Raw genomic sequence first — 57,671 nt, forward strand, 5'->3', positions numbered from 1 at the left:
GGTGAACTATAAACACCAACTTTTGCCTGTTTCAATAGAAAATTCACAAACCCAAAATAGAAAAGTGAAATAAGAGAAAAATTTACAATGAAAAACAAAGAAATTAAAATACTGAAAAACCATATAATAAGAAATAAAATATCGAAAAAATGATTTTTTCATGAATAATCAGGATTTAATTTTACTAAAATCATCTTGATAAACTTTTTATATTTTTTTTTACAATCATAAAGTGGATTTCAACTTAAAAAAAATGTATCTTGTGTTGTTGTTTTTAATTTTTTAAAAAACAGCAAGCAAGTAATTAATCTTTTTATAACTAGGGAATTATGAATACTTTTGAATCCGAGTTTTTAGGCTATCCCATGTTCAAAGGACAGCTAATTGACATCCTTCACAAAGGAAAAACCATCATCAATACCCTCAATCAGTATTCTTTTTGTTTGGCTGAGGAAGACAAAGTTTTTAAAAAGGCATTGATGAGTTCGGATGTATTGCTTCCAGATGGGATTTCAATAGTCCTTTCAGCCAAGTTTTTGAGTGGTAATAGCCTTTCCAAGATTGCAGGGGCTGACTTGCATGAATTTGTCTTGAAATATTTAAATAATGTTTATGGAAGCTGCTTTTACCTAGGTTCAAAAGATGAAACCATTGATGCCATAAAGGGTAAAATTGTAGAGGAATTCCCCAATGTGAGGGTAAGTGGCTACTCCCCACCTTTTAAGGATCAATTTACAGATGAAGACAACCAAATCATGCTTCAAAGAATTAATGAATTCGGTCCGGATGTCCTCTTTGTGGGTATGACCGCGCCAAAGCAAGAGAAGTGGGTGTTCCAAAACAAATATAAAATCCAAGCAACCTATATCTGTTCCATTGGGGCAGTATTTGACTTTTATTCTGGAAAAGTAGACCGCCCTAATCAGTTTTGGGTAAAATATGGCCTAGAATGGTTTATTCGATTTATTAAGGAGCCCAAGCGGTTATGGCGAAGATACTTTCTTTATGGTGCAGTATATCTGAAGCATATAGCTGTCAACAAATTTCATAAACTGAACCCAACTATTTGACCTAATTTTTAAAATACAATACTATGTCACTAACTATTGAAAAGTACATTGCAATAATGAACTTTAAACAGGAGAAGGATTTTTTTATTAATTCTTATTCTCTTAATTACCTGGATTCTATTCAGGTCTATTCCAAAAGATTTATTGATTTGTTACTCTGTAGTCTTTTTTTTGTATTCGTTGGATGGTGGTTTTTCCTAATTGTTTCAATTTGTATTGTTATTGAGTCCCGGGGGCCAGTGATATTTAAACAGTTGAGACATGGTCGGAACAATCGTCCATTTTATTGTTACAAGTTCAGGACAATGAAATATGATCCCTCGAGGAAATTTCACCAAGCACAAAAAAATGATCCAAGAATTACTAAAGTTGGCTATTTCCTCCGAGCGACCAGTCTAGATGAACTGCCTCAGATTTTCAATATTTTTGTAGGAGAAATGTCCATAGTTGGCCCTAGGCCACATGCACTGCCTATGAATAGGGAGTATTCCGAAAAGATCGGGCGGTTTATGTGCCGACATATGGTAAAGCCTGGAATTACCGGTTTAGCTCAGGCAAAGGGATATCGAGGCGAAATAAAAGATGAAAAAGACATTCATTTTCGGCTTACTTACGATCTTTTTTATATAAAAAAGTGGAGTTTATTATTTGACTTTATGATTATCATTTTGACTATAAAGTGTTTATTGTTCAACAATGAAAAAGCCTATTAAATAAATAATGTTCAGAAAATAGTAATGTAAGTATTTTTTTAAATAACATTTTTTTATTTATTTTCTTATCTTATTAAGGTTAAATACCCGAATAAAACCTAAAAAAGTGCTACTTATAACTCTAGAAGATTGTACACTTTTGATTAATTGTAAAACTATTTGATTATTAAAAATTCGATATAATGGTCAAATAAAGCTTACTTCCCGATACAAAATTTCGAAAAAATATTGGCCAAAAGGTCGTCTGTCGTCACTTCTCCGGTTATATCGCCGAGGTAGTGCAAGGCTCTTCGGATATCCATTGCCAAAAAATCATTGGTCACTTCCTGGTCAAGGCCGCTCAAGACATCGAGTAGGGACTCCCTGGTTTTGGTCAGGCTATCATAGTGACGCACATTGGTGACTATGGTGTTTCCAGTCCGGAATTTATCCAGATTGACGAGTTCCAGGACTCGGGATTTCAGTCCTTCCAGGTTTTCTTTTTTGCCTGCGGAAATGAAAATAGTGTCCGGATGCTTGACTTTTAATTCACTGATTATGTTCTCTTTGGCCTTATCAGTCTTATTTGCAACTTTCAGAAAAGGAACACCAAGATTTTCCAGTTTATTGATGTCCCGATTGATCTCTATCAGATCTGTATCACTGAGGTCAAAAAGGTATAGGATCAAGGAAGCGGTTTTCATTTTCTCCTGAGTTCGGCTCACTCCAATGGCTTCAATGGTATCGGTCGTTTCACGCAATCCCGCCGTATCGATAAACCGGAAGATGACCCCACCAATGCTGATTTCATCTTCGATAAAATCTCTTGTGGTGCCGGCAATTTCAGATACAATCGCTTTTTCTTCATTGAGCAGGGCATTGAGAAGCGTGGATTTACCGGCATTGGGCTTGCCTGCAATCACGGTCGGGACCCCGTTTTTGATCACATTGCCCAAGTCAAAGCTGAGAATGAGTTCTTCAACAATCCTTAAAATCCGCTCAACCAAAACCCGAAGGTCATCCCGACTGGCGAATTCCACATCTTCCTCTGTAAAATCGAGTTCCAATTCAATCATGGAAGCAAAATGGATCAGTTGGTTTCTAAGTACCTGAATTTCCGAACTGAAGCCTCCACGCATTTGACTCAGCGCGGCCTGATGGCTGGTTTCGGAATCTGCGTGGATCAAATCGGCAACGGCCTCAGCTTGCGCTAAATCAAACTGACCGTGGAGAAATGCACGCTGAGTGAATTCTCCGGGCTTTGCCGGACGGATTCCTTTACGTATGAAAAGTTTCAGGACCTGATTGATGATGTAAGATGATCCGTGGGTGGAGATTTCCACCACATTTTCCTTGGTAAATGATTTTGGAGCCTTAAAAATGGAAACCAAAACTTCATCGATTATTTTTTCTCCGTCCCGGATGGTACCGAAATGGATGGTATGCGATGGCTGATTTTCAAGATTTTTTCCAAAGAAAACTTCATTGGTGACTTTAATGGCGTCTTTTCCGGAGAGACGAATGACTGCAATCGCTCCGACACCCTGTGGAGTGGCCAAGGCGATGATGGTGTCTTCGCGTTCGGCGAGGCTAAAACTCATGGTTTGGGCTTGAAAGCTTTTTCGATCAATTCGTTGAGACCGGCCAAAAACTCAGCGGGTTGTCTATAGCCCGGGAGTTGGGCAATATTTTGGAGTTTGGGTTCGATCACCACAAAATTCGGATAGGAGCGAACCCGCATTGCAGCTGCCATTTCGGCTTCGTTGTAGGTTTTGCCCATAAATTCGAAGGTGCGATTGGTATCCTCGGCATTTAACTTGACCGCATAAAAATTGGTATTGATGTAGGCAATGACCTTCGGGTCGGTGAATGTTTCTTTATCCATCTTTTTGCACCAGCCACACCAATCGGTATATACGTCCACCAGTAGCATTTTGGGACTTTTTGCATTGGCATCAATTGCCTCCTCAAATTTCATCCATTGGATCTGATCCTGGGCTAATAGTGGAAAGCTCAACAAAACAGCAAATACAAACAGGCAGAAATATTTCATTTTTTGGAACTTTCAAATTTCAAACGGCTGAGGGGACTTAGAAGTTCCTATCAGCCAAATCGGTTTTTTGCTGTGAATCAGGACAGAAATTCCAAAGAAAATCCCAGCAACTGTTACCATCATCCCTGCAATCGAGCTGTCAAACCAATAGGCAAGATAATAACCCAGAAGTGCAATTAAAATTCCTAAACCTCCGGTTAGTTTCAGAAGAGGCATCAGACTTTTAGTCCAAAGAAAAGCTGTAACAGGCGGAACCACCAAAAGCGCAACCACCAAAATTGCTCCGACAGACTCGAAGCTACTCACGGTGGTATAGGAAACAATGCTCATCAAGGCCAGGTTGATTCCTTTGGAAGGAATACCCATCACAGAGCTGAAGTTTTCATCGAAGCTTGTCAGGATCAATTCTTTAAATAACAGATAGATAAATCCGACCACAAAAAAGAAATTCAATCCCGCCAGCCAGGTAATTCTTGGCCCGAGATTCATACCGTTTTTTGTGATCCAACTGTCAATAGGGAGGTAGGCGATTTCACCGTAAAGCACGCATTCCTGATCCAAATCCACCTTGTAAGCTAATAGATTAATCAGAATAATTCCCACCGCGAAAAGTAAAGTGAAAGTAATTCCAATCGAGGCATCGAGTTGGACTCTGGCTTTTTTGCGAAGCCAGTCAATCATCAGCGTCGCAAGAATTCCCAACAATCCTGCCCCGATAATTACTTCAAGGCTTCTCTGGCTTCCGGATACAAAGTAGCCGATGACAATACCGGGAAGGACTGCGTGGGATATCGCGTCTCCGGTCATGGACATTTTGCGGAGCATCATAAAGACGCCCAAAAATCCACAGGAAACCGCAATCAGGGATCCTGTGAAAATGATCAAAAAAGCGTTGCTATCGAAGGTCATGGTTTTCTCGGGGGATAGTTTCCTGGTGTGGGTCAAGGGCAGGATAATTGAGTCTTTTCTCCAGAAGTGCTTCAAGCTCCGGTGTGATCAAATGCTCCAGTTTTTCGGCTGAATCATGGACGTGATCAGGAGCGATATTCATGGACTCATTGAGGTACAATTCCCAAAGTCTATGAAGCCGGACAATTCGCATTCCTTCGGAAATCCCACTTTCTGTAAGACTTATAAGTGATTGATTTGTAGCAATGAAATTATTTTTTGATAAACCGGAGATTGAGTGGTTTGTTGCAGCTTTTTGGTAGGGGTAGAGCTGATAGATTTCGGCAATGGTCAGGCCGGATTTGCCATTTTCTTTGGCCTTATACAAAGCCTTCATCAGGTGATCACGATGGGTTTTTCGAAGGTATTTTCTTCGAGCAAAATACCGGAAAATGATCCCGCTTTTCGGAGAAATCAAAAATGAAATCAAAGCAAAAAGCGAAAGAAAAACCACGACCCAAGGACCTGTTGGCATCTGGGGAAGAACAAAAGAAACATAGGTACCGAGAATTCCTGAAAGCACTGAAAAAAGTGCTGCAAGGATCAAAAGCGGATTCAACCGGTCTGTCCAGAATCTGGCAGCTGCTCCCGGAGTAATCAATAAAGCCGCCATCAGGACCACACCTATCGCCTGGATTCCGATTACAACTGCTAATATCATCAGGACATTAAACAGAAAGGAAATCGACTTCATCGGAAATCCGATCGCCTTTCCATATTCAGGATCAAATACCATCAGCCTGAATTCCTTCAATAAAATTGTCAAAACCAAAATTATCACCAAGGATAATCCTCCGTACAGCATCAAGTCGGCCTCCGAAATCCCGATGGCATTGCCGAAAATGAAGGAATTCAATCCGGCAATTTCCGGATTTCCGCTTTTTTGGAGAGCGGTCAGCAGTACGATCCCAAAACCGAAAAACACCGAAAGAATCGTGGCGATGATCGTGTCTTCGCTGAGTTTGGTATTTCTTTTCAACCAGGAACTCATAAATGTGGCCACTGCTCCAGACAAAAATGCGCCGGATACGATATAGACGGGATTTTTTTCCCCGGCCACCATAAAGCCCAGACAGATCCCAGGCAGTACCGCATGGGAGATGGCATCACCCAACAGGGCTTTTTTGTCCAGAAATGAAAAAGTACCCACATAGGCTGATCCTACACCCAATAGGGTGATACCCAACACCACCCAGGCGATAGATGGATCCTGAAATGTGAAGAAGTAGACAAAATCTTCCATATCAGCTCTTAAGTGGGTTGAAGTCTTTTTGACGGATCAAATCAGTAACCCTGGTGAGCAAATTGAGCTTTCCTCCGTAAGTTTTCCGGAGCATATCTTCGTTCATTACCAACTCTTTGGGCCCGGAAGCCACCAAATGAAGGTTGAGCATGATCAGCCAATCGAAGAAATTCATAGCAGAATGGATGTCATGGTGAACCACGATGACTGTTTTGCCGGCGGCAGTCATTTCTTGTAACAAATGAAAAATGGCCGTTTCAGTTGACATATCCACTCCGGCAAAAGGTTCGTCCATCAGGTAAAGGTCAGCTTCCTGCGCCAAGGCACGGGCGATGAAAACCCGCTGTTGTTGGCCTCCGGAAAGCTCGGAAATCTGCCTGCCTACAAATCCGCTCATGCCAACCTGCTCCAGGCTTTTCATAGCCAGATCTTTTTCTTTTTTCCCCGGACGGCGGAAAAGCCCAAGTTTTCCATAGGTCCCCATCATCACCACATCGAGGACAGAGGCAGGAAAATTCCAATCCACAGATTCACGTTGCGGGACATAACTGATCCGCGACCTGACCTCATTCAAAGGCTTGTCAAAAACCTTCACGAAGCCTGAAGTGGGAGCGATCAGGCCCATGATTGCTTTGATCAAAGTGGATTTTCCCGCACCGTTTGGTCCTAAGATCCCCACGAGATTTCCGGCAGGAAGACTTAAATCCACATTCCATAAAACCGGATTTTGATCGTAACTGACAGTGAGATCGTGAATTTCAAGAATTGGGTTTTCTACTTGTGTGATCATTTCAAGAGGTTTTTGTAAATGATTTCGAGATTGGTTTTTACCATTCCGATATAGGTTCCTGCGGGAGTTCCAACTGCATCGAGACTGTCTGTATAGAGTGGGCCGGCGAGTTTGACCTGATGGTTTTTTTCTGCTGCGCCTGCAGCCACTGCCCGGATGGCTTTGGGTGAAATGGTCTGTTCGGCAAAAATGGCCTTGACATGATTCACCTGCACGAGCTCAATCAATTCGGTCAAGTCCCGAAGTCCGGGTTCACTTAGCGTGGAAAGTCCCTGAAGGGATTTGACTTCAAGCTGATAGGCTTTTCCAAAATAGGCAAAAGCATCGTGAGCTGTCACCAACACCTGACTTGTTGACCGGAGTTCATTGACTTTGAGTCGGACCTCTGTGTCGAGGGCGGTAAGTTGATTTAGATATAATGCTGAATTGGATTCAATCACTGACTTCCATTCAGGTTTCCAGCGGATTATCTCTGTTGAAGTGTAGTTCATTGCTGTTGACCAAAGGTTAACATCGAACCAAATGTGCGGATCTACGCTATGTGCTTCCGGTCCCGAGCGGATAAGTTGTTCTTTTGGAAGGCCTTGGGAGATGTCAATCAAGGTTTGACTGAAAGCCAATTTTTCAAAAATCTCCGTCATTTTTCCTTCCAGGTACAAGCCGTGATAAACGACCAAATCTGCATTGGTCAACAGATCCAAATCCCTAACTGATGCTTTGTATAAATGCGGGTCGACTCCGGCTGGCATGAGAGCAATAACATCTGCCCTGTCACCCACCAGGTTTTTGATGCCGTCAGCCAAAATACTGGTGGTGGCCACAATCATCGGTTTTTCCCTGTTCTCTTTGGAATCTGACTTGCAGGAAGCCAAAAACAAGAGTAGAAAGAGGCTAATCAGGCATTTCATGACTGCAAAACCAATATGTTTCCTGCCACATCTTTAGACATGAAGAGGGTCTTTTTCTGGTCAACCAGAATTTCCAAGGATCCGTCAAACTCTACTTTGTCCAGAACCTTGATCCTTGCACCGATATAGGCCCCGACCTTGTCCAGATATCTGAGAAAAGCAGCTGAGCTGTCTTTGACGGCCACGATTTGTCCTGTTTGGTCAATATCCATTTCATTGAGTTGAACCCTCGGTCTGGATCTGACATCACCAAACTCATCCGGAATCGGATCTCCGTGCGGATCAAACTTGGGGTAATTCAGGTAGGAATCAAGGCGCTGGATCAAAAGGGTGGAGTGGATATGCTCCAATTGCTCCGCGACTTCATGCACCTCGTCCCAGGCAAAATTTAACTTTTCGACCAAAAACACTTCCCAAAGGCGGTGCTTTCTGATGGTCTGTAGAGCATGTCTTTTCCCGGTTTCGGTGATCTGCAAACCGTAATATTTCCGGTATTCGATGACTTCCTTTTCTCCCAACTTTCTCAGCATGTCACTTACTGAGGCGGCCTTGGTATTCATTTCAGCCGCGATGTCATTGGTGGACACACTCTTTTTTCCACCATCGGAGAGGTGGTAGATCGCTTTGAGGTAATTCTCTTCTGCGGTTGTTAAATCCATTGCTCTTCATTTTCAATAATGAGTCAAATATAAAAAATAATTTAGATATAGCTAAAAATAAATTTCATAAGAGCTAAATCACCTGTGGAAAACCCAATTTCAAATGTGTTTTCGAAATTAGGCATGTCTAAATAAATGATTCGAGCGGCATAAATAATGCTTTAATTGGCTTAAAAACAGTTATTTATGTCCAGAAGAATTGATCGATGTGATGTAGAAAAACAAAAAAAAACCAGTTTCCATTATTGGAAAATGAGTGTAAAAAAGGGGAGGGGAGTGGAAAACTTTCCACACTTATCCACCTTGAAGTGGGAAGAAATCGGTTTTAGGAAAGGAGATTTTGGATAGCCTGCTGGAAATGAAGCTTTTCAGTTTTCCACAGGATACTTTCAGAAGGTGTTGACTTGAAATAGGTTTGCTCCAAAGCATTTTCAAACTGTGAAACAGCCAGGCCTTGGTCATTAAAATCTATCGAGTACCCACAATTAAATTCATCCAAAAATGCCTTCCATTTTGGATTGGAACTGATCAAAACCGGTATCCCCAAGGCAGCGAATTCAAAAAGTTTGGTTGGCATTTTATCCGCAATCGCAGGATGGTTTTGATAGGGAAGGAGGGCAAAGTCCGACCTTTTTAAAGCAGTAATCAAGTCCTGGTGGGGAACTGGATTGTTGTCAATCCGCAGTGTCAGTTGGGGGATTTCTTGGGCAATATGTGTAAGCTTTTCCCTTAAATTAATAACCGGGCAATGACCAATGATTTCCAATTCAGATTCGGGATAGGATTTTAGGATTTCTTTAAACCAAATCAGCGCTTCCCAAATGCCAAAAGCTGGAGTGATCGTACCCGAAATACAAAAACGAAACTTCTTTTTTCCACCTAAACTGAAAGGATTTTTTCGGACAATCTCCCCGTGAAATTTATTTTCCAGGATCAGAAATGGCCGTTTTTCAGGCATTTCATCTGCATAGCACTTTTCTGCCAAAAGGTATAGATCGATTCCTTTTACCGATTCTGCCTTTTGGATCAGCCTAATGGCTTTCCCCTTTTTCTTAAATGAAAGAGCGGGGTTTAGGTCCAGATTTGCCAGGTAATTTTCCTGAACATCATAGACCAGTTTGTATCCAACTAGGCTTTTGAAAAATGATGCGATCGGCAAGAATTCATAAGTACAGCAGATCAGGACTTTTGGCCTGACTTTCAACAGGCAGATTAAAAATCTTGGCTGTGCTAAAATCCGATCCCAAATGGAATCGAAATGTCTCATAGAAGAAAAAAATCGGATTGCTGAGGCTGATTTCGGCTTTTTAGGAGAAAAGCCTATGATGTTAAGCCTGTATTTATTTGTTTCGCCCAGCGAAAGGGCCAGCTTTCCATAGGCTCGGATATCCCAGATCGGCTTCAGGGTAGAAGCGATCAAGACGGGAACCTTTTGGGCCGGAATCTGACTCATAAACGAAACTATAAAAAATAATGGAACTGAAGACAATCATCGAATCAGCATGGGAAAACCGTGAAATGCTGAAGGAAAAAGAAACCGTTGATGCCATAAAAACCATCATTGAGCAATTGGACAAGGGTCAACTCAGAGTGGCGGAACCAACTGAAGATGGCAATTGGAAAGTAAATGACTGGGTGAAAAAGGCAGTAATTCTTTATTTCCCAATCCAGACGATGCAAACGATAGAGGTTGGGCCATTTGAGTTTCATGATAAAATGGCGCTCAAAACCAACTATGCAAAGCAAGGTGTAAGAGTTGTGCCTCATGCAGTAGCTCGCTATGGAGCCTTTCTTGCTTCCGGTGTGATCTTAATGCCTAGTTATGTTAACATCGGGGCATATGTGGACAGTGGCACGATGGTTGACACTTGGGCAACTGTCGGTTCCTGTGCGCAGATCGGCAAAAATGTTCATTTGAGTGGTGGTGTGGGTATCGGAGGAGTATTGGAGCCTGTTCAGGCTGCACCAGTGATTGTGGAAGACGGGGCATTTATTGGTTCCAGGGCCATCATTGTTGAAGGAGTAAGAATCGGAAAAGAAGCTGTAATCGGCGCGGGGGTGACCTTGACTGCAAGTTCTAAAATCATTGACGTGACCGGAGCAGAGCCTGTTGAATACAAAGGATTTGTTCCACCTCGTTCGGTTGTCATTCCGGGTTCTTTGTCCAAAAACTTCCCAGCCGGAACATTTCAGGTTCCATGCGCTTTAATCATAGGTCAGCGCAAGCCTTCTACCGATCTCAAAACATCTCTCAATGATGCGCTTAGAGAAAACAATGTAGCAGTCTAAAAACCAACATGAAATTACTTATCAAGGCCCTTTTCGTCCCGGTATTGGCCGGGACGCTTTGGAGCTGTTCAGAATCAAAGCAAAGTTCCGGAGACCAGTATTTCGAGCAGGAAAAGTATGAGCTTGCTGCAGAGAATTACACTGAAGACTTAAAGTTCAAGCCAACGGATTCAAAACTTCTGTACAGCAGAGGAAGGGCTTTTCAAGAATTGGGAAATTTTGATGACGCCAAATCCGATTTTGAATCGGCACTAACTCAAGATCCCAACAATTTTCAGGTTCTCTTGAGTTTGGCTACCATCCAACTGGAAGAAAAAAATTATGCCAGTGCCTTACTTTATGCCACTAAAGCCGAGGAAATCCCAGGTGCACCGGCCATGGCTTCATTTCTCAAAGGTAGGGCATTGCATCAATTGGGACTGGCTGAGGAAGCCTTAAAAGCTTATGGCAATGCGATTCAGATCGACAAAGAATTTGGACAGGCATATTTCAACAGAGGAGTATTGAAAGTGGCCTTGGAAAGAAATAAACAGGCTTGTGAGGATTTTAAGCTAGCCACTGTTTTGGAATATCCAGAAGCCAAGGAATTGTTTAATAAATATTGTAAGTAAACTGAATCCCCTAATGGCGGGATTTTTATTTGACCGGTTCGGACTCGTGCACATGGGGTATGTGATCACAGAGGGCATCAGAAGTGATTTTTCCAGATCCGGAGCAAGTTTTGCAGTCACTTATCTCCTTGCCGGAACCGGTGCATTCTGGGCAAGTCAGGCGACCTTTGCCGGAGCAGCGTTCACATTCAAAAAATTCCACAATGTTGAAAACATTGACTTTTTTGATCATTCCGGAGGCGGTGCATCTGCTGCAGCCTACAATTCCCTTGGATTTACAATAATCACAAACTTGCTCGATTTGCTTATTTCCGTCACAGGTAAAGCAGGTTTGGAATCGATATCCCCTTCGGTCGCAGAGGTTGCAGGCAAGGATGGCTGCAATTGGCTGCTTTAATCTTGCTTGGAGTTCCTTGGCTCCTTCATAATTTTCGCCTTTAAACCCTGTCAACTCGAGGTATTTATTCAGAAAATTGGAGCTGTTGTCATATTGCCCCAACTCAAAAAGCGTTTCAGAGAAAAAATAGGGCATTTCATCCGGTAGAGGAACTCCCGAATCGATCAGATTTCTGAAAATGGAATTGGCCGTCTGATAATCTCTTTGCTCCATGGCAGCCAAAGCGCCTTTCATCCATCGGTCTGTCTGACCAAGGTTTGGACTTACCTGAGCTTCAGCAAAAGAAACCGAGAATAGCAGTATTCCCAGGAAGAGGATTTTTATTTTTGGAAATGAGGGATTCAAACGGGAGTATATTTTTGGCAAGTAACTAATAAGAATCTGTGCTCCAAAGTTAAGGTTTACTAAATGGCGGATTTGCCTTTTGAAATGAAGATATCTCCATTCGAGTTCGGTTTTTTTGTAGTTTGGAATCCTAAACTTTTTCCCCATGAGCAAAATCGATCAATTTAAAACCCATCTGTCGGAGGGTCAGGTATTTAAAAAAGACTTCATCATTTTGGGAACCGGGGTTTTAGACGGAGATCCTGTGGCGGATTCACCTGTGAAAGTTCCCCTGAAAACCATAAACAGGCATGGACTGATTGCCGGAGCCACAGGAACGGGCAAGACCAAAACGCTTCAGGTCATCGCAGAGCAACTTTCCCTCAAAGGGATACCTTCGGTTTTGATGGATCTAAAAGGTGACCTTTCAGGACTAGCAAAACCGGGAGAGACTTCTGACTTCATCCTGAAAAGATCAGCGACTATCGGTGTAGAATATACACCCCAGGGACTTCCGGTAGAATTGATGTCCATTTCCGATGAAAAAGGGGTTAGGCTGAAGGCTACCGTTTCTGAATTTGGTCCGGTACTGCTTTCTCAGATAATGGAACTGAATGACACCCAGCAGGGGGTAGTGGCTTTGGTTTTCCGCTATTGCGATACACATCACCTTCCTTTGCTTGACTTGAAGGATTTCAAGCGAGTACTCCAGTTTATCACAAACGAAGGAAAATCGGCGATTGAAAAAGAATTTGGCCAGGTTTCCTCCGCCTCAGTCAATACGATCATGCGTAAAATCATCGAATTGGAACAGCAGGGTGCGGAACGGTTCTTTGGGGAGCTTTCCTTTGATGTGGATGACTTTGTGAGGACAAAAGATGGCAAAGGTGTGATTTCAGTGATCCGGTTGACGGATATCCAAAGCAGGCCAAAGCTGTTTTCAACATTTATGTTGAGTTTGCTTTCGGAGATTTATGAGACTTTTCCAGAGCAAGGAGATGCTGATCAGCCCAAACTTTGCCTTTTCATTGATGAGGCACATTTGGTTTTTGGAAACGCTTCCAAGGATCTTTTGGAAAAAATCGAAGCGATCATCAAACTGATCAGATCCAAAGGTGTCGGGGTGTTTTTCTGCACCCAGACTCCAACTGACGTACCTGAAAGTGTTCTGGGTCAACTAGGTTTGAAAGTCCAGCATGCCTTAAGAGCTTTCACGGCTAAAGACCGGAAAGCTATTACCAAAACTGCTGAAAACTATCCCGATTCGCCATTTTACGATACCGCGGAAGTGTTGACCGCAATGGGCATCGGAGAGGCTTTGGTCACATCCCTCAACGAAAAAGGAATCCCAACTCCACTTGCCCATACCCTTGTCAGAGCTCCGATTACACGGATGGATATCCTGAGCGAATCAGAAATTGACCACCTGGTGGCATCCTCCGATTTGGTTTATAAATACAATAAGGAAATCGATCATGACAGCGCCTTTGAAATCCTGGAGCGAAAAATGATGCAAGTCCAGGATGCTCAGGAAAAAGCCCAAATCCCCAGACCTTCCACTTCGGGAAAGCCTGCTACGCGTACTCAAGAAGACGAATCGCTGATCGAAGAATTGAGCAAAAATACAATGGTCAGACAAATAGGTCGAACCCTATTTCGTGAATTGGCCAGAGGCATCTTGGGTTCATTCTCAGGTAAAAAGAGATGATTGTAAATACTTGTTTATTAAACAACTATAAAATTGAAAGTAGCAGTAATTGGGGGAGGAGCAGCTGGATATTTTGCGGCCATACATGCAAGTGGTCCCGGCATAGAGGTTACTATTTTTGAAAAAACACCCAAGCTACTTTCGAAGGTAAAAGTATCGGGTGGGGGCAGGTGCAATGTCACCCATCGCCCGATGGAGATTTCCAAATTGGTGAAAAACTATCCCCGCGGCGAGAAATTTTTAAAGCGGGTTTTCCGGCATTTCACCATTGAGGACATTTTTGCATGGTTTCAGTCCAGAGGGGTTGAACTCAAGATCGAACCTGATGGCAGGGTCTTTCCAGTGAGCGATTCTTCCCAATCTATAATCGACTGCCTCCAGAAAGAAGCCGAAAAATGCGGTGTGAAAATCCGAATTTCCACCGGAATCAAGGAATTAAACCCTTTGGACAAAGGATTTGAATTGATCACAGAAAAAGGTGCTTTTCGGGCAGATTCAGTCATTGTTGCTTCAGGTGGGCAGCCTAAGCAAGATGGATATCATTTTCTTAAATCACTGAATCATACTATAAATCCTCTGATACCCTCTCTTTTTACTTTCAATACTCCTGGCGAACCTATTCGTGAACTAATGGGAATAGCCGTGCCCAATGGGCTGGTGAAAATCGAAGGAACAAAGCTGAATTACGCCGGACCGGTATTGATCACCCATTGGGGTATCAGTGGTCCAGCAGTCCTGAAACTGTCAGCTTTCGGTGCTGAATGGCTTTTTGACCATCAGTATAAGGCAAGAGCCATCATCAATTGGAATTCAAATTTTGGAGAAAATGATTATCTGGAACATTTGTTAAGTTATGGTACAGCTCATCCTAACCGAAAGGTCCGGACCCACCCTTTATTTGAATTGCCGAGCCGGCTTTGGGAGCACTTTTGTGAAAAGGCAGAAATTTCTGACACCGTACTTTGGGGAAATTTGCCAAAAAAAAATGTGAACAGGTTGGTGCAAAACCTTTTTTGCTATATTTTGGAAATAAACGGGAAAACTACCTTCAAGGAAGAATTTGTCACTGCCGGTGGAATTCCACTCGAACAGGTAAACCCCGAAACATTGCAAAGTAAATATCACCCAAACCTATACTTTGCCGGAGAAGTCCTTGATATTGATGGAATTACAGGTGGATTTAATTTTCAGGCTGCCTGGTCAACTGGATTTCTTTCTGGAAAGTCTATAAAATAAATATAGTTATGAGCATTTATTACCCGGAATTAAATCAAAGGATTCTGGAAATGGCTGAAGGAGACGATGAGTTTCGGTTAGAATTGACATCGGCCATTTACAATGGATTATTGGAGCTTCAGAAGGTTTACTCCGTGGGTAGGGCTGAAAAAAATGAAGTGATGATCCAACAGATCCGACACAAAGTAAAACCGACCCTTGCGATGTTTGAGTTTGACCAATTGTCTGATTCTTTGCAAAAGGGCAAAATGATTCTTGAAGCAGAGGGCTTTGGAGAAGCATTTGAAATTCATTATTTGGATTTTTTGGATAAAATTAAAGTTGCCTTGATTGAAGTTAGCCATTTGAAGAATTAGGCAAAAAAAAAGGAGTCTGCACCTGCAGCTCCTATTTGATTTTATTACCATATGATGAATTTTTACTTTTACAAAAGTAAAAGCCCAATTTTGTGCTATGATTACCGGTGTATGAACTTCCGGTGAAGATTTAGATTTTTGATTTCATGCCCATCCTTCTCAGCACCTATCAAAAACCTCCAGCCTACCTTTTCAATGGTCATTTGGAGACTATTGTTCCAAGTTTGTTTAGGAAAATAGAGGGGGTGGAGTACTTCCGTGAAAAAATCACTACTCCGGATGGGGACTTTCTGAACTTGGATTGGTCCAAAATAGGAGGTGAAAAACTGCTGGTAATTTCCCATGGATTAGAAGGAGACTCCAGAAGACATTATGCGATGGGTTTGGCCAAGCTCTTTAATCAAAACGGAATTGATGTTTTGGCTTGGAATAACCGCAGCTGCGGGGGAGAAATGAACATGAAACCGATTCTTTACCACCATGGCTCAAGCTATGATCTGGAGACAGTGATTCAACATGTTGTAAATCAGTTCCATTACAAAGAAATATTTCTTGCAGGAATAAGCATGGGAGGGGCACAGACTCTCAAGTATTTGGGCGAAAAGGGATCAAATCTTGCCGGACAAATTACAAAAGCGGCCGTCTATTCCACTCCTTGCAATCTTGCATCCAGTGCAGCCACACTGAAATCCCCATCCAATCTTTTTTACAAAAACCGGTTTTTGGGAAAATTGAAAAAGAAAATGGGAGCAAAAGCAGTACAGTTTCCGGACATGGTTGATTTGGATTTGCTTCGCAAAGTGAAGGATTTTGATGCGTTTGACACCAAGTTCACCGCAAGAATTCATGGATTTAAAGATGCAGCAGATTTTTACAAAAGTGTGAGTGCAGACAATTGGATGCAGGATATTGCGATTCCGACTTTGATCATCAATGCCCTTAATGATCCGCTTTTGGGACCGGAATGTTATCCGACCAAGCTTGCTGAATCTAAGTCAGAAATATTTTTAGAAATGCCAAAAAGGGGAGGACATACCGGATTTGTGGTTAAAAATCTGGAGTTTACCTGGGCAGAATTCCGATTTTTAAATTTCTTGACGGAGCAATGAGAATCCAGCTTTTCCAAAGTTCTAAACTTTGGAAAAGCTGATTGAAAACTTTTAGAATCTTTTCAAGGCCATTTCAGCAACAGTTCCACCAATTGAAAGCGAACTTGTAGCTGCAGGAGAGGGAGCATTCAGCACATTAATTGCATACTGAGATTCTCTGATCGCAAAATCATCCAACAGTCCACCGGTTCGGTCGCAAGCTTGGGCTCTGACGCCGGCACCGCCCTCAACCAAGTCAGATTCCTGGATTTCCGGTATCAACTCCTGTAAAGCTTTGGTAAAAGCTGCTTTGGAAAAGGATCTGTAAAGCTCCCCAAAACCTGTTTTCCAATATTTTGCAGCAACTTTCTGGAAGCCCGGCCAGGCCAAAGTTTCTGCCAGTTCGCCCAAATTGATTTGACTTTTTTTATAACCCTCTCTTTGGAAAGCCAAAACAGCATTTGGACCGGCTTCGACTCCTCCTTTTTTCATCCGGGTAAAATGCACCCCGAGGAAAGGGAAATTGGGATCTGGAACAGGATAGATCAGATTTTTGACCAGGTATTCTTTTTCTTTTTTCAGCTTGAAATATTCACCACGGAAGGGGATGATTTTCACATCATTTGCTGAGGCATCATTCATCTGGGCGACCTTGTCCGAATACAGTCCGGCACAATTGATCACCAGCTTGGATTCAAAGGTTTTACCTAAGGTCTCGATATAATTGATTCCGTCTTTTTGGTTTATTTTCAGGACTTTATGATTTAGAAAAATCTGTCCTCCATTTTGAAGGATTTTTCGACCATAGGCCAACGCTACTTGAAAATAGTCGACGATTCCGGTTTGGGGAACGTGAATGGCAGCCACTCCGGCACAGTGAGGTTCATAGCCTTTTAGTTCCTCAAGTGTGATATATCTGGTGCCTTCCAGGCCGTTGGCAAGACCGCGCTCCCAAAGGGTTTTTAGGAGAGGCTTTTGTTCCTCCCGGGTGGCAACCACCACTTTTCCGGTGATTTCAAAAGGGATTTTTTCTTCCTCACAAAATTGAATCAACTCATGATAGCCGTTGATGCAGTTGGTTGCCTTGAGAGAGCCTGGTTTGTAATAAAGTCCGGAGTGGATCACTCCTGAATTGTTAGCTGTCTGGTGTTTGGCCAGCTGATCTTCTTTTTCCAAAATGGCAATTTTAAGATCAGGGCGGGCTTTTAGAATTTTTAGTCCTGTGGCCAGTCCCACGATTCCACCGCCCACAATTACTGCATCGTATGTCATTATCAAAATCAATTTGGCCCCAAATATACAAGTGGGAATTTCAAACCAAGAGCTTTTGGCAGGCAGGAAAAAGCATGATTTGGAAATATTCACATTCGGATCGAACCAATTAGGTAAGGTTTGAATTTAATTTGCGCGAGATTTATATTTTCTGTGAGTTTGCTAACAATGCTTCGTACCCTTTTTGTCGCAGTTTTTTTCTTTTTTTCTACCTCCCTCTGGGCCCAATATACCCTAAGAGGTAAAGTGACAGATGCTGAAACCGGCGATCCGATTGCATTTGCGAATGTGATCCTGAAAGGGACAACTATTGGGATTACCACGGATTTCGAAGGAAACTATCTGATCTCTTCCAAATCCCTGAGCGATAGTCTTTTGGTGAGCTATCTGGGTTATTTTTCCCAATCCAAACCGCTTACAGATCAACCTGAGCAAGTTCTTAACTTCCAACTTCGCCCCAGCGATTTTGAACTCGACGCATTTGTCTTTGAAGCTGGGGAAAATCCTGCTTTTGAAATTATCAGACGTGCTTCAGAACGGAGGAAAGACTTTGACAAAAGGTCTCTCAGTGCCTATGAAACGAAGAATTACACCAAAATTGAAATAGATATAGATAACCTATCAGAGGATTTTAGACAAAGAAAATCCGTTGTGAAGGTGACTTCGGTATTAGACAGCATCAAGCAGCTGACCAATGACGAGGGGGAAAAGATACTACCTGTCTTCTTTTCTGAGACGGTCTCTAAGTTTTATTACCGAAATAATCCCGAGCTAAGAAAAGAAGTCATCGAAAAATCCAAAGTGACCGGAGTGGGAATCACCGACGGATCTACCACTTCGCAGATCACAGGTTCAGTCTTTCAGGAATATAATTTTTACAAAAACTGGCTTTCTATCCTAAACAAGGACTTTATTTCTCCTATTTCGGACGGGTGGAAGTCATTCTATGACTATGATCTGCTGGACTCGGTTTTGGTCGGACAGGACACTTGCTACAAGCTTCAGGTCTATCCCCGCAGGGAGCAGGATTTGGCATTTACCGGGACGATTTGGATCAAAAAAGAAGATTACTCCCTAAGGCAGGTGGATTTGACAATTCCCAAAGCTGCCAATCTGAATTTTGTGGACCGTATCAAAATCCAGCAGGAGCTGGGCCCAAGTTCTGCCGGGCCATTGATTCCTTCCAAAACCCGGGTTTTGATCAAAATCTCACAGGTGTCTGATAAAACAGCCGGACTGTTGGCCAAGTTTTATACTGCCACAGACAGTGTGATAGTCAATGATCCCAAAGAGACGAGTTTCTTCAATCAAGCGGTGGAGTTACAGCCTGATTTTGGGATGGCGGATGAATCTTTTTGGCTGGAAAATCGGCCCGATCCGCTGAGCTCCGAAGAATTGGCAGTGCTTCAGATGGTAGATACCTTAAAGAAAATCCCTATTATCCGGTTCTATTCTGAAGGGTTGAAATTTTTCGCCACAGGATATAAACCCTTAGGCAAAATCGATATTGGACCCTGGCCGGGATTTTTCAATTACAATGATGTAGAAAGTGTCCGCCTTGGAATGGGCCTGAGGACCAATTACAAGTTCAGCAAAAAGTGGGAACTGAAAGGTTATCTGGCATACGGTTTTGGGGACATGGAGTGGAAATACGCCGCTTCGGCCACGCGTATTTTGGACCGAAGCCGCTGGTCCACGGTTCAGGTCTATTCCAACAAAGAAATCGATCAGGTGGGTTTGGAGATCGCAAACCTCCAAAGCAACAGCGTTTTCTTGGCAGCATCCCGCTTTGGCACCTTGCGCAGTCCCTATTTCAGTACCAATCATGGGTTGAATGTGCAGCGGGAATTTTTCAAGGGATTTCTGGTCAAAGCCGGAGTGAACGTCGGTCAATTTGATCCGCTTTATGATTTCTACTACCTCGAAAAGGACACCCGGGAATACCGCTCCAACTTCGAAACCACAGAAATCCGAGCTGGAATCCGCTATGGACGAGATGAGATCATCATCATCAACGACAATGAGCGGTCATCTCTGGGATCAATCAAATGGCCAATCTTTGAGGTCAATTATGCCCGGGGAATGAACTGGCTGGGAGGCGATCTGGAGTACCAAAAGCTAAGTCTCTATGTCTATCAGCGCATCAATATGGGGCTTTTGGGAGTGGGAAGATATGAACTGGATGCCGGAAAGATTTTCGGGGAAGTGCCTTACCCGATTTTGAAAAACCACTTGGGCAACGAGACTATTTTCTATACGACTGCGGCATTCAACACTATGAACTTTACGGAATTCACTTCTGATCAATATTTCAGCATTCGTTATCGGCAATCGTTTGAAGGCTTTCTGCTCAATTCCATTCCCCTTATCCAACGCTTAAAATGGCGATTTGTAGGAAATGCCAATGTCCTCTGGGGCTCGGTGAAGGACTACAATGTGGAAAATGTGCCGACAGTTGATCCTGAGGGAAATCCTCTCAAAACCTTTGGCCGGCTGGATTTCGGAAACCCTTACCTAGAACTAGGCTATGGCGTGGAGAATATTTTTAAGTTTTTCCGAGTGGATTTTTTCCACCGGATGACCTATTTGGATAATCCGGGAGCGAAGCCATTTCATGTGAAGGTTAGTGCGCAGTTTATACTTTAATTTTTTTGAAAATATTAGTTGAAGGACCACTAAGTCTTTGGCTTTATGAGAATTGATTCTTAAGTTATAGGACAATTCTAAAGCTAAATAAAATGTCAATAGCCCTGAGACGCCTCAAATTGATCCTGCTAAGCGTTTTAATTGTGATTGTGGCACTGCCTTCAGAAACTTTTGCCCAGAAAGAGACTCAAGAATTTACCGCAAGAAATTCAGTCTATCTTGAAATAGGCGGAAGTTCTGGAATCTATGCGGTCAACTACAGCAAGATTTTCCATCAAAAGGGAAAGCTAAAGCTGAATGCCAGTGCAGGTTTTTCTATGTTGCCTAATGAAAAAATAGATTCGAAGACTATTTGGCTTCCAGCGATTCCTTTAGAGGTATCAGCCTTATATGGCAAGTCAAACCATCATCTGGAAATGGGTTTTGGGTTTACTTCCTATTTAGACAAAACCACGGCTATTGATTCTGAAACATTTGAATTAAGTGATGAAGTGGTCTTTGGCGCTGTTATTCCTGTAAGAATTGGTTACAGATATCAAAAGCCTGAAGGTGGATTCTTTTTTAGGGTTGGATATACGCCACTTTTTAATGTTCCTGTAAGAGCAGGGAAAAGTTGGTCTTTTAATCCTTATCATGCAGGAGTAAGTTTTGGAAAGAGTTTTTGAGTTGGTTTAATACTTTTTGAAACAATCAGGAAAGGAATTTTCCATTTTGATTCTCCTTTTTAGCTGAAGGAGAAGAAATTATATATCATTTCCACATTCCCTTCCCCTAAATTTTTCCTTTGCTGGTCGGTTTTGCATATTTGCAGCTTAAACCCTTTGCCTGTTTGTATGGGCAGAAAAACAAAAACCATGTCACAACAAATTAAGATTACCCTTCCGGATGGCTCCGTGAGGGAGTACGAAAAAGGAACTTCCGGGCTACAGATTGCTGCAAGTATCAGCGAGGGTTTGGCACGGAATGTCCTTGCTGCCAAAGTCAATGGTCAGGTTTGGGATGCTACCCGAGCTATCGACACCGATTCCACCCTGCAATTGCTCACCTGGAACGATCTGGAAGGCAAAAACACCTTTTGGCACTCTTCTGCCCACTTGATGGCGGAAGCGCTGGAAGCCTTGTATCCCGGCACCAAGTTTGGCATCGGCCCTCCAATTGAGACCGGATTCTATTACGATGTGGACTTCGGTGACCACAAGCTGGAAGGGGATGAACTGGAGAAGATCGAGCAGAAGATGATCGAGCTTTCGAAGCAGAAAAGTGAGTTTATCAGAACGAATGTAGGCAAGAAGGAAGCGGTTGCTTTCTTTCAGGAAAAAGGAGACGAGTACAAGCTTGATCTTTTGGAAGGCCTGGAGGATGGTTCGATCACCTTTTACCAGCAGGGCAATTTCACGGATCTTTGCCGTGGTCCGCACATTCCAAACACCGGTTTTATCAAAGCTGTCAAACTGACCAATATAGCCGGAGCCTACTGGAGAGGGGACGAAAAGCGCAAAATGCTGACCCGTATCTACGGCGTTACTTTTCCAAAAGCCCAAGAGCTGAAGGATTATTTGACGCTTTTAGAAGAAGCCAAAAAACGCGACCACCGCAAGATCGGCCGCGAGCTGGAACTTTTCACTTTCTCCGAAAAAGTCGGGATGGGATTGCCTTTATGGCTTCCCAAAGGCACTTTGCTGCGCGAGCGCCTGATCAGCTTTATGAAAAAAGCACAGGATAAGTCAGGCTATCAGCAGGTGACCACTCCACATATAGGAAGCAAAGCATTATATGAAACTTCCGGTCACTACGAGAAATATGGGAAGGATTCCTTCCAGCCGATTACCACTCCTCACGAGGGAGAAGCATTCCTGCTGAAACCGATGAATTGCCCGCATCACTGCGAAATCTACAAGCACAAGCCGAGATCCTACAAGGATTTGCCGATCCGCTATGCTGAGTTTGGTACAGTTTATAGATATGAGCAGAGTGGGGAATTGCACGGCTTGACCCGTGTTCGGGGATTTACTCAGGATGATGCGCACATCTTCTGTCGTCCTGATCAGGTGAAAGAAGAGTTTATCAAAGTCATTGACTTGGTGCTTTATGTGTTCAAAGCTTTGGGTTTTGAGGATTATACCGCTCAGATTTCCCTGAGAGATCCTGAGAAAAAGGAAAAATACATTGGAACTGACGAGGCTTGGCAAAAAGCTGAATCGGCAATCATAGAAGCAGCCGCCGAGAAAGGATTGGTTACCGTGACCGAATTGGGCGAAGCGGCATTTTATGGACCAAAGCTTGACTTCATGGTGAAGGATGCTTTGGGGAGAAAATGGCAGCTTGGAACCATCCAGGTAGATTACCAATTACCGGATAGATTCCAGCTCGAATATATCGGTTCGGATAATCAAAAGCACCGTCCTGTGATGATCCACCGGGCACCATTTGGCTCTTTGGAGCGCTTCGTAGCGGTGCTGATCGAGCACTGTGCTGGTGATTTTCCACTTTGGCTGTCACCGGAACAGATCAATATTCTTCCTATTTCAGAAAAATACATCTCTTATGCTGAAGAGCTGAAGGGGATCTTGGATGAGGCGGGGATAGCAGGGCATATTGACAACCGGGATGAAAAGATTGGCCGCAAGATCCGTGACTCAGAAGTTAAAAAAGTGCCTTTCATGCTTATAGTAGGTGAAAAAGAGCAGGAAGATCAGAAAGTGTCCGTGCGAAAGCATGGGCATGGAGACATGGGAAGCTTCTCAATTGAGGAGTTTATTCAGTATTTTCAGGGGATTATTTCAGAATCACTGAGTAAGCAGTAAAAACGTAATATTTTATTCTGCTTTTTTGAATTAGAAATAATTCCGATATTTGCAGGCAATTTCACAAAAAACAACCAATAGCTAACTTGAATCAAAGACCACAGCAGCCAAGAGGAAGACAAGAAGAACCTTATCGGATCAATCATAAGATCAGAGTACGTGAAGTAAGGTTAGTAGGAGATTTTGTAGAAGGAGGCAACGCCGTACTTCCCATCGAAAAAGCCATCAAACTAGCTCAGGACAATGAGCTCGATCTTGTAGAGATTTCCCCTAATGCAGAGCCTCCAGTTTGTAAAATCATCGACTATGCGAAGTTTAAATACGAGCAAAAGAAGAAACAAAAGGAGATCAAGGCCAATGCAGCCAAAGTTGTTTTAAAAGAAATCAGATTCGGACCGAATACCGATGATCATGACTTCAACTTCAAATTGAAGCACGCCATCAACTTTCTGAAAGAAGGAGCAAAAGTAAAGGCTTACGTACACTTTGTGGGCCGCTCGATTGTCTTCAAGGAAAGAGGAGAGATGCTTCTTTTGAAATTTGCGCAGGAGCTCGAAGACCACGGAGTGGTGGAGCAAATGCCAAAGTTGGAAGGAAAACGAATGAACATCTTTATCGCGCCGAAGCCGGGTAAAAAATAATTTCAACCAACTAAATACAGCAAAATGCCAAAAGTAAAAACCAAATCCAGTGCAAAAAAGCGGTTTGCCTTAACAGGTACCGGTAAAATCAAAAGGAAACACGCTTTCAAAAGCCACATCCTGACGAAAAAATCTACTAAGCGTAAGCATAACCTGACCAAAACCGGTTTGGTGCACGTTTCCGACGAAGGTAGAGTAAGAGACATGTTGAAGATCTGATCTTCGTCTAATCTCTTTAAAAATTAAGGTTCATTAATTCACCAGATGCTTTGGTAAAAAAGATTTCGAGTCAATCGGAACACCAAGTGTCAAAAATCAAAAAACTATGCCTAGATCAGTAAACGCGGTAGCGTCAAGAGCAAGAAGAAAAAAGGTTTTAAAGGCCACTAGAGGTTACTTCGGAAGAGGTAAAAACGTGTGGACTGTAGCCAAAAACAAGTATGAGAAAGGTCTTCAGTACGCCTACAGAGACCGTAAAGCAAAGAAAAGAGAATTCAGAGCTTTGTGGATTCAGCGTATCAACGCCGGTGCTCGTGAGCACGGTGTTTCCTATTCTCAATTGATGGGTTTGTTGAAGAAAGCTGAAATCGAACTTAACAGAAAGGTTTTGGCTGATTTGGCAATGAATCACCCAGAGGCATTCAAAGCTGTAGTTGAAAGAGTAAAATAAGGTCGGCACTCCTTATTTTGCGGAAGCCTTCCTTCGGGAAGGCTTTTTTCGTTTAAAAGAGTTTGAACAACCCATAGGCCGAAACTGCAAGTATCGAAATGACACTGAGCCAAAACATAAGTTCGGACCAGGGACCCGAAATCAGTCTTAATTCTCTGTTTTTTGATCTGAATTTTATGGCTGCGACGACCACTACCAGCAACAAAACAGAACCGACAACTCCCCCTGAAAGCACCATAAATCCGGGAAGATTGACAAACAGGAACGTAATCACCCAAATTGCAGGAAAAACCCAGGCGAGGATTTTAACCCATTTTTTTCTTTCCTCCTGATCGCGATTTCCAATCCATCCAAACTGGGAGAAGATATCGGGGAAAAGCCTCGACCAAAAGGCAAGGGTTGCAAAGACGCTTGAATAAAGTGCGAAAAATGCCCCTGCCAAATATCCAAATCTTGCTCCCGGACCTAGCGATTGGGTATAGATGGTCGCCAGAAAATTGATCAGATCGTTACCGTCGGGTATTTCCTTTTGTCCATAAAGTACAGCTGCACCCAACAAATAAAAGGCTGCAGTGACCAAGGTGTAAATGATCATAGCCAAAAAGGCATCCAAATACATGATTTTGATCCAACCCTTAGCCCGTTTTTTCCAGGATTCCGAACCGTCATTTGGGCCGGTATAGGCCGCATAGCCTTTTTCCTGACACCAATACGTATAGGCGATGATTTCATCGCTGGCTACTCCGGTGATTCCAAATGCACCGATTGCAACAAAAAGCACTTTCTGAGGAAGTTCGAAAGTTAGACCTGACTTTACATCCTCCCATGAGAAACCAAAAGGGGTATAAAAAAGTCCGATCAAAGAAGCCAAAGTAAAGAGTGTAAAACCGAAAACCATCAGTGCGGAGGCTTTCTCGATCAATCGATAATAGTTTTTGAAAATCAAAAGTCCCAGGCTGATACCTAGAAGAATTAACCAAAGGCTAATCGGAATCTTGGGAAAAATCAGGTTCATGACAATAGCTGAACTTCCAAGCATGCCGCCAAGCTGAAGGATTTTGAAGAGTGAAAGAAGAAAAGTTGACCAAACAGCCCAATTCACCTTTCCGAACACGGGACCGGCAAGCTGGTTGAATTCCTGCATCAAAGGCTTTCCTGAGAGGATTGCATTTTTTCCAAATTCAAGCTGGACAGCAACTTTGATCAGACAACTGGCCAGGATTACCCAAAAGGTGATAAATCCAGCTTTTGCTCCAAGGACGGTCGTAGCTATCAACTCCCCAGAACCGACAATGGATGCGGAAAGGATAAATCCCGGTCCTAAAAATCGGAGTTTCTGAAAAAATAAATCAGGAGGGTTTTGGATCGATTTTGGGCTCATTCGGGAGGAATATAGCCAAAAAAAGAAAAAGGCTTCCGTTTCCGAAAGCCTTTGTAGTCCCGAAGGCTTTCGGGAGGAGATTTGAACCTGCCTGCGGCAGGCAGGCTCCCGTTCGCCGCGCCTGTGCGCAGAGGCGTAGCGGATATGAATCTTGCGCTCTAGCTCCAAGTATCGGAAAACGTAGCTCAAGATAGACAAAAAAGAAAAGGCTTCCGTTTCCGAAAGCCTTTGTAGCGAGAGGGAGATTTGAACTCCCGACCTCAGGGTTATGAATCCTGCGCTCTAACCAACTGAGCTACCTCGCCAAATATTTTTAATAAATTTTTCAGGTATTGATTTTTGAAATTAATGGCTAACTTAAACCATCATCGGATTTCCAAAAATCTGGCCTTTTCCTTATGAAAAGCGCCTTTTTGAGCCCCCTGCGAAAGGGAATGCAAATATGAGGTCTTGTACTCTGAAATGCAAGTTCAGTTTTGAGAAAAAGTGTGAAAACTCACCTTTAAAATTAACGAATCATGGTCAAAAATAAGTTTGTTGCTGATTATCAAATAAATGCTTCCAAAAAAATTGTATTTCATTATTTAAGTTCTGCAAGTGGATTAGAGGAGTGGTTTGCTGACGAAGTGCGTATTGATGAAGACAAGAATTATATTTTCAATTTTGACAATGAAGATCACCATGCGAAACTGACTTCCTTAAGATCAAACCTTCATGTGAAATTTGACTTTTTTGATCCCAAAAGCACCAATGAGACTGACCATTCCTTTATTGAATTCAAATTGGAAGAAAACGAACTGACCCAATCGCTTTTTTTGAAAGTGATAGACTATTCGAATGACTATGAAGAAGAGGAGCTGGAAGCGATTTGGGATGGACTGATTTCGAAGCTAAAGGAAATAATAGGTGGTTAAATTCAGACCAAATCGCCAACTTTGAACTCTGGTAGGAATTTTTCGTTTTTCCATGCCGGAGGAAGTTTGCACGGATGAAAAAACTCGATAAGCTAATTTTAGGATCTTTTTTGGGTCCTTTTTTGCTGACTTTTTTAGTTGTTGATTTTATATTGCTGATAGTCAACATGCTCAAATATTTCGATGAAATATTTGGAAAAGGACTTGGGTTTTGGATTTACGCAGAGCTGATTGGATATTTTGTGATCAGTATTTCCCCTATGGCATTACCGCTTGCCGTTTTGCTATCAAGCCTGATGACCTTTGGGAATTTGGGAGAGCATTTTGAATTGACGGCAATCAAAAGCAGTGGGATTTCCTTGATACGTGCCATGAGACCAATCGGGGTTTTTGCCATTGTGCTTACTGTAGCAGCCTATCTATCCAATAACTACCTCGTTCCAAAAGTCAATCTAAAAACCTTCAGTTTGCTTTATGATATCCGGATGAAATCTCCGGCCTTGGACATCAAAGCCGGGGTATTTTATGCGGGAATTCCAAATTACAGCATCAAAGTCAATGAGAAACTGGACGATATCCGGCTTAGGGACATCATCATTTACAACCATGCTGACCAGCAGGGAAACCTGAATGTGACGCTTGCAGATTCAGGCAGGATGGAGACTTTTTTTAATGACAACTACCTGAAATTGACCTTGTATAATGGTCAAAATTACAAAGAGGCCCGCGCAAGCCGTGGAATCTCGGAACCTCCGGTAGAATTTTCAAGAACCAAGTTTGACGAGAATGTCATTGTATTTGATCTTGACGCATTCCAGCTCAGCCGGACACCTGAGGATCTATGGTCTACAAATCGAGCAATCAAAAACATAGCACAAATCAAGCTGGGATTGGATTCCATTAATACGTTGGTCAATGATCTAAAATTCCAGAATTATCAAACTGCCGAAAGTATCTATCCATTTTTCACCAAAGACAGGAAGCTAACACCTCCGGAAGACATCAAAAAAAGAAAAGTCAAGGATGATGAAGCAAGAAAACAAAGAATAGAACAGGAGCGGAAAGTACAGGATTCTTTGGACAACCTCCAGCAATGGAACGATACATCATTGGTAAAAAATATTGATTCACTTCAAAGCAAAGAGTTGAAATTAAATGTGGCTGCCAATACAGATGCCCCAAAATCTGACTCTATTTTTCAAAAGAAATTAAGAAGAAGGTTGATTCTCAAAGATTCGGTTTCTGAAAATACCATTGCCAAAACCGAGGTGGATACAATTGGTAAAGAGGAGGCAAAAAAAATTAAGAGAACAGAGCCTTTAACTGACAAAGAGCGTGAACTTATCGACTCAGTGGTCATCCAGCGTGGTTATATTTCCAATGCATATACCATGGCGCTCAACAATTCACGGAATCTAAAGAACACCTTTGATGTTAAAAGCGTGCAGGTTGACAACCATGAAAGAGAATACAGGAGGTATGAGATCGCTTTGTACCAGAAATACACCCAGGCAATTGCATGTTTTGTCATGTTTTTGATTGGCGCTCCTTTGGGTTCGATTATAAAAAAAGGAGGGTTGGGATTGCCAGTTCTGATTTCAATTATCTTTTTTATCCTTTTTTATATGCTGACAATTACCGGTGAAAAATGGGCAAAAGAAGGAGTTGCTGACCCGCTTTTCGGGACTGTTTTTTCCAACCTTTGTCTGGTACCGTTTGGATTGTTTTTTCTAAGGCAAGCCAGGAAGGATGCCCGGTTATTTGAAGCTGATTTTTATTCTGGATTGTGGAAAAAAGTGTCCGGGATTTTGCCCAAAACCTCAGCAAAATCAAACTGAGCTTTTACTTTGTGAAATAATAGTCTTACCTTTGTAACTGTTTTATAAAATTTAGCTAAACATGTATTTAACATCAGAGAAAAAACAAGAGTTGTTTCAGAATCATGGACGGTTAAAATCTGCTACTGATACAGGATCTCCTGAATCACAGATTGCCCTCTTCACTCACAGAATCCAACATTTGACCGAGCACCTGAAGTCAAACAAGAAAGATCACTCTTCTAGATTGGGTTTGTTGAAGCTGGTAGGTAAGAGAAGAAGCCTACTTGATTACCTCCATAAGAAAGAAATCGAGCGCTACAGAGCAATCATTGCTGAGCTCGGAATCAGAAAATAATCCTTTAGTAAGGTTCTCAACATAGAGGACCTTACTTTTTTCTTTTTAAGCTAGATGCACAGATTTTTCAGACCGAAGAAATTATACTAATAACCATTTATGTTACCAAATTTAATCACGAAGACCATCCACTTACAGGATGGCAGAGAAATCACTATCGAAACTGGAGCACTTGCCAAACAGGCGGACGGTTCTGTAGTGGTGCGGATGGGAAAAGCAATGCTTTTGGCAACCGTTGTTGCAAAGAAAGATGCTTTAGAAGGGGTAGACTTTTTGCCTTTATCAGTTGATTATCAGGAAAAATTTGCCTCTTCAGGCAAAATTCCGGGAGGATTTTTGAAAAGAGAAGGCAGATTATCCGATTATGAGATTTTGATCTCCAGAATTGTTGACAGAGCAATCCGTCCTATTTTCCCGGACGATTACCATGCTGACACCCAGGTGGCAATTACCCTGATGTCTTCTGACAGTGAAGTGTTGCCCGATTGTCTCGCTGGACTTGCTGCTTCAGCAGCTTTGGCAGTATCTGATATCCCTTTCAATGGACCGATATCAGAAGTAAGAGTTGCCAAGATTGATGGCAAGCTCGTGATCAACCCAAGCCCTAAGTCTTTGGAACAAGCAACGTTGGAATTCATCGTGGCAGGTTCATTGGATTATATCTTGATGGTAGAGGGTGAAGCAAATGAAATCGCAGAGGAAGAAATGCTCGAGGCGATGCAGTTTGCACACGAAGAAATCAAAAGACATTGCCAGGCTCAGATCGAACTGACTGCCATGGTAGGCAAAGAAGTGAAGAGAACTTACAGTCATGAGAAGTCAGACGCAGCACTTTACGACAAGATGAAGGCTGAGTTGTATGACAAACTTTTCGCTTCAGTAAGCAAGCAAATCGCAAATAAAACTGAGCGATCTAGCTTAATCAAAGAAATTAAAGACGAGTTTGTTGCAAATCTTGGACAAGATCATGGATTTGAAACGAGCCTGATCGGTCCATATTTTCACAAAGTTCACAAAGAAGCTGCGCGCAATCTGACTCTTGAGACCAAGAAAAGACTGGACGGCAGAGATTTGAACGAAATCAGACCGATTTGGTCAGTGGTTGATTATCTTCCTTCTGCACACGGTTCTGCAGTTTTCACCAGAGGTGAGACTCAGTCTGTGACCACTTGTACCCTTGGTACCAAGATGGACGAGCAGATGATCGACGGTGCTGTGATTTCAGGTTACAACAAATTCTACCTTCACTACAATTTCCCAGGTTTCTCTACAGGTGAAGTGAAGCCAAACAGAGGCCCGGGAAGAAGAGAAGTGGGGCATGGCAATCTTGCCATGAGAGCTTTGAAAAAAGTACTTCCTCCGGTAGAAGAGAATCCGTATACCATCCGTATTGTGTCTGACATCTTAGAATCCAACGGTTCATCTTCTATGGCGACTGTTTGCGCAGGCTCATTGGCATTGATGGATGCTGGTATTCCGATCAAAGCACCCGTAACAGGTATCGCAATGGGGATGATTTCCGATGCGAAAACAGGCCGATATGCGATTCTTTCCGATATTCTTGGTGACGAAGATCACTTGGGGGATATGGACTTCAAAGTGACCGGAACCGAAAAAGGAATCACGGCTTGTCAGATGGATCTTAAGGTAGAAGGACTGGATTACTCTGTGCTGAAAGAGGCATTGTACCAGGCCAAAGACGGTCGCCTTCACATTTTAAAGGAGATTTCTAAGACTTTGGCTGCGCCAAAAGCTGACCTTAAGCCTCATACTCCACGTTCATTCATGATGTGGATTCCTAAAGAACTGATCGGTGCGGTGATCGGGCCAGGAGGAAAAGTAATTCAGGAAATCCAAAAAGACACCGGAGCTACCATAATCATCGAAGAAGTTGAAAATCAAGGTAAGATCAATGTATTCTCTGCCAATCAGGCTAACATGGATGCAGCGATCAAGAGAATCAAAGCAATCGTGGCTCAACCTGAGATAGGAGAGGTTTACACCGGAAAAGTGAAAAACATTCAGCCATTTGGAGCTTTTGTGGAATTTATGCCAGGCAAAGATGGTTTGCTCCATATCTCTGAAATCAAGTGGGACCGACTGGAAAGCATGGAAGGTGTCCTTGAACCAGGCGAAGAAATTATGGTTAAATTGATCGAAGTCGATAAAAAGACAGGAAAATTCAAGCTTTCAAGAAAGGCTCTTTTGCCAAAGCCTGAAAAACCTGCACCTAAAGATCAGGCTTGATCAAACAATTGACTATCTTATTGCATTAAAAAATTAATTTCTCAAATTCTATTCTGAATGAGGCAGCTAAAAATTAGCAAACAGATTACCAACAGAGAATCCCAATCACTGGATAAATACTTGCAGGAAATTGGTAAAGTCGACCTGTTGACAGCTGATGAAGAAGTAGTTTTGGCAAAAAGAATTCGTGAAGGCGATCAGCTTGCCCTCGAAAAACTGACCAAAGCCAATCTTCGATTTGTGGTATCTGTAGCCAAGCAATACCAAAATCAAGGTCTTTCTCTTGGAGATTTGATCAATGAAGGTAATCTCGGTTTGATCAAAGCTGCACAGCGATTTGACGAAACCAGAGGTTTCAAATTCATTTCCTATGCCGTTTGGTGGATCAGACAGTCTATCCTGCAGGCTTTGGCTGAGCAGTCTAGGATTGTCCGTTTACCTTTGAACAGAGTTGGGTCTTTGAACAAAATTTCCAAGACTTTCAGCGAGTTGGAGCAGAAGTTTGAACGGGAGCCATCTCCAGAGGAATTGGCTGAGGTGCTGGAAGTGACCGCTTCTGAGGTGGTCGACACCATGAAGATTTCTGGTCGTCACGTATCCATGGATGCTCCATTTGTTCAAGGGGAAGAAAATAGCCTTTTGGACGTTTTGGAAAATGATGGGGACGAAAAGCCTGATGATGGCTTGATGACCGATTCCCTAAGAAAAGAAGTGCAGCGGGCCCTTTCTACTTTGACTCAAAGAGAAGCAGATGTGATCACGCTTTATTTTGGATTGAACGGCGAACATGCGATGACCCTCGAGGAAATCGGAGAGAAGTTTAATCTGACACGCGAGCGGGTAAGGCAGATAAAGGAAAAAGCAATCCGAAGACTGCGTCACACCTCCCGGAGCAAGACGCTTAAACCCTACCTGGGATAACATATCTAAAGGGGCTCAGGCCCCTTTTTTTATTTGCTCTTTCTCCAATAAAAATTATCCTGAAAATAGGTGACTATTCTCAGCTTAGGGAATTTTAACTTTCCTGAGTTTTGTTACCTGTTATAAAATGACAAAATTTAACAGATTTAATACAAGCTATTAATGAATCAAGTTATTGAAAGGGTCAAAGTATTGATCATAGGATCTGGCCCTGCCGGCTACACTGCCGCGATTTATGCCTCAAGAGCTGGATTATCACCCGTTTTGTACACCGGAGGACAGCCAGGAGGTCAGCTTACCATTACCAATGATGTGGAAAATTATCCTGGGTACCCTGACGGAATCATGGGCCCCGAGATGATGGAGGATTTTAGGAAACAAGCTGAAAGATTTGGAACAGATGTTCGTTATGGAATGGTGACCAAAGTGGATTTTTCAACCCGACCTCATGTCATCACAGTGGATGATCAAATTACTATCCATGCGGATACTGCGATTATTTCCACAGGCGCCTCGGCGAAATGGTTGGGAATTGAGAGTGAATCCAGATTGAATGGGAAAGGTGTCTCAGCCTGTGCCGTTTGTGATGGGTTTTTCTTCAGAGGACAAGAAGTCGCAATAGTCGGAGCAGGAGATACCGCTTGTGAGGAAGCTACTTATCTATCAAATATTTGTTCAAAAGTTTATATGATCGTTAGGAGGGAGGAAATGAGAGCCTCTCAGATCATGCAAAAACGGGTAATGAACAATCCAAAGATTGAAGTTCTTTGGAACTCAGAGACCGAGGAAATCTTGGGTGACGAGGAAGTAAAGGGTGTCAGAGTTTTAAACAATAAAACCGGAGAAAAGCGGGAAATCGCAATTTCTGGCTTCTTTGTTGCTATTGGACATCAACCAAACACGGAAATCTTTAAAGATTTTATCCAAATGGATTCATCCGGCTATATCAAAACCATTCCCGGAAGTTCAAAAACCAATGTGGAAGGTGTTTTTGCATGCGGTGATGCTCAGGATCATATTTACAGACAGGCAGTCACTGCAGCAGGAACAGGCTGTATGGCGGCATTGGATGCAGAGCGCTTCCTGGCAGCACAAGAGAATCATTAAATCCAATTGATGAGGAATTTCATTCTGAAAGTAATACTGGGAACAGCGTTGAGCATTGGTTTTTTTAAAGCCAATGCTCAAGTTTTTCCAAAGATTGTCAAAAAAAACAGTACCTCAAATCCGGCAAATTCCCAGGAACGAAGAAATATAGAACTGAGGCAATTTGACCAAGAAGCCTATTTGAGAACGCTTACGTTCCAAACTGATTCTTTGATTTTTCAATATGATGTAAACCTTGCCAGGATCAGATCCATTATCAGTGAGGACCAGAATGGCATCTCCTGGGCGCCGACTAATCAACTGGTGAAGGTGTCCGAACAAATCCAAATCGATAGCATCTGGGTAACGGCTTTTGAATACTATTCAACCTGGGACAGCAAGAAAGTCGACATCTACAATTTTGATATTCGCAATTTCCAAGATAGCCTCCTTCTGCGGCTGTATGATCAGCGCTATGGCATGGATTGGAAGCTACCTCTTGATGAAGCAAAAAAAACTTCTGTGTTTGGCCCACGTTGGGGTAGGAGCCACTATGGAACCGACCTGGATTTAGAAACAGGCGATCCGGTTTATTCAGCCTTTGATGGGATAGTCAGAGTACGGGCCTATGATCGGTATGGTTGGGGCTACTATGTCTTGGTAAGGCATAAAAATGGCCTTGAAACCTTGTATGGGCACCTTTCCAAACAAATCGCCGAAGTAGGAGATGAGATAAAAGCAGGGGACATTATTGGGAAGGGCGGAAGTACCGGACGAAGTACAGGTTCTCATCTTCATTATGAAATGCGCTACAGAGGCTTACCTTTTGATCCGGAAAAAGTCTATGATTTTGACAATGGGGAATTGACCACCCAAGATCTACTGATTACCAAAGATCTCTTTTCTCACGTTGCGAAAGCCAGAGCTGCTACGTACCATCGGGTAAAAAGAGGAGAAAACTTAGGAGCCATAGCCAGAAGATATGGGGTGTCTATCAGCCAGCTTACCAGATTAAACGGAATATCCACAAGATCAATCCTGAGAGTCGGTCAAAATCTCAGGGTAAAATAGCATGATAATGAAACTAGATATTTTGGTTTTGGCAGCACATCCTGACGATGCTGAATTGGGTTGTTCAGGCACAATTGCTGCCCATGTTGCAAAAGGCTATAAAGTAGGAATAGTTGATTTCACACAAGGGGAAATGGGTACCAGAGGAACACCCGAAACCCGCCTTAAAGAGGCTGAAGATGCAGCTAAAATTCTTGGACTTGTAGCACGGGAAAACATGGGATTCAAGGATATCTACTTTAAGGACGATGATTTTCACCAGCATGAACTGATCCGGGTCATCCGGAAATACCAGCCCGACATTGTACTGGCAAATGCAATTTCAGATCGGCATCCGGATCATGGAAAAGGTTCATCCTTGGCCACAAACGCTTGTTTTATGAGTGGTCTGCGCAAAATTGAGACTATTGAGGACAGAGTTGCTCAGCAGCCTTGGAGACCGAAGTTTGTCTACCATTACATTCAAAATAATTACATCCGTCCGGATTTTATTTTTGATATTTCAGCGTATTGGGACACCAAAGTTGCCAGCATAATGGCATTCAAATCCCAGTTTTACGATCCCACCAATCAAGAACCGGCAAGTTTCATTTCCTCACCGGATTTCCTTCCGTTTATTGAATCCAGGGCACGCGAATTTGGTCACAGAATCATGGCCAAATATGGAGAGGGATTTACTGTTGAGCGATTTATTGGAGTCAACGACCTTTTTGACCTAAAATGATCATGGAGCAAGGCGGGCAATAGACCATTCTCCGTTTTCCTGTTTTTTATAACAAATCCTGTCGTGTAGCCGGCTTGGTCGTCCTTGCCAAAATTCAATTCTAAAAGGCATCAAGCGGTATCCACCCCAATGCAGTGGTCTGGAAATCGGCTCAGCCAAAAATCGCTTCTCCATTTCTTCCAGTTTTTTCTCCAATTCTTTCCGATCGGCAATTTCCTTGCTTTGCGGGGAAGTCCAGGCTCCAATTTGAGAGCCCATAGGACGTGAATGAAAATATTTATCAGATTCATCCGATTTTACTTTTTCCAATTCTCCCATAATCCTAACCTGTCGCTCCAATTCCGGCCAAAAAAACGTCAGGGATGCTTTTGGATTTTCCGCAATTTCCTGCCCTTTTTCACTTTCATAATTGGTGAAAAAGACAAATCCATGATCCATTTCTTTCAAAAGCACAATTCTGCCATTTGGAAAACCGTTTAATCCGATGGTCGAAAGACACATGGCGTTGACTTCCGGAACTTCCGAATCGATTGCTTCATCCAGCCAAACTCTGAATTGATGAAAAGGATCGAAGCTTACATCATTGATATCCAGAGATTTGATTGAGTACTCTTTACGAATTTCAGAAAGCTTCATTGCGTTTTTACTTTGATTGAAAATTGCTTGATAAAAGTACCACAGGCATTGGATTTTTAAAATTTAAGCCTATATTTTTCACGGAAATGGAAAGATAAGTGTATGAAGAATGACCCTTCGAAATTACCACAGGCAGGCAATCTATTAATCTCAGAACCTTTTTTGCAGGATGAAAATTTCATGCGTTCCGTTGTTTTGCTTTGTGAGCATAATTCCGAAGGCAGTTTTGGTCTGGTCTTAAACAAACCCTCGATCCTCCATTTGAGTGAATTGGTAGAGGAGCTGTCTTTTTTGGAAAGCGAGGTTTATGTCGGAGGCCCGGTAGAGCAAAATACCCTTCATTTTATTTATTTCGGTGAAAAGAAACTGGAAGGAAGCCTCCCAATTGGGGAGGACCTTTGGTGGGGAGGAGATTTCGAAAGCCTGGTGGAACAGTTAAAATGCGGTGATTTGGACCCCAATCTCGTTAGATTTTTTATCGGCTACAGTGGCTGGGGTTCAGGCCAACTTTCTGATGAGTTGGAAGAAAATACCTGGATCATTTGCGACTCCAAAATCGACTCCGAAGTTCTTCAAAATACCCCTGATGAACTATGGCGAGTCCTCCTTAAAAAGATGGGAGGGGAGTTTAAGGTTATAGCAAATTATCCCCTTGATCCCAGATTAAATTAGGCAAAATCCCTACTTTTGCCCATATTGCCGTGAATTAGTATCGTTTTTATGACTGAGAAAAGTAACGAATTGTCTGAAAAAGGCAAGGTGACCCAAGCTTCTGATGAGGGAGAAAAGGGTATCGAAATTGAAAATCAAGCCGAGCAACCTGAAGTTGAAGCGTCTGCGGAAGATTCAAAAATTGAAGAGTCAGAGGAGACAGCCGAGGCAGTGAGCCCTGAGCAAATTTTTTCAGAGGAATCTGTGCCTGTGGTTTCAGAAGCAATCACTGAACAGATTTCAGTAAAGGATTCTGATCCTATTGAAGATAAAAGTGATGAAACAAAAGTTCCCAAAGAGGAAATTTTAGCGGTTGAAGAATCATCACAAACTGAGGCTTTATTTATAGAGGAAGTTATAGCTGAGCCAGTGTCTGCAGAAGTAAGCTCTGAACAGATTTCAGAAGAGGATTCTGAGCATTCCGAAGTTCAGATCGAAGAAGCAAAAGTTCCTGCAGAAGAAAATATTACTGCTGAAGTACCATTTCCAATTGAGGCTACTACCACACCTGAAGCTAAATCGGAGCCTGATACTGAAGAGGCAGAAGATGAGGATCATTCAGAAGAACATGTGGAACTTGTCGGCCTGACCAAAGTTCAACTTTTAAAACTGCTCAAAAGCAAAATTCTCCACAGTCCGATTTTGAAATTGGACAAACTTGCTCACGAAATAAAAGCAGCTTTTGATGAATTGGTATCAAAAGAGAAGGAAGAAGCCCTGAATAAATTCAAAGCTGACGGAGGTGTAGCCGATGATTTTGAATACCGACAACATGAGGAAGAACGTGAGTTTTTCAAGGTATTCAACGACTTCCGATACCAGCTTAATTCGCTCAGAAAAGAGGCCGAAAAGCAAAAGGAGAAAAATCTTGTCGCAAAGACAGAGTTACTGAATAAACTTCGCGAATTGGTAGACGGGGAGGAGACGACCCTAAGCATGGGTGCAATCAAATCCATACAGGAGCAATGGAAGACCATTGGCCCGGTACCAACTGCTCAAAACAGAAACCTCTGGGCAAGTTTCAATGCCCTGATGGACAGATTCTACGATAACCGTAGTATCTACTTTGAGTTGAAAGAACTTGACAGGAAAAAGAATCTTGAAAGCAAAAACGACCTTTGCGACAAGGCCGAATTGCTCAAAGACGTTAAGGACCTGAAAGAGGCCATCAAGCAATTGAACGACCTCCACGAGGAATTTAAACACATCGGTCCAGTACCGAGAGAAGATCAGGAAAATCTTTGGCAAAGGTTCAAAGCTGCCTCTGATGCGGTCTATGATCGCCGGAAAGAATTCTTTGATGGTCAAAAGGAAGTATTCAAGAAAAATCAAACTGAAAAAGAGTCGCTGATTCAATTATTGGCTCCTTTTGCAGATTATAAAGCAGACCGGATCAAGGACTGGAATACCAAAACCAAAGAAATTTTAGATATTCAAAAGGCTTGGGAAAAGATCGGTCCCGTTCCAAAAGAAGCCGGAAAAGAAATCAATAAGGCCTTTTGGGCTGCATTTAAGCACTTTTTCCACAATAAGAACCTCTACTTTAAGGAACTGGATGAGATCCGTGCCACCAACCAAAAGAAAGCTGAAGAATTAATTTCCCAAGCTGAAGCTTTGATGGAAAATACGGATTGGCAAAGCACCGCCAATCAGCTGGTCAAACTGCAGCAGGACTGGAAAAAGCTGGGGCCTACGCCTGAGAAAAACCGGGATTCACTATACAGAAAGTTCAAAGCTGCCTGTGATGCTTTCTTCGAGAACCGTCGAAGTTCAAATAAGCAGGCAAACACAGAATTTGATCAAAACCTCAAGAAAAAGCAGGATTTGATCAAGCAGATTCTGGATGCTTCAAAAGGAACAGATCTGAGTGAGGAAACACTGACCACTTGGGTTTCTGAATTCAACGAGTTGGGTTTTGTTCCAAGAAAGAACATCAAGGAAATTCAGGCTCAGTTTAAGGAAGCAGTCGACAGCTACTTGGAAAAACTGGATCCAAGCGGTACCGGCAGAGAAGACTTCTTGTTCCGATTGAATCTGAACAGAATTCAGTCTGATCCGAATGCCGTCAAGACTTTGAACAAAAAAGAGCATGGTATCCGCAAGCAGATTTCTGATCTGGAAAACAGCATCACACTTTGGAGAAACAACCTGGAGTTCTTTGCTGCATCAAAAACAGCCGATAAACTCAAGGATCAGTTCGATATCAAAATCCAAAAAGCCGAAGAGGAAATCGATAAGCTTAAGAAGAAGCTGACGATCTTGAAGGAATTCTAAATTTTTCCTGCTCAAAATCTGGGAGATAGCAATTTCTTTGGATTTGGGTTTGGAGCAAATAGCCTGAAGGTCTATATTTGCACCACCTTAAAAGTAAGCCTCTTTAGCTCAGCTGGTAGAGCAACTGACTTGTAATCAGTAGGTCGCTGGTTCGATCCCGGCAAGGGGCTCAGAAAACCACTCAGAAATGAGTGGTTTTTTGCTTTTTGTATCATTTTGGCCTTGAATTGGAATGTGGCTTTAGCCCATTCCAAAAGGATAATACCAACCCTTCAAGGGATTTAGCCCAAGATTGGGTAATCGATTGGGCTAAAGCCCCAAAATTTTTTTGATCTATTTTAACTGCCAGCTAAAGCAGGCGGCAATTCATGGTTTGGAATTCATCGGCTATGAATAGGAATGTGGCTTTAGCCCATTCCAAAAGGATAGTACCAACCCTTCAAGGGCTTTAGCCCAAGATTGGGTAATCGATTGGGCTAAAGCCCCAAAAATTTTTGGATCTATTTTAACCTCCAGCTAAAGCAGGCGGCAATTTATGGTTTGGAATTTATCGGCTATGAATTGGAATGGTGCTTTAGCCCATTCCAAAAGGATAGTACTTTATTCTTCCATCCCCCAGCTGAAGCTGGAGGCAATTCAATTGCTTGTATAAATTCAATTACTCCATCAATCCAATACACTATTGCCAAAAGAGATAAATTCTTATCTTTCTCTAATTCAATTCTAACCAAACTCCTTATGAAAACACTTGTTACACTTCTGATCCTTCAACTTTCCCTGGTTTCCTCCCTTTTTCTGAGCCAGCCACTCAGTCCCGAGTATTTTGAGGGCAAATGGGCTGTTACCGTAAAGGATACTCCTCAGGGCACTGCCGTTATCCCGATGCGCTTCGAAACAGTCGATGGCAAGACCAAAGGCTTTTTTATGGAAGATCAATCCGGTACTGAGAAAGAAATGAGTTCTGTCATGATTTCTAAAGATGTGCTGACTGCCTATTTCAATATCACTGGCTATGATGTGTATGTCAGCCTGAAAAAAGTGGATGATGAAAGCGCTTCAGGATCTTTGATGGATATGTTTACGGCAGAAGCTAAGAGGGTGAAGTAAGAGAAGACGGAAGACGGAAGAATTTAGACACAAGAATCAAGATGCAAGAGAGGAGTAACCTCAATGAAAAGCTTCAGCTTTTCTCCTTGGTGTTCTTGAAAAAGGCTAGTTCTGCCAGAAAGTTGTGAGGTTCTGTTAAAGATCAATCCTTCCAACTCTTTCCTCTGAGAACTTTGTGGTTAAAATTCCTTCGTGTTCCTTAGCGTACTTAGAGGTTAAAAAATGAAGGCCTGGAAGTGGATTCCAGGCCTTTTCTGTTTACTTCTTGCTGATCGTGAATTCCGGCAGATACTTGATTTTTCCGCCTTCCATCGCCGATTCATGAGCCAAAATCCCCACACAGGTGATGTTGGCAGATTGTCTTGCATCCGGATAAGGGGCTCGGCCTTCTGTCAGAGCATTCAAAAACTCATTGACCAAATGCGGATGCGAACCTCCGTGACCGGAACCCTGGATAAATGACAGGTGTTGGTTGTCATCTCCGTCATACACGCCTTGTGTGGTGAATGAAGCGATCTCTTTTGGTAGCAAGTGCGCATAATCCGGGATTTTGACCTTTTCCGGACTTTCTCCGGTATGAATCACGGAATCCTCGTGCTCAACCAAAGTCCATTCAAAGGACTTCTTGGAGCCATACACATCGAAGCTTTCCCGATACTGTCTGGCGGTATTGAAAAGGGATCTGGTCACCTCAGCAGACAAATCAGAATCCTTCAACTTGATATGGCAGGTTTCGATGGCAAATGGGGAACCGTACTTTGGAATCAGGTTTTCGTCTATTCTACCTGAACCTAAGCAAGACACAAATTCCGCCTGTCCTTTTGGCAAAGCCAAGACTGGTCCGACACAGTGTGTGGCATAGTGCATAGGAGGGAGGCCTTCCCAATACCCCGGCCATCCGGCCATTTCTTGCTGATGAGAAGCTCTGAGGAACTGGATTTTGCCCAGTTCGCCTTTCTCATACATTTCCTTTACAAAGAGGAATTCCCGGCTGTAAATCACCGTCTCCATCATCATGTAAGTCAAACCGGTCCGCTCTGTTTCTTCGACGATTGCCCGGCATTCCTCGACAGTTGTTGCCATTGGAACCGTACAAGCCACGTGTTTGCCTGCACGAAGGGCTTTTAGGGATTGCTCCGCGTGATTTTGGATGGGAGTATTGATATGAACCGCGTCGACATTTTGATCCTTCAGAAGTTCATCGTAATCGGTGTAAACCTTTTCGATGCCGAAAGCCTTGCCGATTTCTTCGGCTTTGTCCTTATTTCTTTGACAAACCGCATACATGTTTGCCAGGGGATGCTTTTGATAAATCGGGATAAACTCCGCTCCAAATCCCAGCCCGACGATTGCGATGTTGATTGGTTTTTTGCTCATGGGTAAATAGTGTTTTGGGTTTAAAAAAGGGATGAATTAATAGACGGAAGACCGAGGACCGAAGACCGAAGATTCAAAATCAGAAAGCTGAATTATGAAATATAATCTGGTTCAAAAACTGCCTCCCGAAGATATTATTCATGTTTTTAAATTGATTTTTAGTATTGGGTAGTTTAATTGAGTGCGATTAAGAATTGAAATTTTCAACAACTTCGGTCTTCTGTCTCCGGTCTTCCTGCTTTTTTACTCCGCAGCCCATTTTCTCAGGAATTCCAGTCCTTCTTTTGCAAAGCCGTCCTGGCTCGGAACCAGTGGTTTCCAAATACAAACAGCCCCGGCTAATTCTTTAATTTCAGGAGTAAAGCTTTCGATAGAGATCACTCCCTGATAATTGATTGCCTCAAGGCCCCGTTTCCAAGCCGCCCAGTTGGTTTGGCCGGTGCCCGGAGTGCCGCGATAGTTTTCTGAAACCTGCACATGGATCAGTTTGTCCCCAACGGCATTGATTGCATTTTCTATACTCGGTTCCTCGATATTTATGTGAAATCCGTCCAGGATCGCCTTGGCCTGTGGTTCATTGATGTCGTCAATGAGTTGCTTGAGCTCTGCTGCGGTATTGATCAGGTCGGTTTCAAAGCGGTTTAATGTCTCGATTGCGATCTCCAAACCGAATTCACCTGCGCGGTTGCAGACTTTCCTGAGATTGGTCACCGCCCGATTCCATTCGATTTTCTTTTGCTCAGGAGAAACCAATCTTGCTTTTCCCACTGCTGAGTACATGGGGCCAGCGACAAATCCGGCTTCCAATTCGGAGGCGATTTCAAAACAGGCATCCAGGTAATCAAAGCAGGTTTTATGGAATGCAGGATCTTCATTGGTAAGATCACGGCTGGTTCCAAAAGCTCCGCAGATAACGGGACTGAGCCCGTTATCCGAAAGTGCTTTTCTTACCAATTCTATGTCGATTAATGCGGGGTCTTCCACCGGAATCTCCACAGCATCATATCCATAGCTTTTGATTTTAGGGAAAAGAGAGACTGTTTCTTTGTTGAAAGGAGAAGTCCAAAGCCAGGTACTGACTGCGAATTTGACGTTCAAAGCCATGACTACTCTACTTTCATGATTCCGTTCATGATTCTCCAGTGACCCGGTACGGTGCAGACGAATGGATATTCTCCAGGCTCGGTAGGAGCAGTGAAGACGATCGACTCTCTCCCTTCCGGAGTCACCAACCGGGTGGCTGCAATGACCTGAGGGATTTTAGGCACATAGTTTTGCTCGGCACCTTTTGGATCTCTGGCTAATTCATCAGCTGCAGCACCGATTGTTTCCATTGCTCCTTTCTGACCGATTACCAGGTTGTGCTGCATGAAGTCGAGGTTTTCGAAATCAATGGTCACCTGAGAACCTGCTTTAACGGTGAAAGAGGCTTTGTTGAACTTCATCTCATGTGGGATCACGCCCAATTTGATGACTGTGGTGCCATTTACTCCAGGAGTTGCTTCAGCATCTGCCATCAGTTGAATGTCAGCTCCCGGTTTTTTGAGTGCAAGGGTGGATTTGTTGCTTATTCTTCCTGAGAACATCCAGCCTCCCACATATTTTCCAATTTGATTTCTTGAATCATTTTGGCCTACACGAACTCTTCTTGGAGAAAGCTCTTCAGCGAATAGACCTTTGGTTTTGGCTTTGCCAATTTCTTCCCCGTTGATTTTCAAACTCATGCTTCCATCTTCTACCAAGGTGGCATCGATGGTGAACTGCTCCTCAGGAAGTGGTTTTTTGGTACTGATGATGGTGAGTTTTTCATCCTGTGCTACCGCAAAGTGAAGGGCATCTTCAAAGATATATAAGCTGTAGCCATTGGTATTATTTCCATGGGCGACCAAAATCCCATCCATTGGATTATTGCCTTTGGAAACTATCATGCGGATTGCAATTTCCTTTCCGGCAATTTCAGGTGGGAAAAGGATAGAGTTACGTGAATCCAAAGGATATTGCTCAGCGACTAAGCTGCGGCTGATCCGGTCTGCCAGAGAAAACTCAGCATCAGGTGCGGCCTGAAGCGCATTGGTATTGTCGCGTTTTGCAAATTCAGTCGGGTGAGCCAAAACCGCTGCAAAAACAGCCTGAGGCAAATAGGCATCAGTTCCGTTTTCTGCCGCATCCGCTACTTTGACCAATTCTTTTGCAGCTTCTTCAGAGAATGGCATCTCCGAAACAGCCAGCAAAGCATACTTTCTGGTGTGAAGATCCGCATCGTTCAAAATACCCGAAGTCAAAATAGAACTTAGTGAAGCCTCATTTCTTGGAATTACTCTGAGTGCATTTTTTCTAACTGCTGCAGAAGGGTGGCTAAGTGCTTTGGTGACTGCCTGCTCAGCTTCTGCATTTCCTCCATTGAGTTCACCAAGGCCATGAAGTGCCCAAAGCGCATTGACAGCTGGAGCATTTAGACCGATTTCATCCACCGTTTCGGTGGCGATGATTTTATAAAGTTCAGGTAATACTTCTTTGTTTTGGGTCTCCACAATCAAACGCTGTGCGGTCAATCTCCAAAACATATTTTCACTTTTCAATGCTTTTACCAGTTCGCTGGCACTTGCATCTTTCAGGTCAAAGGTTTCTGAATCTTCACCGCCTTTGTACACCATTCGATAGATTCTGCCGTGATTGGCATCCCGGAGGGGGTTGATGTAAGCATTACCAGCGCCGTTTTCAAATCCTCTTGGAGTGGGGTTGTGCTGAATAATAAAGTCGTACCAGTCAGCTACCCAAAGAGCCCCATCAGGACCAACTTCGGCGTGAACAGGGGAGAACCATTCGTCAGAACTTGCTAGAATGTTAAATCCGTTTTTCTCTTTATACCCTGATCCTTCCGGATTGATGATTGCATTGTGAAGGACTCTTCCGGTTGGTTCTGCCACGAATGCAATTCTGTTCCAATATTTCTGAGGAAAGCTTCTTGCAGTATAGAAGTTATGTCCAGCTGCAGCAGTATAGCCATTAAACCAATCCACCTGTCTCAGGAAAGGAGTGATGTGTGGCATGTCATAATGTGAATCAATCCCATGAACCGTATTGGCTGAGCCCTGGAAAATCGGACGCTTCAGGTAATTGTTTGCCATGGAGAAGTAGACACTGTGCTGGCCATTGGCTGTGGAGATGAAGGTTTCAAAATCTTCTGTAAAACCAAGTCCCCAGGTGTTATTGGAGGTATTTCCAAGGTATTCGAGATTATCACCGCTAGGTGAGAAACGATAAACGCCCTGGCCAAATTGATGCTTGACGCCGCTTACTTCTCCATTGAAGCCGGAATAACCTAAGACTCCCCAGATTTTATTGTCAAATCCGTATTTCAAATTGGAAGGTCCGGCGTGCGTATCGCTTTTGCCCCAACCGGTCATGATTACTTCTCTGACGTCTGCCACATCGTCTCCGTCTGTGTCCTTAAGAAAGATAAAATCTGGAGCCATGGAGATCAAAATGCCACCATTTACAGCCATGATTGAGGTAGGGATATTCAGATTTTCTGCGAAAACAGTCACTTTATCGGCCTTGCCGTCACCGTCGGTATCTTCCAGGATTTTGATTTTATCATTCCCGCCTTCGGTTCTTACCTCGTTTGGATAATCGACCGTTTCGATTACAAACAATCTTCCTCGCTCGTCCCATGCCATCGAAATGGGATTGATGATCATTGGTTCAGAAGCGAAAAGCTGCAGCTCAAAACCTACAGGAACCTGAATCAGCTTCATGCTTTGCTCAGGAGAAAGCGGCAACTGGAATCTCGGTGCCGGATCTCGTTTTTCATAGTTTGGAATTACAGCATCCTGAAACTCCGGAGTGGGAATTTCATACGCTGCCAAAAGCTCATTTACTTTGTCTCCGACTGCCCAAAGGATCCCGTTGGCGACCAATTCCTGGAATTCTTTCTTTTCCCAGGTCTTTTCATTGTGACCGTAGGCAGTATAGAAAACCCTTCCGTCACCTTCATTTCTAACCCAGGTGTAAGGTTCTCTTTTGTCGCCTTCCACACGTTCCATCAGCACAGTTTTGTCTGGATTAACTTTGGCATGAACGTAGGTTTCATCCCATGTTTCAAACTCTTCGATTCCTGCCATCACCGGATGCTCAGCGTCGATAATATCAACTGTGAAATCACCCGTGCCGTGGGTGCTGAATTGTCCTCCAACAGCACTGATGTACCATTCTGAGTTTTGGAAACAGAACGATGCGGAGTGGATCGGGATCAGGGCTTTTCCGCCCTGGATGTAATCCTTGAGTGCTTTTTCCTGTTCGGGACTGATCTGCTCATGGTTGGCGTAGATCATCAGACCGTCATAGTTTGAAAGAGTCACCTCATTCAGATCGTTGAGATCTGTGGTGTAGGTGAGGTTGATTCCCTTTTGGAAAAGCGGGGTTTCCAAATACATCATCAGCTTTTCGGAGTTGTGATGCTCACTTTCATGTCCCAAAACGAGGATTTCTACCCTTCTTGGCTCAGTCATGGAAAGGAAAGTTTCTTTTTTACCGCAGGAAACTAAAAGGGTGAGGGCGGTGAGTAGGAGAAGGCAGTAGCTTCCCGGGTTTTTAAAATTGGTCATGCTTTGGGCTTACAAATTTTTGGAACCTAATATTCCCCATTTAGGCTAAGATTTTCTTACTGTTTTACCTTGATTTATGACTGTTTTTTGTCAATTTGTAAATCTTATTTCAACAAAAAGAGCAGAAATCAGTGAAAACACCTTTTCAAAAATCCAGAATTCCAGAAGGAAAGGCATTTGTAGTCAAGGAATTGATCGCCCCATACTTTGATGTTAATTGGCATTTTCATTCTGAATACCAATTGTTTACAGTACTGAAGGGTAGGGGTACCCGTTTTATTGGCGATCATATGCAGAATTTCCGGGAAGAGGATATGGTTTTGACCGGCCCGGATCTTCCACATTTATGGAAAAATGACAAAGTCTACCACATTCCGGAAAACAAGATGACAACTCACGGAATCGTGGTTTATCTGCCGGATAATTTTTTGAATAATTCGGTTTTCCAGCTGGAGGAATTTGAAGGTATTTCCAATATGCTCAAGAAATCAGTTCGTGGAATTGAGATCAAGGGAAAGACAAATCTATTGGTCAGGGAAATGATGATAGAATTGCTGGACATGAAAGGAGTGAAAAGCATCATCCATTTACTCAAAATCCTTCAAACGATCGCAGATTCCACGGATTGTAAATTGATCGCTGACGCTGCCTATATCAATACCAACAAGGAATCCGAAAAGGACCGAATGGGTCAAGTCTATGAATATGTGATGCAGAATTACCAGGGAAAGGTAAGTTTGGAGGAAGCAGCCCAACTTTCAAATCTATCGGTATCAGCCTTTAGCCGGTTTTTCAAATCCAGGGTCAACAAATCCTTTTCTGATTTTTTGACTGATGTCCGGATTTCCCACGCTTGCAAACTTTTGCATGAAACAGACCTGAACATCAGTGAGATATCCTACGAATGCGGGTTTTTCACCTTGTCCAATTTCAACAAACTTTTCAAGGATCGGGTGAAAAAGACACCTGTGGAATACAGAAAAGAGTTTTTGAATACTTTGCTGTTTAGTTGAAAGGCAGTCTGAAAGTGTTCAGGACTTCAAATTTTCCATTACTGCATCCAAAAAGGAAGAACTGATTGGAACTGTATATCCCAGCAGGTGTAGCTGGTGCCTTTCAGCTTTGGATACCAGGTTTTTATTGGCGAGAAATGACCGATGTGTTCGGATAAAAAATGGAGGAAGGAGTTTTTCAACTTCCGAAAGTGTCATCCGGCTTAGAATTTTTTGATTTTGGAGCTGAAAAGTCACATAATTTCCAGTTGCCTCACAATATAAGAGTTCCGAAAAATCCACCCGGATTTGCCCTTCGCTGGTTTTGACAAATAAAAACACCGGAATTTCTTTGGGTTGAAGCTCGATCCATTCCTGGGCTTTTTGACAAGCTTTCAAAAATCGGCTTAGATTGAAAGGCTTCAGGAGATAATCCATGGCATTCAGTTCAAATCCTTTCACCGCATAATCAGAATAGGCGGTGGTAAAAATCACCAATGTTTCTTTGGGAAGCAGGGCGGCTAGGTCGATCCCCGAGATATCGGGCATATTGATATCGAGAAAAACGAGCTGGACAGGCTCATTTTTCAGGTATTCTAGTCCCTGGACCGCATCGGTAAAGGTGGCTTTGAGTTCCAGAAAAGGCACCTTGGAAGCGTGGGATTTGATCACTTCCAAGGCGTAGGATTCATCATCAATGGCAATTGCCGAAATCATCTAGTTTTTCAATTGGATGGAAAGATGGACAAAGAAGTCGGTGTCGTTGGAGAAAATATTGAGCTGGTGACGATCGGGATACATCAATTGAAGTCTATGCTGGACATTTTCAAGACCGATTCCGGATTCTTCCTGAGATTTTTCGGAGGCAGGTTTTTCGGGATGTGTACTGTTGACCAGATCGAGATGCACCGAACCTGAAATGCATCTCAAATTAAGGCGGATCCAGGATTTTTCCTTGGCGGAGATTCCATGTTTGAAGGCATTTTCCACAAACGGAATCAACAGCATCGGAGCGATGTCACCGGCACAATTGCTTTCGTTGATTTGAATGTCAATTTCCAGATTATTCTGGGCACCAAATCTGAGCATCTGCAGGTCCAGGTAATTTCTCAGGTAGTTGATTTCCCTGGAAAGCGGAATTTGGGGAAGCTGATTTTCATGGAGCATAAAGCGCATCATGTCGCCCAACTTTTGGATGCCGTCGGAGGTTTTTTCAGCATTTTCCATCAACGCACTGGCGTAGAGCGTATTCAACGCGTTGAAAAGAAAATGCGGGTTGATCTGGGATCGGAGAAAATCCATGCTGGCGTTGCCATGGTCTACTTGATAAGTCAGTGTGGTGATTTTGCCCAAATTTCCGATGTAGGAATCATACTTTCTGAAGATTAGCGTGGCCAGGGGGAATAAGATCACCAATAAAAATGCAACAGAAGGAATCCCTCCGAGGAAGAAAATCTCTTCCGAGTGGTTGCTTTCAACTGAAATCACCATAAACACAAAGAGGATCATCGCAGCAAGACCATAAGTAAACCACCTGGATCGTTTGATTTTACCTGTCTCTATATTTTTGTATATAAAATAATAATGGTAAAGCCCCAAGAAGAGCAGCCCTGGTACTACCATTCCGAAGACAACCAAAGGTCCAGGATTTGTGATATCCAACAGCTGAATCAAGAATAGGATGGTGAACAGGTAGATAAAGACCAACCGGATGATGTTATAGATCTGGAAATCCCTGATTTTGGGAGGTGTGAGCGCTTGCTCCAAAATAAAGGCTCCAATCAAATAGCAGACGTAAATGCCTACGACCCCAAGGTAAAAAGTTGGAAAAGGCGCATGAGTCAATTCGGTATTATAGGCAAGAATAGCACAAATAAGAAGAGATGCCGCTGCAATCAGAATGGAAAATATAATCGGCAATGCCGGTTTTTTTTCTCGTTCATATTTGGGAATCAGCACCATATGAACCAGGTGGAAGGACACATACAGCGTCAGTGGAATGGCCAATCTTGCGACAAATCGGAAGATTTCAAATCCTGAAGTTTCATGGAAACCGGGGCTAAAGAGGAATAAGTTGAATAAAATGATCGATAAGAAGGCGGCGGTGACGACCCACCATTCGATCTGTCGAAAATCAAGACTTTTGGATTTCATTAGGGCAAAATTAAGGTTTATTTAAAGGTGGGGGATAGCTGTGTCTGGGAAGCTGCGTTTTTTTGGGATTGATTTTGGGCAGCATCGGCCGAAAAGGCCAAGAACAAATTGTAGCAAATCCCTGCTGCAATGAGGAGGTAATAGATTTTTTTGTGTTTCACGGTTGGCTTGGAGGAGTTCAAGAGTTGGTTTAGTTTTCTTGTGGTAAAAACTTGAACCAAGATTAGGCTTCACTCCAACGGCAATCAAAAAAATGTGACGAAAAGGGCAGTTTTAGGGATGGAATTGATTTCGGATATGTGATGTCGGATTTCGGATTTTGCCACAAAGGCGATAATTCCTAAAGCAAACTTCAAAACTCTTCGAAAGCTCGTAAATCGTACTTCTTAAATCGTACTTAAAAAGGATAAGCTTCCAACTCAATTCCCCAAATCACTGGAAGAATAAAATAAACCATTAGGGTAATCAGAATAATTGAGGTGACATTTAGCCAGAATCCTGATTTTACCATATCCTTGATTTGAAGAAATCCGGATGCGAAAACAACTGCATTTGGCGGAGTACCCACCGGGAGCATAAAAGCGCAGCTTGCGGCGATCGTGGCACCAACCATGATTCCCAGAGGGTTAAGATCAAATTTCAAAGCAACTGAGGCCAATATCGGCAGAATCATAGCAGCTGTCGCAACATTGGAAGTCACCTCCGAAAGAAATACCACGGAAGCTACGATGATCAGTAAAAGCAGGAAAAAGTTAAGTCCTTCTATCATAGAAAATCCGGATCCAATCCAATCCGCAAGTCCGGTAACTTTAAATCCCTCTGCTAAAGCCAATCCTCCACCAAACAAAATCAATACTCCCCAAGGGATCCGCTCCGCTGTTTTCCAATCCAAAATCCGTTCTCCGGGAGTGGAAGAGGGGAGCACAAATACCAAAACCACTCCAATCAAAACAATAATGGTATCATCAATTCCCGGAATTAATTGGTCCAAAACAAACCCACGAATTATCCACGCCAGACAAACCAACCCAAACACAATCAAGACTATTTTTTCTTCAAAAGTGATTTTTCCAAGAGACTTTAGTTGATTCCTGATGATGCTTTTCCCGTCGGGAATACTAAAATTTTTTGGCAGTTTGTTTCCAAAATTGACCAGATAAAACCAGCAAATTAGGATCAGGCCAATTACCAGTGGCACACCAAACATCATCCATTGGATGAACCCAAGTTTATAATCATATAACTCCTCAATGACTCCGGCAAAAACCAAGTTAGTCGGAGTACCGATGATTGTTCCCAAACCGCCAATGGAGGCACTGTATGCAATTCCCAGCATGATATTTTTGCCGAAACTTTCAGAAACCAGTTCATTGGAGTTAGCCAATTGAGTTTTTACCTGATTTACTACCGCCAGGCCAATCGGTAACATCATCAAGGCTGTGGCGGAATTGGAGATCCACATAGAAATAAATCCGGTGGCCACGATGAATCCCAAGACAATCATTCTGAGATCCGTGCCGATAAGATGGATAATACTGAGTGCGATTCTACGGTGAAGGCCCCATTTTTCGATAGCTGTTGCTAAAAGGAAACCGCCCATGTATAGCATGACCGTGGGGTGCATGTAATTGGAAGAAACATCTTCGATTTGGAGAATGCTTAGAAGAGGCATAAAGACCAAAGGAAGAAAGGCAGTGACGGCGATAGGCAAAGCTTCAGAGATCCACCAGATTGCCATCCAAGCAGTAAGAGCCAGCATGGCTTGGGCCTGAGGATTCAATCCTGGAGAATCAATAAAAAAAAGAATGAATAGAAATGATACAGGGCCAAAGTAAAGTCCCAATCGGGGAAGCCAATTATTCATCTAAAGGCTGGATAGTGGTTGAGCGGATAGGTTTTGAATGGGGAAGATAAAAAAAGAAAATGGAAGAGGTTAAAAAATCTATTTAACATAATGTAAATTATATAACATAATAATTAAAAAAGCAAAGAGATCAACTCATTCGGCAACATGAAGGATTTCTCCCCAAGCTGGACACAAAGCCAAGATTTCCTCATAGAGCATGTAGCAATTTCCCTACTGTTGGAGACAAACATCGCCTTATCAAGAAGCGTACTTCCTTCCTCTATTCTGCTTTCGTAATCCCTTACAAAGTCATTCGCAACGGCTTATTGATTTTTAAGTTGAAAATTCAAATAATCATAATTCATTTCTCCTTTTTCCAGGGTAGTCAGTCGGATTACCTGAGGGCCCTTTTTCAACTCTATTGTTCCCAGGTCATCCAGGTAATTCCAGTGGTGCCATTGCCTCCAATCGATTGGATCCTCCGCATCATAGGTCGAGGGAACGGAAAGATCTACGAATGCATCATTAGCTTCTGTACTAATCCTGACTTTGCCATCGTACCGGGAAGTAAACATTAAGCCCACCTGATATTTTCCTGTTTCGGAAACGTTTATGGTATAATTGATCCATTCTCCTGGTTCAGTCCAACCTACATATAACTGATTTACTCCCTGAGCCACCAGATTATACTTCGAATTGTCAATGCTATCACGATGCTTACTATAGGAAATATCTACGCCTTCTTCGATTCGAAATCTGCTGAAATAATCGCTTCCTTTATTCAATCCACCACTTCCTCTATTGGTAGAATCAACGTCATGATAGCTTTTTCCCTCACCACCCAGATCATACAATTCCAACTGAATTTTACCAGGAATCCTTTGGTCTACCGGAGTTCCATCTTCTTTTAAAAAGGCAGCAGATTCCAGCTTTCCATTACAAGCAAAAAATAGACTGAAAATGATTAGGTAAAAGAATTTGAAAAGCAGTCGGAAGCAGGAAAGTGCATGTATGCTGCTATTTTGGAATGAATTTAATCTAAAATTTGCTTTCATAGTATTGAAACAAATGGCCTTTCAGTACTCTTTAAATTCCCCTTTATTAAAATTTACCAAATCTTTATCCTTTCCTCTTCCGCTTTGTAATTCTTGTCACCAGGCTGCACATTGAAGGCAGTGTAAAAAGGATCGAAATTCATCAGCGGACCGTTGACTCGCCAAATGGCTGGGGAATGCGAATTGGTAGTCACATAGTTGCGCATAAATTCATCCCGGGTTTTAACTCTCCAGATTCTTGCAACCGAAAGACAAAAGCGCTGATCCGGCGTATAGCCGTCGATTTTGGTGGTGTCCTGTCCCTGTTCGGTAAGCTTAAAAGCTTCGTAAGCAATATACAGTGCGCCATTGTCGGCGGTATTTTCGCCTATTGTCATCGCACCTTTTACAGGCACACTGTCCAGGACGGTGAACGTATCGTATCGCTCGGTCAGTTGCTGAGTTTTGGCCTTGAACTTGGCGTAGTCTTCTTCTGTCCACCAGTTTTTGACATTGCCGTCTTTGTCGTATTGTGCTCCCTGATCGTCAAATGCATGCGTCAGTTCGTGACCGATGACCATCCCAATCCCTCCGTAATTGATGGCATCATCGGCATAGAGATCGAAATACGGGTATTGCAATATGCCGGCAGGAAAGACGATTTCATTCAGCGAAGGATTGTAATAGGCGGTAACCGTCGAAGGTGTCGTCCCCCACTCGTCCTTGTTTGGCGCTTTGTTGAGTTTTGCTGCTTGGTACTGATAGTCGTTTTCCATCAGTGCCACGACATTTTCAAAGTACTTCTCCCGGTCAATTGTCACCGCATCATAGGTTCTCCAGACATCAGGATACCCAACCTTTTTGGTGATGGCATAAAGCTTTTCGATCGCTTTGGTTTTGGTGCTGTCGCTCATCCAGTCCAGTTGCTTGATGCGGGTTTCAAAAGCTTTCTGAAAGTTGTCTACCAAGTCCGAAATCCGTTTTTTAGCGGCTTCGTTGAAATAACCCTTCACATACAACTGACCCAAAGCAAATCCCAATTGACGATCCACTTTGTTGACCATTAGTTGGGCACGAGTTAGCTGTTTGGATTGGCCAAGCAGAACTTTTTCATATTCAAAACTGGCAGCTTCAAAAGGCTCACTCAGCACACTCGCATAAGTAACCAAAGAGTTGGCCTTCAGATAAGTTTTCCAATCTGATAAACTGACAGAATTTAACAAAGAATTGAGTTTGCCATAGTATGCAGGCTGGCGAACATCCACGGAATCGGCCTTCAGATTCAATTGATTCAGCAACTTACTCCAGTCTATAGTGGACATTTTTGAATCCAATTCAGAAACAGCCATTTTGTTGTAATTCTCCTTGACCACTCTCCTTTCGATCCGGGTTTTATGGGATTCAGCCAACGATTTTTCAATCGCATACACCGCTTCCGCATTCTTTTGGGCATCTGCCTGACTTGTTCCGGTGAGTTCAAATAGTGTTGCGATATAGGTTTTGTATGCGGTTTGAATTCCGATGGTGGCGGAGTCAGTTTTAAAATAATAATCCCGATCCGGCAAACCCAAACCGGCTTGGCTAAAATGCAGGATGTTGATGCTGCTGTTTTCCTGGTCCGGAGAGACGTTCATTCCAATGATGGAATTATTACCCTGGCTGATCTGAGTCGTAACAAAATTCATCAAGCTTGAGATATCCTGAATCCCGTCGATTTCATTGAGGAGTGGCTGGATTGGTTCGTATCCACGCGCATTGATCACTTCGGTAGCCATTCCGGATGCATAGAAGTCTCCTACTTTTTGCTCATTGCTGCCAATTGGATGAGTTTGGGCGGAGACTTCTTCCAGGATATTTTCCAAAAGCTGGCGCTGTGGGATATTCAAAAAAGAATAGGACCCCACCCCCACCTGATCGTCAGCAATTCTGGCAGTGTCGTACCATCTGCCATTGACGTGCATAAAGAAATTGTCGCCAGGTTTAATGCTTTGGTCAATTCCAGCTACTTCAACAAATTCACGGACAGGTTGATCTTCTGAGGTTTCCGATTTGCCACAAGAAGCCAAAGCAAAAATAATCAGGGGGAAACAAAGGTAATTTCTCATTTGATTGGGGGTTTGCTTGAAGTTGACTAAAAATAATCAAGCTGCAAGAAGTGTTTATATGATATTTTGAACCAGTCTTTTAGGTGGATAATAGGTGATTTAAAAGGCGGGTGAAAATCATCGCTAGTTCGATCTCAAGTTTTCCAATGATGGGAATTTCCTTTGAATTCCTGCCCCACCCCTATATTACGGTCTAGGATTCCTAAACCAGATAATCGATTTCCATAAAAATTTCCACATTTGGAATCCAAATTTCCTGTACGAACCGGATATGATCCGGATGATTGGTATAGAAATCATAGGATTTCTGATCTTCAAATTCCATCGAGATTCCAAAGTTGTATGGGTTCTTGGAGCTGATTTGTTTCATTACTTCGAATTTCATGACTCCAGGAACGGATTTAAGTTTCACCGCTTCATCCAAAAATTCCCTTTCCTCCGGTGAACCTGAGGAATGAATGAGTTTGAATACTACTGAGTGCCGAATCATATTTTTTCCTTTATAAATGTTTGGAATAAGTGATTTCAAAAATGAAAAGTTTTGGGCACAACACCTTATCTCCTTCGTTTCTCTCATAGGTAATGAATTCCAGCCACTTGAAAAACTCTTGGGCGATCCTTCCAAGTGAATTTGTATTTTCAACTTCAACCACCAACTTATCCTTATGAAGAAATACTATTCAATTCTAGCCCTGGCTTTGTTCGCCGGAGGGCTTTTTAAGCCGGATCAAAAGCTTTTGGCGCAGAGCCAAAAGCCCGTCGTCGATCCTTCTTATTATGAAAGTTATACATGGAGAAATATTGGTCCCAACCGTGGCGGACGCTCTCTTGGGAGTGCCGGAAGTCCGGGAAGACCAAATGAATACTATTTTGGAGCCACCGGCGGAGGTCTCTGGAAAACCGTGGACGGTGGAAATGAATGGTTTCCTGTAACCGACGGTCAAATCAGTTCCTCCAGTATCGGAGCAGTTGCCGTAGCGGAAACCAATCCCGATATCGTCTATATCGGCGGCGGCGAGACTCAGCTGAGAGGAAGCATTACCCAAGGCGACGGCGTATATAAAACCACTGATGGAGGAAAGACTTGGAGGCATTTGGGATTGAAAGAAACCCAGGCTATCTCCAGAATCCGAGTCCATCCTACCAATCCGAATATCGTGTACGTGGCAGCTTTGGGACACCCCTATGGCGAAAATGAAGAACGTGGCGTCTTCCGCTCCAAAGACGGAGGAAACACCTGGGAAAAAGTACTTTTCGTAAGTGATAAAGCCGGTGCAGCTGATCTGATCATCGACCGAACCAATCCAAATATTCTTTATGCTTCGACCTGGCAAGTGTACCGAAAATCTTGGAAAATGTGGGGCGGTGGCCCGGATAGCAAGCTTTTCAAATCTTTGGATGGCGGAGATACCTGGATTGATCTGACCGAAAATCCGGGAATGCCGGAAGGCCCGATTGGAAAGATTGGGGTAACGGTCTCCCCTGCCGATCCCAACAGAATCTGGGCAATTGTTGAGGCAAATGAAGGCGGCGTTTTCAGATCGGACGACGGCGGATGGACTTGGGAAAAAGTGAATGAGGAGCGCAAGCTTCGGCAGCGGGCTTTCTATTACTCACGGGTCTACGCTGATCCGCTGGATAAAGAAACTGTCTATTGCTTGAACGTTGATTTTTTTAAGTCAACAGATGGCGGAAAAACTTTTGACATAGAAATCAAAGTGCCGCATGGCGATAACCACGATTTGTGGATAGACCCAAATGATCCCATGAGAATGATCAGTTCCAATGATGGTGGCGGAGTCGTGAGTATCAATGGCGGAAAGACTTGGACCGAAGAAGACTATCCGACGACACAACTGTATCACGTGATGACTACAAGTGATGTTCCGTACCATGTCGCCGGAGCTCAGCAGGATAATACGACGATTGCAATGCCTAGTGATGGATGGCAACATAAGCTCGGTGAAGGTCCCGGTCATGGCTGGCACTATGAAGTTGGCGGCGGAGAAAGCGGTTGGATCACTCAAAGCCCTGTTGATCCGGATGTGTTTTATTCCGGAAGTCAGGGAGCTTTGTTGACCCGATACAATCGAAGAACCGGTCAAATCCGGGATATTCAGGTGTACCCGAGATTTTTCTCCGGAGAACCAGCCTCTGCGCTTCCGGAAAGATGGCAATGGACATTCCCGATCATGTTTTCCCCATTGGATCCATCGATCATGTACACCACTTCTCAGCATGTATGGAAAACTTCCAACGATGGCCAAACCTGGGAAAAAATCAGTCCTGATCTGACAGTTGCAGACCCGGAGACTTTGGGAATAACAGGTGGTGAAATCACCAAAGACATGAATGGACCGGAGATTTACGGGACTGTTTTTGCTTTGGCACCATCCGGTCACGATGTAAATACAATCTGGGCTGGCTCCGATGATGGGAAAGTTTCTATTACCAGAAATGGCGGAAAAAGCTGGGCTGATATTACTCCGAAAGACTTGCCTCAGTACTCCAGAATCGAAATCCTGGACGAAGGAAAATTCAAACCCGGAACAGTTTATTTGGCAGCAAATCGCTATCAGGTGGATGATCGTCAACCGTATGTGTTCAAGACGACAGATTATGGTAAAACCTGGACTAAAATAGTAAATGGCATCGCAGACGGGCATTTTGCCAGAGCGATAAGAGAAGATTTGGTAAAGCCGGGATTACTCTACTTGGCGACTGAGCATGGAGTTTATGTTTCCTTTAATGATGGTGAAGCTTGGCAGTCATTGCAGTTGAATTTGCCGGATACGCCGATCAGGGATTTGGTATTGAAAAATGACGATGTCGTGTTGGGATCCCATGGTAGAGGTTTCTGGATCTTGGATGATATCCGACCATTGCGTGAAGCAATGGATGTGAATTCAAAAAAGGAAGTGGCTTTGTTCAAACCTGCAAATCCGATTCGGGGAATTTATAATGCAGCGATTCAATACTATTTGCCAAATGAGGCGGATAGCGTAACTATTGAAATAAAAGACGCTCAAGGAAATCTGATCACTACTTATACTGGCAAAAAAGGGAAAACTGATAAGAGTACTCCTGCTACTAATCAGGGCTTGAACACTTTTACCTGGGACATGCGATATCCTGGAGCTACCGTTTTTGACGGAATGATCATCTGGAGTGCCAGACCACAGCGAGGTCCTTTGGCTCCACTTGGAGAATATCAAGTGAGTCTCAAAACTGGAGGTGTCGAAAAAAGCACGTCTTTCGAACTTGAGATGGATCCGAATCTGGAAGGGATAACGGCAGAAGATTTGCAAAAGCAATTTGATCTGGCCCTTCAAATCCGGAATAAGGTTTCTGAAGCCAACGAGGCAGTAATTCTTATTCGAAAAGTACGTGAGCAGGCGAAGCAATTTGAAAACGCTCAGGACCCGAAGATCAGTGTTGAACTTGCTGCTATGCTGGAAAAAATGAAACTGATAGAGGAAGATTTGTACCAGGTTCAGAATCAAAGCCCTCAGGATCCTTTGAACTTCCCAATCAAGCTGAACAATCGCTTGGCTTCTTTGCAACGAAGTGTGGAAAACGGTCAGGCAAAACCAACAGATGCTGCTTATGTGGTATTTGAAGAATTGTCGCAGGAACTAGCCGGTCATTTGTCAAAGCTTGATCAAATCATAAATGGGGATTTGAAAAGCCTGAATGGGCAATTACCCCAAAAGATTTCGATTGAAAAAAAGTAAGAACCGTCCGATTTCAGACTTAAAAAGAGGTTTTCCCGGAAAGGAAAACCTCTTTTTTTAATTTCTGATTCTACTAACTAAAAGCTAAACTACTGCTTAATAGCCTGCTCTTTCTTATATAATTCAGTCTGTTGCTTTAGCAAGTAATGATGGATAGCTTCCACATCTTC

At 43.0% G+C, this 57,671-nt stretch carries 49 protein-coding genes and 2 tRNA genes (1 of these 51 running past the window's edge); 28 read left to right on the forward strand and 23 right to left on the reverse strand.

Annotation, left to right across the window (positions count from 1 at the left end; all coding sequences use genetic code 11):
• Positions 1-329 precede the first annotated feature (329 nt).
• Together B0E43_RS12215 and B0E43_RS12220 are read left to right on the forward strand one after the other, a co-directional pair.
• Positions 330-1,070, forward strand: coding sequence for a WecB/TagA/CpsF family glycosyltransferase (locus tag B0E43_RS12215; RefSeq protein ID WP_077350092.1), 741 nt, complete (start codon positions 330-332; stop codon positions 1,068-1,070).
• Between the two features lie 56 nt (positions 1,071-1,126).
• The gene (locus B0E43_RS12220; protein WP_254423424.1) at positions 1,127-1,783 is read left to right on the forward strand and encodes a sugar transferase; all 657 of its coding nucleotides are present in this window, start codon (positions 1,127-1,129) and stop codon (positions 1,781-1,783) included.
• Between the two features lie 197 nt (positions 1,784-1,980).
• Here the strand turns inward: B0E43_RS12220 and mnmE are convergent, their stop codons facing one another.
• The 8 genes from mnmE to B0E43_RS12260 form a co-directional block, all read right to left on the reverse strand.
• Entirely contained in the window at positions 1,981-3,363 is a 1,383-nt protein-coding gene (mnmE, locus tag B0E43_RS12225) for a tRNA uridine-5-carboxymethylaminomethyl(34) synthesis GTPase MnmE (RefSeq protein WP_077350096.1), read from the reverse strand.
• A complete protein-coding gene (locus B0E43_RS12230; protein WP_077350098.1) occupies positions 3,360-3,815 on the reverse strand; it encodes a thioredoxin fold domain-containing protein in 456 nt (151 codons plus the stop codon). Before B0E43_RS12230 ends, mnmE begins: the two co-directional genes overlap by 4 nt.
• A 12-nt stretch (positions 3,816-3,827) precedes the next feature.
• Positions 3,828-4,724 (reverse strand): metal ABC transporter permease, encoded by an 897-nt coding sequence (locus B0E43_RS12235; RefSeq protein WP_077350100.1) that lies wholly within the window; start codon positions 4,722-4,724, stop codon positions 3,828-3,830.
• Complete coding sequence (locus B0E43_RS12240) at positions 4,711-6,006, reverse strand: metal ABC transporter permease (protein ID WP_077350102.1); 1,296 nt, start codon at positions 6,004-6,006, stop codon at positions 4,711-4,713. Before B0E43_RS12240 ends, B0E43_RS12235 begins: the two co-directional genes overlap by 14 nt.
• A gap of 1 nt (position 6,007) precedes the next feature.
• A complete protein-coding gene (locus B0E43_RS12245; protein WP_077350104.1) occupies positions 6,008-6,796 on the reverse strand; it encodes a metal ABC transporter ATP-binding protein in 789 nt (262 codons plus the stop codon).
• A complete protein-coding gene (locus B0E43_RS12250; protein ID WP_077350106.1) occupies positions 6,793-7,704 on the reverse strand; it encodes a metal ABC transporter solute-binding protein, Zn/Mn family in 912 nt (303 codons plus the stop codon). Before B0E43_RS12250 ends, B0E43_RS12245 begins: the two co-directional genes overlap by 4 nt.
• The gene (locus B0E43_RS12255; RefSeq protein ID WP_077350108.1) at positions 7,701-8,363 is read right to left on the reverse strand and encodes a metal-dependent transcriptional regulator; all 663 of its coding nucleotides are present in this window, start codon (positions 8,361-8,363) and stop codon (positions 7,701-7,703) included. The genes B0E43_RS12250 and B0E43_RS12255 overlap by 4 nt, the downstream gene beginning before the upstream one ends.
• A gap of 325 nt (positions 8,364-8,688) precedes the next feature.
• Positions 8,689-9,816: a hypothetical protein gene (locus B0E43_RS12260; RefSeq protein WP_077350110.1), complete on the reverse strand. Its 1,128-nt coding sequence runs from the start codon at positions 9,814-9,816 to the stop codon at positions 8,689-8,691.
• Positions 9,817-9,836: 20 nt separating this feature from the next.
• Here B0E43_RS12260 and B0E43_RS12265 point away from each other — a divergent pair, with 20 nt between their 5' ends.
• Positions 9,837-10,652 (forward strand): 2,3,4,5-tetrahydropyridine-2,6-dicarboxylate N-succinyltransferase, encoded by an 816-nt coding sequence (locus B0E43_RS12265; protein ID WP_077350112.1) that lies wholly within the window; start codon positions 9,837-9,839, stop codon positions 10,650-10,652.
• Between the two features lie 8 nt (positions 10,653-10,660).
• A complete protein-coding gene (locus tag B0E43_RS12270) occupies positions 10,661-11,263 on the forward strand; it encodes a tetratricopeptide repeat protein (protein WP_077350114.1) in 603 nt (200 codons plus the stop codon).
• A gap of 25 nt (positions 11,264-11,288) precedes the next feature.
• On the opposite strand, the gene B0E43_RS12275 is transcribed toward B0E43_RS12270, so the two are convergent.
• Positions 11,289-12,005, reverse strand: a complete 717-nt coding sequence (locus B0E43_RS12275) for a tetratricopeptide repeat protein (protein ID WP_077350487.1) — start codon at positions 12,003-12,005, stop codon at positions 11,289-11,291.
• Positions 12,006-12,150: 145 nt separating this feature from the next.
• On the opposite strand from B0E43_RS12275, the gene B0E43_RS12280 reads away from it, so the two are divergent.
• The 4 genes from B0E43_RS12280 (at position 12,151) to B0E43_RS12295 (ending at position 16,393) form a co-directional block, all read left to right on the forward strand.
• A complete protein-coding gene (locus B0E43_RS12280; RefSeq protein WP_077350116.1) occupies positions 12,151-13,692 on the forward strand; it encodes a helicase HerA-like domain-containing protein in 1,542 nt (513 codons plus the stop codon).
• 33 nt (positions 13,693-13,725) lie between these two features.
• The gene (locus B0E43_RS12285; protein ID WP_077350118.1) at positions 13,726-14,928 is read left to right on the forward strand and encodes an NAD(P)/FAD-dependent oxidoreductase; all 1,203 of its coding nucleotides are present in this window, start codon (positions 13,726-13,728) and stop codon (positions 14,926-14,928) included.
• 8 nt (positions 14,929-14,936) lie between these two features.
• Positions 14,937-15,284: a hypothetical protein gene (locus B0E43_RS12290; protein WP_077350120.1), complete on the forward strand. Its 348-nt coding sequence runs from the start codon at positions 14,937-14,939 to the stop codon at positions 15,282-15,284.
• 146 nt (positions 15,285-15,430) lie between these two features.
• The gene (locus B0E43_RS12295) at positions 15,431-16,393 is read left to right on the forward strand and encodes a YheT family hydrolase (RefSeq protein ID WP_077350122.1); all 963 of its coding nucleotides are present in this window, start codon (positions 15,431-15,433) and stop codon (positions 16,391-16,393) included.
• A 51-nt stretch (positions 16,394-16,444) separates the two neighbouring features.
• Here the strand turns inward: B0E43_RS12295 and lhgO are convergent, their stop codons facing one another.
• Complete coding sequence (gene lhgO, locus B0E43_RS12300) at positions 16,445-17,644, reverse strand: L-2-hydroxyglutarate oxidase (RefSeq protein WP_077350489.1); 1,200 nt, start codon at positions 17,642-17,644, stop codon at positions 16,445-16,447.
• Positions 17,645-17,812: 168 nt separating this feature from the next.
• Here lhgO and B0E43_RS12305 point away from each other — a divergent pair, with 168 nt between their 5' ends.
• The 6 genes from B0E43_RS12305 to rplT all read left to right on the forward strand — a co-directional run bounded on the left by B0E43_RS12305 (position 17,813) and on the right by rplT (position 24,405).
• Positions 17,813-20,290, forward strand: coding sequence for a DUF5686 family protein (locus B0E43_RS12305; RefSeq protein WP_077350124.1), 2,478 nt, complete (start codon positions 17,813-17,815; stop codon positions 20,288-20,290).
• Positions 20,291-20,382: 92 nt separating this feature from the next.
• Positions 20,383-20,955, forward strand: a complete 573-nt coding sequence (locus tag B0E43_RS12310; RefSeq protein WP_077350126.1) for a hypothetical protein — start codon at positions 20,383-20,385, stop codon at positions 20,953-20,955.
• A gap of 189 nt (positions 20,956-21,144) precedes the next feature.
• Positions 21,145-23,094: a threonine--tRNA ligase gene (gene thrS, locus B0E43_RS12315; protein WP_077350491.1), complete on the forward strand. Its 1,950-nt coding sequence runs from the start codon at positions 21,145-21,147 to the stop codon at positions 23,092-23,094.
• Between the two features lie 86 nt (positions 23,095-23,180).
• Positions 23,181-23,735, forward strand: coding sequence for a translation initiation factor IF-3 (gene infC, locus B0E43_RS12320; protein WP_371454688.1), 555 nt, complete (start codon positions 23,181-23,183; stop codon positions 23,733-23,735).
• Positions 23,736-23,759: 24 nt separating this feature from the next.
• On the forward strand, positions 23,760-23,954 hold the full coding sequence (gene rpmI / locus B0E43_RS12325) for a 50S ribosomal protein L35 (RefSeq protein WP_077350130.1): 195 nt from the start codon (positions 23,760-23,762) through the stop codon (positions 23,952-23,954).
• A 106-nt stretch (positions 23,955-24,060) separates the two neighbouring features.
• Positions 24,061-24,405 carry a 50S ribosomal protein L20 gene (gene rplT, locus B0E43_RS12330; protein WP_077350132.1) on the forward strand — a complete coding sequence of 115 codons (345 nt, stop codon included), beginning with the start codon at positions 24,061-24,063 and terminating at the stop codon, positions 24,403-24,405.
• A 52-nt stretch (positions 24,406-24,457) separates the two neighbouring features.
• Here rplT and B0E43_RS12335 read toward each other — a convergent pair whose 3' ends face one another.
• Both B0E43_RS12335 and B0E43_RS12340 read right to left on the reverse strand, forming a co-directional pair.
• Entirely contained in the window at positions 24,458-25,975 is a 1,518-nt protein-coding gene (locus B0E43_RS12335) for an Nramp family divalent metal transporter (RefSeq protein WP_254423421.1), read from the reverse strand.
• Between the two features lie 42 nt (positions 25,976-26,017).
• Positions 26,018-26,091 (reverse strand) — tRNA-Met (locus tag B0E43_RS12340).
• 213 nt (positions 26,092-26,304) lie between these two features.
• On the opposite strand from B0E43_RS12340, the gene B0E43_RS12345 reads away from it, so the two are divergent.
• The 8 genes from B0E43_RS12345 (at position 26,305) to bshB1 (ending at position 34,924) form a co-directional block, all read left to right on the forward strand.
• A complete protein-coding gene (locus B0E43_RS12345) occupies positions 26,305-26,700 on the forward strand; it encodes an START-like domain-containing protein (protein ID WP_077350134.1) in 396 nt (131 codons plus the stop codon).
• 74 nt (positions 26,701-26,774) lie between these two features.
• Positions 26,775-28,538 carry an LptF/LptG family permease gene (locus B0E43_RS12350; protein WP_077350136.1) on the forward strand — a complete coding sequence of 588 codons (1,764 nt, stop codon included), beginning with the start codon at positions 26,775-26,777 and terminating at the stop codon, positions 28,536-28,538.
• A gap of 61 nt (positions 28,539-28,599) precedes the next feature.
• Positions 28,600-28,875 carry a 30S ribosomal protein S15 gene (gene rpsO, locus B0E43_RS12355; protein ID WP_077350138.1) on the forward strand — a complete coding sequence of 92 codons (276 nt, stop codon included), beginning with the start codon at positions 28,600-28,602 and terminating at the stop codon, positions 28,873-28,875.
• Between the two features lie 99 nt (positions 28,876-28,974).
• Positions 28,975-31,122 (forward strand): polyribonucleotide nucleotidyltransferase, encoded by a 2,148-nt coding sequence (gene pnp, locus B0E43_RS12360; protein ID WP_077350140.1) that lies wholly within the window; start codon positions 28,975-28,977, stop codon positions 31,120-31,122.
• 57 nt (positions 31,123-31,179) lie between these two features.
• The gene (locus B0E43_RS12365; RefSeq protein ID WP_026951708.1) at positions 31,180-32,043 is read left to right on the forward strand and encodes an RNA polymerase sigma factor RpoD/SigA; all 864 of its coding nucleotides are present in this window, start codon (positions 31,180-31,182) and stop codon (positions 32,041-32,043) included.
• 162 nt (positions 32,044-32,205) lie between these two features.
• Positions 32,206-33,150, forward strand: coding sequence for a thioredoxin-disulfide reductase (gene trxB, locus B0E43_RS12370; protein WP_077350142.1), 945 nt, complete (start codon positions 32,206-32,208; stop codon positions 33,148-33,150).
• 9 nt (positions 33,151-33,159) lie between these two features.
• Positions 33,160-34,200 carry a peptidoglycan DD-metalloendopeptidase family protein gene (locus B0E43_RS12375; RefSeq protein ID WP_077350144.1) on the forward strand — a complete coding sequence of 347 codons (1,041 nt, stop codon included), beginning with the start codon at positions 33,160-33,162 and terminating at the stop codon, positions 34,198-34,200.
• A gap of 7 nt (positions 34,201-34,207) precedes the next feature.
• Entirely contained in the window at positions 34,208-34,924 is a 717-nt protein-coding gene (gene bshB1, locus B0E43_RS12380) for a bacillithiol biosynthesis deacetylase BshB1 (protein ID WP_077350146.1), read from the forward strand.
• On the opposite strand, the gene pdxH is transcribed toward bshB1, so the two are convergent.
• Positions 34,925-35,560 (reverse strand): pyridoxamine 5'-phosphate oxidase, encoded by a 636-nt coding sequence (gene pdxH, locus B0E43_RS12385; RefSeq protein WP_077350148.1) that lies wholly within the window; start codon positions 35,558-35,560, stop codon positions 34,925-34,927.
• 102 nt (positions 35,561-35,662) lie between these two features.
• Here pdxH and B0E43_RS12390 point away from each other — a divergent pair, with 102 nt between their 5' ends.
• The 4 genes from B0E43_RS12390 (at position 35,663) to B0E43_RS12405 (ending at position 39,652) form a co-directional block, all read left to right on the forward strand.
• Positions 35,663-36,232 (forward strand): YqgE/AlgH family protein, encoded by a 570-nt coding sequence (locus B0E43_RS12390; RefSeq protein WP_077350150.1) that lies wholly within the window; start codon positions 35,663-35,665, stop codon positions 36,230-36,232.
• Between the two features lie 48 nt (positions 36,233-36,280).
• Entirely contained in the window at positions 36,281-38,545 is a 2,265-nt protein-coding gene (locus B0E43_RS12395; RefSeq protein WP_077350152.1) for a DUF349 domain-containing protein, read from the forward strand.
• A 97-nt stretch (positions 38,546-38,642) separates the two neighbouring features.
• Positions 38,643-38,715, forward strand: a tRNA-Thr gene (locus tag B0E43_RS12400).
• Positions 38,716-39,283: 568 nt separating this feature from the next.
• Positions 39,284-39,652 carry a hypothetical protein gene (locus tag B0E43_RS12405; protein ID WP_077350154.1) on the forward strand — a complete coding sequence of 123 codons (369 nt, stop codon included), beginning with the start codon at positions 39,284-39,286 and terminating at the stop codon, positions 39,650-39,652.
• Positions 39,653-39,910: 258 nt separating this feature from the next.
• On the opposite strand, the gene B0E43_RS12410 is transcribed toward B0E43_RS12405, so the two are convergent.
• From B0E43_RS12410 to B0E43_RS12420, 3 genes are all read right to left on the reverse strand, one after another.
• Positions 39,911-41,029, reverse strand: a complete 1,119-nt coding sequence (locus B0E43_RS12410; RefSeq protein WP_077350156.1) for a Gfo/Idh/MocA family protein — start codon at positions 41,027-41,029, stop codon at positions 39,911-39,913.
• A 243-nt stretch (positions 41,030-41,272) separates the two neighbouring features.
• Positions 41,273-42,133, reverse strand: a complete 861-nt coding sequence (locus B0E43_RS12415) for a sugar phosphate isomerase/epimerase (protein WP_077350158.1) — start codon at positions 42,131-42,133, stop codon at positions 41,273-41,275.
• Between the two features lie 2 nt (positions 42,134-42,135).
• Complete coding sequence (locus tag B0E43_RS12420; protein WP_077350160.1) at positions 42,136-45,636, reverse strand: PVC-type heme-binding CxxCH protein; 3,501 nt, start codon at positions 45,634-45,636, stop codon at positions 42,136-42,138.
• 131 nt (positions 45,637-45,767) lie between these two features.
• Between B0E43_RS12420 and B0E43_RS12425 the strand changes: the two genes are divergently transcribed.
• Positions 45,768-46,649 carry an AraC family transcriptional regulator gene (locus B0E43_RS12425; RefSeq protein ID WP_077350162.1) on the forward strand — a complete coding sequence of 294 codons (882 nt, stop codon included), beginning with the start codon at positions 45,768-45,770 and terminating at the stop codon, positions 46,647-46,649.
• Positions 46,650-46,667: 18 nt separating this feature from the next.
• On the opposite strand, the gene B0E43_RS12430 is transcribed toward B0E43_RS12425, so the two are convergent.
• The 6 genes from B0E43_RS12430 to B0E43_RS12460 all read right to left on the reverse strand — a co-directional run bounded on the left by B0E43_RS12430 (position 46,668) and on the right by B0E43_RS12460 (position 54,257).
• Positions 46,668-47,345 (reverse strand): LytTR family DNA-binding domain-containing protein, encoded by a 678-nt coding sequence (locus B0E43_RS12430; RefSeq protein WP_077350164.1) that lies wholly within the window; start codon positions 47,343-47,345, stop codon positions 46,668-46,670.
• Positions 47,346-48,782 (reverse strand): sensor histidine kinase, encoded by a 1,437-nt coding sequence (locus B0E43_RS12435; RefSeq protein WP_077350166.1) that lies wholly within the window; start codon positions 48,780-48,782, stop codon positions 47,346-47,348.
• Positions 48,783-49,179: 397 nt separating this feature from the next.
• Positions 49,180-50,646 carry a DASS family sodium-coupled anion symporter gene (locus tag B0E43_RS12445; RefSeq protein WP_077350170.1) on the reverse strand — a complete coding sequence of 489 codons (1,467 nt, stop codon included), beginning with the start codon at positions 50,644-50,646 and terminating at the stop codon, positions 49,180-49,182.
• 305 nt (positions 50,647-50,951) lie between these two features.
• Positions 50,952-51,683 (reverse strand): carbohydrate-binding protein, encoded by a 732-nt coding sequence (locus B0E43_RS12450; protein ID WP_077350172.1) that lies wholly within the window; start codon positions 51,681-51,683, stop codon positions 50,952-50,954.
• 53 nt (positions 51,684-51,736) lie between these two features.
• Positions 51,737-53,767, reverse strand: coding sequence for a M13 family metallopeptidase (locus B0E43_RS12455; protein ID WP_077350174.1), 2,031 nt, complete (start codon positions 53,765-53,767; stop codon positions 51,737-51,739).
• Between the two features lie 202 nt (positions 53,768-53,969).
• Entirely contained in the window at positions 53,970-54,257 is a 288-nt protein-coding gene (locus B0E43_RS12460) for a Dabb family protein (RefSeq protein WP_077350495.1), read from the reverse strand.
• A gap of 175 nt (positions 54,258-54,432) precedes the next feature.
• Between B0E43_RS12460 and B0E43_RS12465 the strand changes: the two genes are divergently transcribed.
• Positions 54,433-57,501, forward strand: coding sequence for a FlgD immunoglobulin-like domain containing protein (locus B0E43_RS12465; protein ID WP_077350176.1), 3,069 nt, complete (start codon positions 54,433-54,435; stop codon positions 57,499-57,501).
• An 89-nt stretch (positions 57,502-57,590) separates the two neighbouring features.
• Here B0E43_RS12465 and B0E43_RS12470 read toward each other — a convergent pair whose 3' ends face one another.
• Positions 57,591-57,671, reverse strand: partial view of a PQQ-dependent dehydrogenase, methanol/ethanol family gene (locus B0E43_RS12470; RefSeq protein WP_077350177.1) — the 3' portion only. Its footprint extends 2,037 nt past the window's final position; the window shows 81 of its 2,118 coding nt (coding positions 2,038-2,118); the start codon falls outside the window, past its right edge; the stop codon is at positions 57,591-57,593.

Origin of the sequence: Algoriphagus sp. A40 (assembly GCF_002002735.1) — a bacterium.
In the GTDB taxonomy this organism is placed as follows: domain Bacteria; phylum Bacteroidota; class Bacteroidia; order Cytophagales; family Cyclobacteriaceae; genus Algoriphagus.

Bases quoted from the DNA above. Each gene is read 5' to 3' on its own strand.
- B0E43_RS12215 (WP_077350092.1), top strand. From the start codon at position 330: ATGAATACTTTTGAATCCGAGTTTTTAGGCTATCCCATGTTCAAAGGA.
- B0E43_RS12220 (WP_254423424.1), top strand. From the start codon at position 1,127: ATGAACTTTAAACAGGAGAAGGATTTTTTTATTAATTCTTATTCTCTT.
- mnmE (WP_077350096.1), bottom strand. From the start codon at position 3,363: ATGAGTTTTAGCCTCGCCGAACGCGAAGACACCATCATCGCCTTGGCC.
- B0E43_RS12230 (WP_077350098.1), bottom strand. From the start codon at position 3,815: ATGAAATATTTCTGCCTGTTTGTATTTGCTGTTTTGTTGAGCTTTCCA.
- B0E43_RS12235 (WP_077350100.1), bottom strand. From the start codon at position 4,724: ATGACCTTCGATAGCAACGCTTTTTTGATCATTTTCACAGGATCCCTG.
- B0E43_RS12240 (WP_077350102.1), bottom strand. From the start codon at position 6,006: ATGGAAGATTTTGTCTACTTCTTCACATTTCAGGATCCATCTATCGCC.
- B0E43_RS12245 (WP_077350104.1), bottom strand. From the start codon at position 6,796: ATGATCACACAAGTAGAAAACCCAATTCTTGAAATTCACGATCTCACT.
- B0E43_RS12250 (WP_077350106.1), bottom strand. From the start codon at position 7,704: ATGAAATGCCTGATTAGCCTCTTTCTACTCTTGTTTTTGGCTTCCTGC.
- B0E43_RS12255 (WP_077350108.1), bottom strand. From the start codon at position 8,363: ATGGATTTAACAACCGCAGAAGAGAATTACCTCAAAGCGATCTACCAC.
- B0E43_RS12260 (WP_077350110.1), bottom strand. From the start codon at position 9,816: ATGAGTCAGATTCCGGCCCAAAAGGTTCCCGTCTTGATCGCTTCTACC.
- B0E43_RS12265 (WP_077350112.1), top strand. From the start codon at position 9,837: ATGGAACTGAAGACAATCATCGAATCAGCATGGGAAAACCGTGAAATG.
- B0E43_RS12270 (WP_077350114.1), top strand. From the start codon at position 10,661: ATGAAATTACTTATCAAGGCCCTTTTCGTCCCGGTATTGGCCGGGACG.
- B0E43_RS12280 (WP_077350116.1), top strand. From the start codon at position 12,151: ATGAGCAAAATCGATCAATTTAAAACCCATCTGTCGGAGGGTCAGGTA.
- B0E43_RS12290 (WP_077350120.1), top strand. From the start codon at position 14,937: ATGAGCATTTATTACCCGGAATTAAATCAAAGGATTCTGGAAATGGCT.
- B0E43_RS12295 (WP_077350122.1), top strand. From the start codon at position 15,431: ATGCCCATCCTTCTCAGCACCTATCAAAAACCTCCAGCCTACCTTTTC.
- lhgO (WP_077350489.1), bottom strand. From the start codon at position 17,644: ATGACATACGATGCAGTAATTGTGGGCGGTGGAATCGTGGGACTGGCC.
- B0E43_RS12305 (WP_077350124.1), top strand. From the start codon at position 17,813: ATGCTTCGTACCCTTTTTGTCGCAGTTTTTTTCTTTTTTTCTACCTCC.
- B0E43_RS12310 (WP_077350126.1), top strand. From the start codon at position 20,383: ATGTCAATAGCCCTGAGACGCCTCAAATTGATCCTGCTAAGCGTTTTA.
- thrS (WP_077350491.1), top strand. From the start codon at position 21,145: ATGTCACAACAAATTAAGATTACCCTTCCGGATGGCTCCGTGAGGGAG.
- rpmI (WP_077350130.1), top strand. From the start codon at position 23,760: ATGCCAAAAGTAAAAACCAAATCCAGTGCAAAAAAGCGGTTTGCCTTA.
- rplT (WP_077350132.1), top strand. From the start codon at position 24,061: ATGCCTAGATCAGTAAACGCGGTAGCGTCAAGAGCAAGAAGAAAAAAG.
- B0E43_RS12345 (WP_077350134.1), top strand. From the start codon at position 26,305: ATGGTCAAAAATAAGTTTGTTGCTGATTATCAAATAAATGCTTCCAAA.
- B0E43_RS12350 (WP_077350136.1), top strand. From the start codon at position 26,775: ATGAAAAAACTCGATAAGCTAATTTTAGGATCTTTTTTGGGTCCTTTT.
- rpsO (WP_077350138.1), top strand. From the start codon at position 28,600: ATGTATTTAACATCAGAGAAAAAACAAGAGTTGTTTCAGAATCATGGA.
- pnp (WP_077350140.1), top strand. From the start codon at position 28,975: ATGTTACCAAATTTAATCACGAAGACCATCCACTTACAGGATGGCAGA.
- B0E43_RS12365 (WP_026951708.1), top strand. From the start codon at position 31,180: ATGAGGCAGCTAAAAATTAGCAAACAGATTACCAACAGAGAATCCCAA.
- trxB (WP_077350142.1), top strand. From the start codon at position 32,206: ATGAATCAAGTTATTGAAAGGGTCAAAGTATTGATCATAGGATCTGGC.
- B0E43_RS12375 (WP_077350144.1), top strand. From the start codon at position 33,160: ATGAGGAATTTCATTCTGAAAGTAATACTGGGAACAGCGTTGAGCATT.
- bshB1 (WP_077350146.1), top strand. From the start codon at position 34,208: ATGAAACTAGATATTTTGGTTTTGGCAGCACATCCTGACGATGCTGAA.
- pdxH (WP_077350148.1), bottom strand. From the start codon at position 35,560: ATGAAGCTTTCTGAAATTCGTAAAGAGTACTCAATCAAATCTCTGGAT.
- B0E43_RS12390 (WP_077350150.1), top strand. From the start codon at position 35,663: ATGAAGAATGACCCTTCGAAATTACCACAGGCAGGCAATCTATTAATC.
- B0E43_RS12395 (WP_077350152.1), top strand. From the start codon at position 36,281: ATGACTGAGAAAAGTAACGAATTGTCTGAAAAAGGCAAGGTGACCCAA.
- B0E43_RS12405 (WP_077350154.1), top strand. From the start codon at position 39,284: ATGAAAACACTTGTTACACTTCTGATCCTTCAACTTTCCCTGGTTTCC.
- B0E43_RS12410 (WP_077350156.1), bottom strand. From the start codon at position 41,029: ATGAGCAAAAAACCAATCAACATCGCAATCGTCGGGCTGGGATTTGGA.
- B0E43_RS12415 (WP_077350158.1), bottom strand. From the start codon at position 42,133: ATGGCTTTGAACGTCAAATTCGCAGTCAGTACCTGGCTTTGGACTTCT.
- B0E43_RS12420 (WP_077350160.1), bottom strand. From the start codon at position 45,636: ATGACCAATTTTAAAAACCCGGGAAGCTACTGCCTTCTCCTACTCACC.
- B0E43_RS12430 (WP_077350164.1), bottom strand. From the start codon at position 47,345: ATGATTTCGGCAATTGCCATTGATGATGAATCCTACGCCTTGGAAGTG.
- B0E43_RS12435 (WP_077350166.1), bottom strand. From the start codon at position 48,782: ATGAAATCCAAAAGTCTTGATTTTCGACAGATCGAATGGTGGGTCGTC.
- B0E43_RS12445 (WP_077350170.1), bottom strand. From the start codon at position 50,646: ATGAATAATTGGCTTCCCCGATTGGGACTTTACTTTGGCCCTGTATCA.
- B0E43_RS12450 (WP_077350172.1), bottom strand. From the start codon at position 51,683: ATGAAAGCAAATTTTAGATTAAATTCATTCCAAAATAGCAGCATACAT.
- B0E43_RS12455 (WP_077350174.1), bottom strand. From the start codon at position 53,767: ATGAGAAATTACCTTTGTTTCCCCCTGATTATTTTTGCTTTGGCTTCT.
- B0E43_RS12460 (WP_077350495.1), bottom strand. From the start codon at position 54,257: ATGATTCGGCACTCAGTAGTATTCAAACTCATTCATTCCTCAGGTTCA.
- B0E43_RS12465 (WP_077350176.1), top strand. From the start codon at position 54,433: ATGAAGAAATACTATTCAATTCTAGCCCTGGCTTTGTTCGCCGGAGGG.